This is a genomic window from uncultured Flavobacterium sp., assembly GCF_951805225.1.
Taxonomy (GTDB): Bacteria; Bacteroidota; Bacteroidia; order Flavobacteriales; family Flavobacteriaceae; genus Flavobacterium.
Genome location: NZ_OX638201.1, coordinates 288,357 through 346,027 on the forward strand (window position 1 = coordinate 288,357; position 57,671 = coordinate 346,027).

42 protein-coding genes (2 of these 42 cut by a window edge) are annotated in these 57,671 nt (G+C 32.9%); 23 read left to right on the forward strand and 19 right to left on the reverse strand.

Going from position 1 to position 57,671, the window contains the following annotated elements; translation table 11 throughout:
• The 10 genes from WN975_RS01310 to WN975_RS01355 form a co-directional block, all read right to left on the reverse strand.
• Positions 1–1,159: the 5' portion of a Gfo/Idh/MocA family oxidoreductase gene (locus tag WN975_RS01310; RefSeq protein ID WP_337968975.1), read on the reverse strand. 167 nt of this gene lie to the left of the window's left edge; the window shows 1,159 of its 1,326 coding nt (coding positions 1–1,159); it begins with the start codon at positions 1,157–1,159; the stop codon falls past the left edge of the window.
• An 82-nt stretch (positions 1,160–1,241) separates the two neighbouring features.
• The gene (locus tag WN975_RS01315; protein ID WP_337964858.1) at positions 1,242–2,564 is read right to left on the reverse strand and encodes a DUF3472 domain-containing protein; all 1,323 of its coding nucleotides are present in this window, start codon (positions 2,562–2,564) and stop codon (positions 1,242–1,244) included.
• Positions 2,565–3,628: 1,064 nt separating this feature from the next.
• Positions 3,629–5,809, reverse strand: coding sequence for a M1 family metallopeptidase (locus WN975_RS01320; protein ID WP_337964859.1), 2,181 nt, complete (start codon positions 5,807–5,809; stop codon positions 3,629–3,631).
• Positions 5,810–5,871: 62 nt separating this feature from the next.
• Positions 5,872–7,434: a M60 family metallopeptidase gene (locus WN975_RS01325; protein WP_337964860.1), complete on the reverse strand. Its 1,563-nt coding sequence runs from the start codon at positions 7,432–7,434 to the stop codon at positions 5,872–5,874.
• A 266-nt stretch (positions 7,435–7,700) separates the two neighbouring features.
• A complete protein-coding gene (locus WN975_RS01330) occupies positions 7,701–10,796 on the reverse strand; it encodes a DUF5107 domain-containing protein (RefSeq protein ID WP_337964861.1) in 3,096 nt (1,031 codons plus the stop codon).
• 278 nt (positions 10,797–11,074) lie between these two features.
• Positions 11,075–14,083, reverse strand: coding sequence for a DUF6067 family protein (locus WN975_RS01335; RefSeq protein WP_337964862.1), 3,009 nt, complete (start codon positions 14,081–14,083; stop codon positions 11,075–11,077).
• 43 nt (positions 14,084–14,126) lie between these two features.
• Positions 14,127–15,116, reverse strand: a complete 990-nt coding sequence (locus WN975_RS01340; RefSeq protein WP_337964863.1) for a c-type cytochrome — start codon at positions 15,114–15,116, stop codon at positions 14,127–14,129.
• A 201-nt stretch (positions 15,117–15,317) separates the two neighbouring features.
• On the reverse strand, positions 15,318–16,730 hold the full coding sequence (locus WN975_RS01345) for an aryl-sulfate sulfotransferase (RefSeq protein WP_337964864.1): 1,413 nt from the start codon (positions 16,728–16,730) through the stop codon (positions 15,318–15,320).
• Between the two features lie 99 nt (positions 16,731–16,829).
• On the reverse strand, positions 16,830–18,341 hold the full coding sequence (locus WN975_RS01350) for a RagB/SusD family nutrient uptake outer membrane protein (RefSeq protein ID WP_337964865.1): 1,512 nt from the start codon (positions 18,339–18,341) through the stop codon (positions 16,830–16,832).
• 31 nt (positions 18,342–18,372) lie between these two features.
• Positions 18,373–21,471 (reverse strand): TonB-dependent receptor, encoded by a 3,099-nt coding sequence (locus tag WN975_RS01355; RefSeq protein WP_337964866.1) that lies wholly within the window; start codon positions 21,469–21,471, stop codon positions 18,373–18,375.
• A gap of 710 nt (positions 21,472–22,181) precedes the next feature.
• On the opposite strand from WN975_RS01355, the gene WN975_RS01360 reads away from it, so the two are divergent.
• A complete protein-coding gene (locus WN975_RS01360; protein WP_337964867.1) occupies positions 22,182–22,826 on the forward strand; it encodes a sugar-binding protein in 645 nt (214 codons plus the stop codon).
• 174 nt (positions 22,827–23,000) lie between these two features.
• Here the strand turns inward: WN975_RS01360 and WN975_RS01365 are convergent, their stop codons facing one another.
• A complete protein-coding gene (locus WN975_RS01365; RefSeq protein ID WP_337964868.1) occupies positions 23,001–24,041 on the reverse strand; it encodes a LacI family DNA-binding transcriptional regulator in 1,041 nt (346 codons plus the stop codon).
• 231 nt (positions 24,042–24,272) lie between these two features.
• On the opposite strand from WN975_RS01365, the gene WN975_RS01370 reads away from it, so the two are divergent.
• From WN975_RS01370 to yidC, 8 genes are all read left to right on the forward strand, one after another.
• Positions 24,273–25,358: a galactokinase family protein gene (locus WN975_RS01370; RefSeq protein ID WP_337964869.1), complete on the forward strand. Its 1,086-nt coding sequence runs from the start codon at positions 24,273–24,275 to the stop codon at positions 25,356–25,358.
• Positions 25,359–25,373: 15 nt separating this feature from the next.
• A complete protein-coding gene (locus WN975_RS01375; protein ID WP_337964870.1) occupies positions 25,374–26,249 on the forward strand; it encodes a sugar phosphate nucleotidyltransferase in 876 nt (291 codons plus the stop codon).
• 184 nt (positions 26,250–26,433) lie between these two features.
• Positions 26,434–27,807 (forward strand): sugar MFS transporter, encoded by a 1,374-nt coding sequence (locus tag WN975_RS01380; protein ID WP_337964871.1) that lies wholly within the window; start codon positions 26,434–26,436, stop codon positions 27,805–27,807.
• Positions 27,808–27,840: 33 nt separating this feature from the next.
• Entirely contained in the window at positions 27,841–29,769 is a 1,929-nt protein-coding gene (nagB, locus tag WN975_RS01385; protein ID WP_337964872.1) for a glucosamine-6-phosphate deaminase, read from the forward strand.
• 265 nt (positions 29,770–30,034) lie between these two features.
• Positions 30,035–30,271 (forward strand): DUF3820 family protein, encoded by a 237-nt coding sequence (locus WN975_RS01390; protein ID WP_099711497.1) that lies wholly within the window; start codon positions 30,035–30,037, stop codon positions 30,269–30,271.
• Positions 30,272–30,924: 653 nt separating this feature from the next.
• A complete protein-coding gene (locus tag WN975_RS01395; RefSeq protein WP_337964873.1) occupies positions 30,925–31,254 on the forward strand; it encodes a hypothetical protein in 330 nt (109 codons plus the stop codon).
• A 345-nt stretch (positions 31,255–31,599) separates the two neighbouring features.
• The gene (locus tag WN975_RS01400) at positions 31,600–33,216 is read left to right on the forward strand and encodes a CTP synthase (protein ID WP_337964874.1); all 1,617 of its coding nucleotides are present in this window, start codon (positions 31,600–31,602) and stop codon (positions 33,214–33,216) included.
• Positions 33,217–33,297: 81 nt separating this feature from the next.
• On the forward strand, positions 33,298–35,214 hold the full coding sequence (gene yidC, locus WN975_RS01405) for a membrane protein insertase YidC (RefSeq protein WP_337964875.1): 1,917 nt from the start codon (positions 33,298–33,300) through the stop codon (positions 35,212–35,214).
• Between the two features lie 53 nt (positions 35,215–35,267).
• On the opposite strand, the gene WN975_RS01410 is transcribed toward yidC, so the two are convergent.
• On the reverse strand, positions 35,268–36,245 hold the full coding sequence (locus tag WN975_RS01410) for a fasciclin domain-containing protein (RefSeq protein WP_337964876.1): 978 nt from the start codon (positions 36,243–36,245) through the stop codon (positions 35,268–35,270).
• Positions 36,246–36,553: 308 nt separating this feature from the next.
• Here WN975_RS01410 and WN975_RS01415 point away from each other — a divergent pair, with 308 nt between their 5' ends.
• Together WN975_RS01415 and WN975_RS01420 are read left to right on the forward strand one after the other, a co-directional pair.
• Positions 36,554–37,258: a hypothetical protein gene (locus WN975_RS01415; RefSeq protein ID WP_337964877.1), complete on the forward strand. Its 705-nt coding sequence runs from the start codon at positions 36,554–36,556 to the stop codon at positions 37,256–37,258.
• Between the two features lie 159 nt (positions 37,259–37,417).
• Positions 37,418–37,975 (forward strand): DUF4956 domain-containing protein, encoded by a 558-nt coding sequence (locus tag WN975_RS01420; RefSeq protein ID WP_337964878.1) that lies wholly within the window; start codon positions 37,418–37,420, stop codon positions 37,973–37,975.
• Positions 37,976–38,047: 72 nt separating this feature from the next.
• Here the strand turns inward: WN975_RS01420 and WN975_RS01425 are convergent, their stop codons facing one another.
• Positions 38,048–39,925 (reverse strand): PEP/pyruvate-binding domain-containing protein, encoded by a 1,878-nt coding sequence (locus tag WN975_RS01425; RefSeq protein WP_337964879.1) that lies wholly within the window; start codon positions 39,923–39,925, stop codon positions 38,048–38,050.
• Positions 39,926–40,069: 144 nt separating this feature from the next.
• Between WN975_RS01425 and mnmA the strand changes: the two genes are divergently transcribed.
• The 7 genes from mnmA (at position 40,070) to WN975_RS01460 (ending at position 48,390) form a co-directional block, all read left to right on the forward strand.
• Positions 40,070–41,257, forward strand: coding sequence for a tRNA 2-thiouridine(34) synthase MnmA (gene mnmA, locus WN975_RS01430; RefSeq protein ID WP_337964880.1), 1,188 nt, complete (start codon positions 40,070–40,072; stop codon positions 41,255–41,257).
• 44 nt (positions 41,258–41,301) lie between these two features.
• Positions 41,302–42,912 (forward strand): S8 family serine peptidase, encoded by a 1,611-nt coding sequence (locus WN975_RS01435; protein ID WP_337964881.1) that lies wholly within the window; start codon positions 41,302–41,304, stop codon positions 42,910–42,912.
• A 12-nt stretch (positions 42,913–42,924) separates the two neighbouring features.
• The gene (locus tag WN975_RS01440) at positions 42,925–43,869 is read left to right on the forward strand and encodes a nitronate monooxygenase (protein WP_337964882.1); all 945 of its coding nucleotides are present in this window, start codon (positions 42,925–42,927) and stop codon (positions 43,867–43,869) included.
• A gap of 20 nt (positions 43,870–43,889) precedes the next feature.
• A complete protein-coding gene (locus tag WN975_RS01445; protein ID WP_099711506.1) occupies positions 43,890–44,300 on the forward strand; it encodes a hypothetical protein in 411 nt (136 codons plus the stop codon).
• A gap of 38 nt (positions 44,301–44,338) precedes the next feature.
• On the forward strand, positions 44,339–44,773 hold the full coding sequence (locus WN975_RS01450; protein WP_337964883.1) for a hypothetical protein: 435 nt from the start codon (positions 44,339–44,341) through the stop codon (positions 44,771–44,773).
• A 148-nt stretch (positions 44,774–44,921) separates the two neighbouring features.
• Positions 44,922–45,620, forward strand: coding sequence for a DUF4386 domain-containing protein (locus WN975_RS01455; RefSeq protein WP_337964884.1), 699 nt, complete (start codon positions 44,922–44,924; stop codon positions 45,618–45,620).
• 325 nt (positions 45,621–45,945) lie between these two features.
• Positions 45,946–48,390 carry a T9SS type A sorting domain-containing protein gene (locus WN975_RS01460; protein ID WP_337964885.1) on the forward strand — a complete coding sequence of 815 codons (2,445 nt, stop codon included), beginning with the start codon at positions 45,946–45,948 and terminating at the stop codon, positions 48,388–48,390.
• Positions 48,391–48,515: 125 nt separating this feature from the next.
• On the opposite strand, the gene WN975_RS01465 is transcribed toward WN975_RS01460, so the two are convergent.
• Positions 48,516–48,953 (reverse strand): DUF4268 domain-containing protein, encoded by a 438-nt coding sequence (locus WN975_RS01465; protein WP_099711510.1) that lies wholly within the window; start codon positions 48,951–48,953, stop codon positions 48,516–48,518.
• A gap of 343 nt (positions 48,954–49,296) precedes the next feature.
• On the opposite strand from WN975_RS01465, the gene WN975_RS01470 reads away from it, so the two are divergent.
• Together WN975_RS01470 and WN975_RS01475 are read left to right on the forward strand one after the other, a co-directional pair.
• The gene (locus WN975_RS01470; RefSeq protein WP_337964886.1) at positions 49,297–49,947 is read left to right on the forward strand and encodes a CoA pyrophosphatase; all 651 of its coding nucleotides are present in this window, start codon (positions 49,297–49,299) and stop codon (positions 49,945–49,947) included.
• 124 nt (positions 49,948–50,071) lie between these two features.
• Entirely contained in the window at positions 50,072–50,899 is an 828-nt protein-coding gene (locus WN975_RS01475) for a lysophospholipid acyltransferase family protein (protein ID WP_337964887.1), read from the forward strand.
• 148 nt (positions 50,900–51,047) lie between these two features.
• On the opposite strand, the gene WN975_RS01480 is transcribed toward WN975_RS01475, so the two are convergent.
• The 3 genes from WN975_RS01480 to WN975_RS01490 form a co-directional block, all read right to left on the reverse strand.
• A complete protein-coding gene (locus WN975_RS01480; protein WP_337964888.1) occupies positions 51,048–51,680 on the reverse strand; it encodes a hypothetical protein in 633 nt (210 codons plus the stop codon).
• Between the two features lie 8 nt (positions 51,681–51,688).
• On the reverse strand, positions 51,689–52,183 hold the full coding sequence (locus WN975_RS01485) for an RNA polymerase sigma factor (protein ID WP_068843197.1): 495 nt from the start codon (positions 52,181–52,183) through the stop codon (positions 51,689–51,691).
• A gap of 189 nt (positions 52,184–52,372) precedes the next feature.
• Positions 52,373–53,434, reverse strand: coding sequence for a DUF3810 domain-containing protein (locus WN975_RS01490; RefSeq protein ID WP_337964889.1), 1,062 nt, complete (start codon positions 53,432–53,434; stop codon positions 52,373–52,375).
• Between the two features lie 83 nt (positions 53,435–53,517).
• On the opposite strand from WN975_RS01490, the gene WN975_RS01495 reads away from it, so the two are divergent.
• From WN975_RS01495 to WN975_RS01505, 3 genes are all read left to right on the forward strand, one after another.
• The gene (locus WN975_RS01495; RefSeq protein ID WP_337964890.1) at positions 53,518–53,730 is read left to right on the forward strand and encodes a hypothetical protein; all 213 of its coding nucleotides are present in this window, start codon (positions 53,518–53,520) and stop codon (positions 53,728–53,730) included.
• Positions 53,727–54,020, forward strand: coding sequence for a type II toxin-antitoxin system RelE/ParE family toxin (locus tag WN975_RS01500; protein ID WP_337964891.1), 294 nt, complete (start codon positions 53,727–53,729; stop codon positions 54,018–54,020). Before WN975_RS01495 ends, WN975_RS01500 begins: the two co-directional genes overlap by 4 nt.
• Positions 54,021–54,259: 239 nt before the next feature.
• On the forward strand, positions 54,260–55,720 hold the full coding sequence (locus tag WN975_RS01505) for an aminoacyl-histidine dipeptidase (RefSeq protein WP_337964892.1): 1,461 nt from the start codon (positions 54,260–54,262) through the stop codon (positions 55,718–55,720).
• A gap of 72 nt (positions 55,721–55,792) precedes the next feature.
• Here WN975_RS01505 and WN975_RS01510 read toward each other — a convergent pair whose 3' ends face one another.
• On the reverse strand, positions 55,793–57,067 hold the full coding sequence (locus WN975_RS01510; RefSeq protein ID WP_337964893.1) for a porin: 1,275 nt from the start codon (positions 57,065–57,067) through the stop codon (positions 55,793–55,795).
• A 293-nt stretch (positions 57,068–57,360) separates the two neighbouring features.
• On the reverse strand, positions 57,361–57,671 hold the end of the coding sequence (locus WN975_RS01515; RefSeq protein WP_337964894.1) for a TIGR00341 family protein. The gene runs 1,000 nt beyond the window's last position; the window shows 311 of its 1,311 coding nt (coding positions 1,001–1,311); its start codon lies beyond the right edge, outside the window; its stop codon occupies positions 57,361–57,363.

Genomic DNA, 57,671 nt, shown 5'->3' on the forward strand with positions numbered 1-57,671 from the left:
AACAGTGAATCAAACGATAATCCATAACGAAATCCATTCCGCCATGACCGCCTACTTTTTTGGCTTGCTCTTCGATATTTTTTACCATTGGATGTTTGTATTTTTCCATCAAAGCTTTTTTAACTTCTTCAGGAACAAATGAGTGTGCGCTTAATTTTTCGTGATTTGGTTTTACATCATCACTTAATGCTGCACCATCTAATGCATAACCTTCCAACGGATATTTGTTTGCAAAACCTTTTGTACCGCTTAATTGATACATTCTGCTATACGGACGAGGAGAAGTTACGTCGTGCTGAATTTGAATTGTTTTTCCGTTTTCAGTACGAATCATTGTCATTGTATGATCTCCATTTCTAAAATCTTTAATTTCCACACCAGATTTTTCTTTGATATAAGCAGGATTTCCAACCGCTTTTGTATCCATAGAAACCAGGAAATTCATTTTGTCACCACGATGAATATTCAAAGCCTGACAAGCCGGACCCATTCCGTGTGTGGCATAAACATCACCACGATGTTTGATGTTGTAATCCATTCTCCAGTTGTTCCAGTATTCGCCCCAAAAAGGTTGTAAACCATGAATATAAGATCCTTCGGCGTGAAGAATTTCGCCAAATAAACCTTGTTGCGCCATATTTAATGTCGTTAATTCGAAGAAATCATAAACGCAATTTTCAAGCTGCATGCAATGTTTTCTGGTTTTCTCAGAAGTATCAATTAGATCCCAAATTTCTTTCATTGTTAAAGCTCCTGGAACTTCGATAGCAACGTGTTTTCCGTCTTTCATTGCCTGAACACCAATTAAGGCATGATGTTTCCAATCTGTGGCAACGTAAACTAAATCAACATTTGGTAAAGCGGTAACTTTTCTCCAGGCATTTTCGTCGCCAAAAAATTCTTGTGCTTTTGGAAGTCCTGCTTTGGTTAGAATTTCATTTGCCGATTGTGTATTTTTTTCTAACATATCACAAAGCGCTACAATTTCTACTCCCGGAATATGTGTCATACGCTCGACCGCTCCCGGACCGCGCATTCCAAGTCCGATAAAAGCAACGCGAACAGTTGGAATGGGGTCTGTAGCCAAACGCAAAACATCTTGTTGACCTTTTGGACGTGAAGGCGTTTTAGTTTTAATCATTTGAGCCGATGCAATCATTCCTCCGAACAAAACAAAAGCGACTAATGTGAATTTTAAAAATCTGGTTTTCATAGTTAATTTTGGTTTTGAAATCAATTTATTAAGGTAATTTACTAAAATCGATTTCTGGTTTTTTATTGTTTAATGGTCTGGTAAAAATGGTTTTAGGTGTTGTATAATCGTTAAAGAATCCACCGTCTTTTAGATAGAAAGAACCTTTTTCTAGTCCGCCGGAAAAATCCATTCGGTATTCTTTTGTACCGGTATTATCTGTTGTAAAACGTACCGAATTAATCTCTGACCAATTTCCTTTATCATCGCAAATCCATTGATTATTGAATAAAACTTTGCGTGATAAATTGCCCTGTTCAGGAACAAAATTTTCTAAAAATGAATGAAATCTTTTTAAATAAGTATTGGTTTGCGGACGGTTGAAACTGGCAATCAAAATCCATTTTTTCAATTCGGGAGCAAAAAAATACGCGGTGTAATTGGTGCTATTATTGTTTTGAGGAATTCCGTGAAGCAAGAATTTATAAGTTGTTCCGGCTTTCCAATTGTATTTCAAGTAACTCTGACCGCCTGAACCTTCGCTTCCAAATTCTCCTGAATGAACGTTTTCGCCTTTTTTAAGCATTTTAATTTTTTGCGTTTCCGGAATACTTTTCGGATCGTCTGTCTCAAACGGACTCCAGACTGAAAACAAAATTCTTCGCTCTGTCGCTGAGTTTACCTGAATTCCAAAATAACCTTCTCCAAAACCATTTGCCATGAAATATGAGCCTATTTTATCTTCATTTTCAGGAACCGTAACTTCGTTATAATACCATTCGGCATTTGTAGTTTCCGGAATCTGATAATTTAAATGTACAGATGGTCCGCGGCGTCCCCAATGATAAAAGTTTCCTTCGTTATTTGGAACATAAGAAATTTTACCGTCATAATCTTCACTTGAAATTGTTAAGCGATTCAGAGACGGAAACTGATTTCCTGTTTTGCTGATTCCTTTTATTTTAACGGCAACATAACCTTCTTTGTTGATTGTCCAGCTTCCAACGGTTATTGCTTTTTTTGTAGTGTCGAATTTTACTTTTTTAGAAATTCCGTTAATCGAAAATTCCAATTCTGATTTTCCAAAAACTTCTACAGATTCTTCTACGGTAATTTGAAAAGTTCCCGCTTTATAAATTCTAAAATAAGCTGTAAAAACTTCTTTAGAGTCCGTCCAGTTTTCGATACCATTTTCTGTAATTGTTGTGCTTCCGTCGATATGTTTATTACTAAAAGCGTTTCCGGCAAGTGGAAGCGAAATTTTGGTTTTCGGATTTTCTATTTTGTTTTTTTCAATTGAAGGTGTAGCACCTTTTACAGGAGAAAAAGAAACCAATGCTAAAGCAAGAAATAAGTAAAATATGTTTTTCATTTGAATGATGTTTAGTTCCTTTTTTGAATTACCTCTCTAATGAACCAGATTAGAGAGGTTTCAAAAAACAAAAACCTAAATAAATTGTGGTTTTTAATGAAATTATATTGGCTTAAAAAAACTTTAAATTTTATTTATAAACTTGATAATCATTTATTTATGAATAAAATTATACTAAATAAATGTCTGATGACTTTTTATTGTTTAACGAAACTATCGAATATATTTTGATTAACCAAGAAAAAACATAAAAAATGTGCTCGAACACACTTATTTTGTGTTCTCGAGCACATTTTATGAGGCCTGACGTAATTTTGATTGAAAATCGTTATATTTTGATAAAGGCAAAACGATATAAAATAGCAAACCCGACAGGTTTTTGAAACCTGTCGGGTTTAAGTTGCATAACGATAATGACAATATTGTCATTGCGAGGAACGAAGCAACCTCACTAACAAAAATCACTAATTAAATTCTGCAAATGAGATTGCTTCATTCCTCGCAAAGACCAATCTTTGTCGATCTGCTAGTGTGATTTACTTCGTCTGTTCGCTATCGCTCGGGTCTCCTCTGTCGAAATGACAAACTAAACGAAAAGATTCTTATGAAAATGTTTGCCCTAGCCCCGATAGAAGTGGAAATCCTTTTGTGGCGGGGTTCGCCGCAAAAGATTGAAATGGATAGCGGGATTAGCTCCTAAAAAAAACTTTTATCATAGAAATCGAAATGACAAAAAATATGGAAAGACAAACAGATCTCATAACGCAGAAAACCCGACAGGTTTTTAAAACCTGTCGGGTTTAACATTCAAAGTCCATAATTTGTGCCGTTAGGCACTAAATATTGGTAGAAAACATGGATTGGTATAAAAATTTACCGTGCCGTAGGTACGCAATATTTATCATTTTGTTGCGTACCTACGGCACGCCAACGTATTTCGGATTTACAATGACTACTACCAATATTTAGTGCCTAACGGCACTTTTCAGATCTAGAAAACCCGACAGGTTTTAAAAACCTGTCGGGTTTGGAAATAAGTGTTTTTAACTATTTATAACTGCGTTTTATTTTTGGCTGTTTAATCGTTTAATTAAAGGCGTTACATGTTTTTTAGTATCATCATCTAATGTCGATAATGCTTTGTCAGCTTCATCTGCAGAATATTTAGACAAACCAGAAATTCCGCCCGCGATTACATTATAAGATTGATTTTTAATGCTTTCCTCCATTAATCCTTTATAAGAAGCATCGCCTGTTGCTGCTAATTTTACAAGTGCAGCAGCTTTTACGGCTGTCTTTTTATCATTTTTTGCAAGGTTAAGCAAAGTCTTAATTGCTGCATCTTTGATTTGAGCATCTGATAAATCAATTGCTTTTACACTCATTACACGCAAGTCGTCTTGTTGATCATCTAAACCTGCCAAAAGGATAAGTTGTGCATCATGACTTTTCTCTTTGCCTGCAAATTTTATCGCTTCAATTCTATTATAATACGTTGGAACATTTTTGTATTGGAACAAATAATCTGATACTTTTTTGTTCTCAATTACCTGACCAACTAAAATTTTATCAGGATCAAGATCTACAAAAGTAGGTTGCGCCGGAACATCAAAACTGAAATTTTGCTCTCTTTGATCGATCAAAATGTCTTTTCTGATTTTAGTTCCGTTTACATAAAAATCTACTTTTAATGGTAAACTAAAAGTCTGTGTTGAACTTGCTTGTGTTTGTTTTACTGCAATTGTAGCTTTTCCGTCTGCATATCCGTATTCAACATTCAAAATAGGATTTCCTCCTTGATAATACCATTGGTTAAAGTATGGATTCCAGTCTTTTCCGGTAACTTCTTCCATCGCTAAACGCAATTGGTGTGTTTCTCCGGATTTGTAAGCATTTGTAGTTAAATAACGGTTTAATGATTTGTAAAACGCTTCGTCTCCCATTTGATTTTTCGCTGCATACAATATAATCGAACCTTTTGAATAGCTGATATTGTCAAACATATCTTCTTTGTCTTTGTAATAAAAACGTGCCAAAGGCGGACTTATACCATCTTTTGAAGAACGCAAACAGTTTTGTAATTTCTCATAACGAGATCTGTCTTCTGCATCTTGTCCGGCATCGTGACCGTGCCAGATTACTTCACCAAAAGTGGCAAAAGATTCGTTCATTGTTAAATTTGACCACGATTCAGCTGTAACATAATCTCCAAACCATTGGTGAAAAAGTTCGTGAGCAATTGTACTTTCCTGATTATCGTCCAGTAATTCTCTTTCTGTTTTCTGTACATATTCACCGTGCAAAGTTGCCGATGTATTTTCCATTGCGCCCGAAACGTAATCTCTGGCAACAACCTGAGCATATTTTACCCAAGGATATTCTACACCTAAAGTTTTGCCGTAAAACTTCATCATATCCGGAGTTTTTCCGAAGATTTGTTTTGCATAAGGCGCATATTTTGGCTCCAGATAATAGCTAACTTCTTTGCCGTTATAAGTGTCTTTGTAAATTTTAAAATCTCCAACAGCCATCATAAACAAATACGGAGAATGCGGTAAATCCATTTTCCAGGTGTCCGTACGAGTACCATTTTTGTTGGCTTTTTGTGCCGTCAATTTTCCGTTTGATAAAGTCACATATTTAGACTCTACGGTCATTGAAATTTCTGAAGTTGTTTTCTGATTTGGTTTGTCAATTGTTGGAAACCAAGCCGAAGAAGCTTCCGTTTCTCCTTGTGTCCAAATCTGAATTGGTTTGTCAGCTTTTCCGTCAGGATTTATAAAATATAAACCTTTAGCGTCTGTAATTGCGTTACTTCCTTTTACTTTTAATTCATCAGGTTTTGCGATATAATCGATGTAAACGACGTATTTTTCAGTGCTTTTATACTTTCTGTTCAATGTAATAAAAACCTGTTCGTTGTCATACGTATATTTCAAAGGCGTTTTTTTAGCGCCCTGAACTATAGCAATTTCTTTAAACTCCATTCCTTTCGCGTCAAGCGTAAGAGCATCAGTTTCGTAAAAATGAGGTTTTAAAGTAAGCCACGCTTTTCCGTTTAAATTGCGTTTTCCATAATCAAATGATACATCGAGTTTTGTATGCATTAAATCATGAACTTTTAATGCTGTAACTCTATAAGTCGATGCTTCGTCTTTATTTTGGTCCGTATTTTGCGCCTCAATATTCTGACAAGCCAAAGCAACTAAGCTTAAAACAGTATATTTTAGAAATCTGTTATTCATTTTTTTGTTTTTATAATAGTTGGTATAAATATATTTTAAAAATTTCAATTTTTATTCGAAAATTAATCAGTCAATGTCGTAATATCTAAAACTGGTTTAGGATAATTTTTTGATTTTATTTCTTTTTTGCAATCCGTTACCATTTTTTCGGTCATATTATAGTGATATGCTCCATAACAATCTCCGTCGAAATTGCCCACATAAAAGAATCCGTATGCATCAAAAAAATCGGTTAAATCAACTTTACTGACTTCACAAGCTGTTTTTATAAAATTAAGTTGGTAAACAGCCGGATTTTCATCAGCCTTTACTTTTAGTTTATCAAACGCGTTGGCTTGTTTTCTAAAAGCTTCAAAAAGGTCAGGATAAAAATCAGGATTTTTACCTGCTTTTTCGAAGTACAATTGCAGTTGCCAAAAAGGCACAAGAGGTTCAAAACTTCCACCGACTTTTAAATAACTTTCTTTTGTTTCGATAACTTTTTTTCTTGCAGAATCATAGTAGTTACCTTCTAAAAGACGAGATTTAATTCCTAATGATTTGATGACATACATTGTGAAAACATTATTGCTTACTTCACAAAGTCCTGCCCAACTAAAATAAGGCGTTAGTTGATGTACATGACCAGTTTCGTGGCTAAATCCCCATGCCGGATCGCCGGCAATTACTTGTGCGGGATCAAGTACCATTCCTAATGCATAACCAGATTTTCCGCCCATATAAGCGATTCCGTCTTCGTCTCTAAACATATAATAATTGTAGTTTACACGAGCCAAAATCCTATTGTTTGGGACAAGATTGTATTTAATTAATCCCATAAGTCGATGTTGGCGATGGATCAAAGTGTCATAACAATTTAGTAATTCCACGCCTTTATTGTAGGCATATTTTTTTAAATCTGCTTTAGGATAAATGGTTTGAATATACTTTCCTCGGGCATCTATCATTGGATAAACAGTGTTGTCCAGAAGTTTATTCCAATCTTCATTTTTTTGTTTTTCTGAATCAAAAAATCCATTTATTTGGGCATCAATAAAATGAATTTTAATTGCGTTTTCCTTTTTAGGTTCTTCAGAATAATAATTGATGTAAGCCAAACCACCAAAGTCTTTTACATCTATAATGTTTACGCCATTTTTTAGCGGATATGTTTTCTTTTCGATTCCCCAATTAGGATCTTTATCAGGATCCATTCCTGCAGGCGGTTGTCTGTTCCAGTTTGGAATAACTAAATCTACAGTTTTATTTTTAGCAATATTGTCTACAAGAATTATGTGTTTTCCCAAAGGCAAATAAATACCTGTAATGTTTTCATATTTGCTATAACCATCACCAATTGATAATTTTTTTCCTAAAGCTGTTGGCGATAAATAAGCGTTGTAAGTCGCTAATCTATAATTGAAATCATAATCGCTTTTAAGCATTTGCAAGGCTGCATCGTGAATTTCCTTATTTTTAATTTTATCTAATTCTTGCTGTTTTATGTTCTTTTTTAATTTCGTGGCTAAATTATCATTAAAAAAAGCTAAATCTTCTTTTATAGAAATTGAGTCTATAGAATTTTGTGCGTAACCATTACCTTTTGAAAGGAAAAATAAAATGCAAAGTAAAACAAGTTGTTTCATTCGAGTTGGTTTTTATTAGTTATAGTTAATTTGGTTTGTAATCCATTCTATATTCAACTGTTGCGTGTAATGCGTAAAAAATAATATTTAAACACATAGAAACATAGATTTTATGTTTTGAAAAAAAGTAAATCAAAAAGAAACTCGTTTCTCACACATAGTTATGTGTTTTAATGCAAGTGAAACGCCTTTCATGAGTTCTATAATCTTATGTTTCTATGTGTTAAAAATAATTACATTCAGCTAGTTGTGTATTCAGTTGCTTCTTATAATTTTTCGATGATTCTAACTTCTCCATCTTTTTCGTCAGCAGTTAAAATATCAGATGGTTTTTTAGTGTAAACTAATAATGTCCATTGCACAATTTTATTTGTGGGATATAAATTTGCCTGACTTTTTAACCACTTTTCTGCTTCATTTGCTGATGAAGTTTTCTCGATTGCCCAAGCAGAAACCAATTGATTTGCCGGTAAAAAATTCATAACCGTATTATCAATTTTCGGATTAAAAGCAGTGATTTTCTGTAAAGATTGTTTTGCTTTTTCACTATCGCCAAGACTTGTGTAACATTGATAATCCAACCAATTTTCAAGTCTTTCGTCAATATCAACATCATACGGTTTTCCTACGCCCAGATTTTCCGGAAACAGTTTTGCATCGGCAATAAATTGTAATGCTTTTTTGTATTGCTTGTTTTTCATTTCGGCTAGAGCCTGCATCAATTTTGCTTCATGATACAATTGTCTTCCCGCAGTTGCACCTTCAAACGGAAGAATTTCTAATTTGGTCAGGAAAGCATCTGCAGCAACATATTTTTTGTTGAGCAACAATATTTTTCCATACAGCATTCCCATTAAATAATTGTCTGTATGTTTTTTATAAAACGGTTCTGCAATTGCAAACGCTTTGTCATATTGTTTTTGACTGATATAATGTTCTGCCAATAATTTATGATATCTCCAACCTTGATTATCCAATTTCAAAGCTTGCTGAAGGCTTGCAATTACAACATTAGAATCGTCTTTGAACAAAGATGCTTTTGCGGCATAAAAAGCCGGATCATTTGGTTTTGAACCACATTGTATAAATAATTCTTTTGCTTTCGAAAGATTATCACGATTCCACTCAATTAAAGCCAGATGATATTTCAATTGCCATTGATCGTTTGTCGGAATTAATTTCTCCAGAATTATTGCTGTTTCTCCTCTAAAAGGAAAGCTGATTCCGGGTTGTATTTTACTTAAATCAACCGATTTTCCTTCGAGAAATGCTTTCCAATATAGGATTTCAGCACTTGGAACCGCAAGTGAAAAAACTTTTAGCGCTTCGTCCTTGCGGCCAAGATGCTGATACCAAATTCCTAATTCAAGATAGGTTTGTTCCGGCATTTCATTTTGTATAAGTGAAGTGAAATGCTGTTTTGAAGCTTCTGAATTTTCCAAAAGGAATCGTTCAAAATCTGCAAAATGATTTAACGGATCAACGGTATTTATTTTATTTAAGATTTCATTCGCTTTCGCGGAATTATTTTGCAGACGATAAAGTACTGCCAGAACTTGTAAACCTTCAAGATTGTACTGATTGTTTAGCAAACTTTTCTCGGCATATTCAATCGCTTTTGATTGATCGTTTTCACTAAAGTAAATTTTACTCAAAGCGGTATAAGCGGCGCTGCGAAATTCTACGCTTGAAGCGGCAATGTCAAAACCGTCTTTTGCATCAGTTATATTTCCTAAATGCAGATTTGCAATTCCGTAGTAATAATTGGCTGCAGGATTATAAGTGTCGATCGCTAAGGCTTTACTTGCTGAAATTACAGCTTCTTTATATTGTAATTTTCTAATTTGCAAAGAGGCTAAATCAGAAAGGGCAGGAGCGTAGTTTGGATCTTTTTTCAAACATGCATTTAGATTTTCTTCTGCTTTTACGTAATCTTTAAAACTGATATAATTTTTTCCCTGAAGATATAATCCATAAACCGAATTGTTGTCAAAATCTTTAGGAACTTCTAACGGTCGAGCCAAATTACCATCTTCGGGTGCTGAATTCCAAACTAATTTATTTTCGCCAAGCGTAAGTTTTAATTTGTTTTCATCAACTGAAATCTGAATTGAATCTTTGAATACTTGTAATGTATTTACCGAAATATCTTTAGAATAGATTTTTTTATTATTGTCAAAAACTTCTAATTTTTCGTTTAGTTTTTGAAGTGGAGAAAGATAGATTTTCAACCAGCCATTTTCGTTTTTTACATTAACAGCTCCATAATTATTGGCTTTTACAAAACCTTTTGTTTGTTTTACCGGAAACCAGTATTCTGTCCATGAATCTGTTTGATAAGGTGCAAAAGAACGCTGTTTGAAAGGAGTTAAATTGCTGCCTTCGCTGGCTTGATTGAATAATCTTCCGCTTTGAACTTCTACATATTGACCGTCAGTATCGGTTAGTAATTTTTCCCAAATCATTCCTTGTTGCGACAATCCCCAAATCCATATTTTTTTGCCGGGTTTGTCATCGTGATTTCCGTATCGTCCCATTCCAAAATCTTCGTCATGGTAATATCCTCCAAAGAAATCATCATATTTTCCAAAAACGTGATACGATTTGTAACCGCCAAAATTATTGTTTTTATAGAAAGATAAATCTTTGCCATTTTCTTTGTCGATTGGCCACGAATTATGTTCTCCGTTATGACCAATATAACTTTGTCCGGGATAAATAAATTGTAAATTTTCTGATGCTTTTATACCGGTATTCATCCAGGTATAATAAGGTTGTTCTGCATCTGTTGCGTTAAACCAAAACGAATTTGTTGTAAAATAGGCTTTGTCTTTAGGCAAATTAATGTCTAATTTCCAAGAAGTTCGAGTCAATAAATCCAAAACTCCAATAACACAGCTTACACTTCCGTCTGGTCTTGTTATCGTTGTATAATCAACAGGAGTGGCGCAATTTGGCGTATGCCCGATGATTCCGTAATTTCCTTCTACACCGCCGCTTGTCCACGGACCGCGCATGGCAATATCTCTAAATTTGATTACGTGATTGTTGTAAACAAAGTCTTTTCCGGTTGATTTTTCTATTGCCGACCAAACTTTTCCACCAATTTCAGGCAGAATCATTAGTTTGATATAATCATTTTCAAGCTCAATAACTTTCCATTCTTTCTGAATTGGTTTGTTTGTAAAACCATCAAAACGAAAATACGGATACACTTTTGTATCTGGTTTAGGAATTGGATCAGGATCTGAAAACGGATAGGTCGTGAATACTTTTTTGTATTCTTTTATTGTGGGTTTATTTTGTGCGTTGACAAACAGGCTTCCAAAAAGTAGAATTGATAAGAAAGGTTTAAGTTTCATATGAAGCTGGTTTTTTGTGGTTATTTGGTTTTGCCACAGATTAAAAAAGATTTCAATGATTAATCTGTATTAATAGTTGTATTTTTTATTAAATGTGCCGTTAGGCACTAAATGTTGGTAGAAATTAGATGTCAAATACGTTGGCGTGCCGTAGGTACGCAACAAAACGATAATTATTGCGTACCTACGGCACGCTTGATATACTCTAAACATATATTTTCTACCAACCTTTAGTGCCTAACGACACAAATGCATTATTTTAACCTTGAAGCTGATTATTACTTAACAATAAGTAACCATCCTTTTCCTTTAGGAACAGTTATTTCATCTTTTGCAGTAAAAGTCTGTGCCGGTTGAAAATTAGCAACTTCCGGAGCTGTAATTGTAGCTTTTGCAGGATTGATTCCTAGTTTTTTCCAGTCGATTGTTAGTTTTACTTTTACATCAGAATCTGCCCAGCTTGCAATCGAAATTAATGCTGAACCGTTCTTTTTGTAAACTGTTGCCAAAACTTTATCGTTGTTTGTTTTTACAGGACAGTTTTCGCTCCAATATCCAATCATTTCAGAACCTTTAATTCCAAAATTGTCCCATAATTTCCAGATTTGTCTTGGATCTGCATTATCGCTCCAAGGTAATCTGTTTGTCATTCCGTAAACCATTCCTCTCCAAGGATTTCCGCCGCTTTGTAACATTTCGCCCATTAATCCAAAAGGAATTCCGCTTACTTCTGTTAAGAAAAAGTCCGGTTGGTTTTTTTCATAATCAAAATATTCTCCAAACCAAAGTTTATTGATGTATGGAAAGTGTTCCATATATAAGTTGGCGCTATTGTTGAATCCGTCACTTTTATTGTACTGATTTGCACTGTGTAAATCGATAATTCCCGGATGACCGTCTTTTGTTAAAACTCTTTTAATACGTTTCATTGTGATTCTGTCAAAAGCAACATCATCAAGATAAATTCCGTCAATTCCAACATTTTGGGTTAACCAATTCATTCCTTCAACATAATAATTGTGCCAACGGTTCATTCCGCTGTTTACGATTGCAGCATCTTTAATTTCGGGTACAAACCAAGCTGCGATATAATCGTCTCCAAGATGTTCCTGCAACCAAGAGAATCCGCCTCCTTTTCCTGGAGAATAGATTTCGTGACCTAAACTTTTTAAAGCAAAAGTCTCATAAGCTTTGTTTGAAACTTCTCTAACTGTATTGTAAATCTTAACTTTTAATCCTTTTTCATGCGCTTCGTCGATATAACTTTTCATCTTTTTAAATTCGATAAAAGGATAATTGATATATGGATTTATAGCATTTGCATGGTGAATATTGATTACTGTTGCGCCAGTTTGAGCAATTGTATCAATTGGGCTGTATTTGTGGTAGAATTTAGTATCCCATTGAAAATCTGTGTCGATTTTATGGAAAGGTGTAATCAATAAGTTGAAGTTATAATACAAAACATCACCTTTTTTCATGCTGCGAGCTCCGCTGTACGCATTTACTAAAACTGATTTTTGGTTTGGTGTAATTGTGATTCCACCTTTGTTTTCGTTACCCCAGGAAGTTGGTAATAACAATGGTTTTTGCAAATAGAAATTCGTGTTTAATGGACGGCTGTATTTTTCGTCTCTTAGCGAAAATTGCAATCCTGAATTTACGTTTCCAATCCATGCGCCATCTTGATTTTTATGTGCTACGTCCCATTTCCAGTCGAAATTTGCCGGACGTTCTCCACCTTTTTGACCTAATCCCATCATGTATTTTGCAGATGTTGGCTGAAAAGGCAATTGAAAATTAATATCATTGAAAGTAAGATCTTCAAGCGCTGTAACTTTTACAGTATAATGTAAAAAACCGTCAAATTCAATTGAAGCATTCACATCCATTTGAACAGATTGTGATGTAGAAGTGCTTTCCCAAGCAACGGTTCCAGCTTCTTTTTTAGTGAATTTAAGTCCTGCATTTTTCCATTGTAATGATTCTTTTCCGGATGCATCCACGAAATGAAAGGCTAGGGGAGCGCTCAAAATATCATTGGCTTTTGTACCAATTGATGTCATTTCTGGCGTAAAGTAAGTTTGTATTTGTGATGGAAATCCGTTTGCACCAATACTTAATTTTCTTCCTAATAATGAGATTTCAGAATCTTTTACAACTAGCGGTGTATAAGGCGCAATAACGGTATTTTCTTGTGCTAAAGTAGAATTTAACCATTTTAGACGCGTCATTTTTTCAGGAGAATCGATTCCTCCGTTTTTAGTTACTTCGTCGCTTACTTTTATTTGAAGCGTGATTTCTTTTGATTTTCCGTCAGCAATTACAATAGCTTTTCCGGTATAATTTCCAGCTGCTGCAGTTTGGGGAACATCGATTCCGCACCACAATGCTTGGATTTTTCCTTTAGAAACAGAAACATTTGCAGTAAAAGGAGATGCATCATAACGAGTTCCGTCTGTATTGATGCAGCTTATGTCTTTTGCTTCAATTATAGCTCCGTTAGAACTGATTAAATTTGAAAAAGTAACTTTTACATTTCCTAAATCCTGTAATGCATAAATTCCTAATTGAAAAGCTAAATATTCTCCTTTTAAAGCTGTATCGGCAAATGTGCTTTGAACTCCTTTTTGAATCCATCTTTGTGGCAAATCATTTTTCATTCGGATAGAATACAATCTGTCTTCCGGAAAAACCAAGAATGAATTACCATTGTTTTTTGCAATCAAATCATTAGTTTCTGCTGCAGTTGCAATAACTTCCATTGGATAAAAACTATTGAAAGCATTCACACTTTGAATTTCTTTTACAGTACAATTATCGCCTAGATTAGCTTTAATTTTAGACAGCCATTGTGCATCTGCTTTATCTTCTGGTTTTGCATAAACTCCTTTTGGATAATTAGCGTCGCCTTCATCAATATAAGGCATGTAATACACATAATAAGTTCCTTTTCCTGAAACTGGCTCAAAGTAAATTGTGCCTTTTTCTCTGTTTATATCAGTTGTTTTTACGTTTTGAATTTCCTTTCCTGAAGCATCTTGAACAATGATCTTTTTTAGTTCCGGTTTTTCGTCTCTTCTGCGCCATTCGATCGTTGTTTTTGCAACATTATCTTTGCCTGCAAAATCGACTACAACACGGTGATTTCCTATCAAATTAGGATTCCAGCTGTCATTGCCATCTGTATATTTTATTTGTTGTGCAGCCAACGGAATACTGAAAATGCAAATACAAATGATCAATATTCTACTTAAAATTTGTCTGTTTTTTAGGTTTGGTTTCATTGTTTTTAATGTTCAGGTTTAAAAAGTATGCGTAGTTAATAAGTTAGTAAACGGCTTTCCATCCATTTTTTTTCCAATAAGCAATAATAGGTTTGTAAGGCCCGTATTTGTGTTGTTCTTCGGTAAAATTATCCTGAAAAGGACTATGTGAGTAATCAATTGGTTTGCCCATTTTGTTAGGGTAATCAAATGTTTTAGGATTTGGTCTTGTGTGTTGTGAATCATCATTTACATAAGCTGCAATATCAAGTGCTTGTGTATCTGTTAGGTATGGTTTGCCAATGGTTACTTTGTCATAAGGCATATTGCTTTTTAACCATTGTGCTTGTTTGATAACTCTGTGCATACTTGAACCTGGCTGATATCCATATTCTCCCCAAAGCGGTGGATAAGTATAACCTGATTTGTCGGCATTGTATTGTCCTTCGCCATTATTTCCGTGGCAACGGGCGCAATTTTCAATAAATAATTGTTTTCCTCTTTCCGGACTTGCCGCAACATCTGGGAATTCTATTTCTAAATTTTTGGCACCTTTATAATTTCCATCTTTAGGAACAAATTTGCTGATCCATTTAAAGTAAGATAAAAAAGCGACCATTTCTTTCCCGTCAAGCGGAAGTGGTTTCCCTGAATGTGGTCTCATAATACAGTTGTTAACACGTTCAGCAAGTGTTAAAACTTTATTTTCACGTCCGCGATATTGTGGATAATTATCGTGTGAAGCCATTAAATTGAAGGCGTAAGGTTTTGTACCAGCATCCTGATGACAATTGGTACAATTCATTTTATTGCCCAGATATTTTCCATTAATTCCGTTTGGGCCAATATAATAAGCCGTTTTTAACATCAATTCTCTTCCATAACGAACGGATTCGCCAAATTGATCGTCCGGAATTTTAGACGTATCAATTGTGATGTACGAATCATCATCGGCTGTTTTTGCTGCCAATGTTTGTGAATTTGAAGTATTGCAAGAATTGAAAACAATAACTGGCAATGCTGAAAATATACCAATAAGAATTATTTTTTTCATGTTGTAAAATTTTTAATCTATATCATTACCCTAACAAGTTTTTAATCCCGAAGCTTCGGAGCTGTTAGGTATTACTTTTCATCATTTTGTTGCGTACCTACGGCACGCTTAAATTTATTTTAACTTAGATTTTCTACCAATATTTAGTGCCTAACGGCACAATGTATATCTTGGATATTTAGTCGAAATATTTCTTTTTATTTAATTTAGAAGAAATGGTTTTAATTTTTCTTCCGGAATAAATTCTACACGATAAGGAGGAATTTCAGATTCAAGTGCCCAAAGTAAAACTCCTTTTCTATTGGTTAAAATGGTAATGTGTCTTTTTGAACAGCAACATAAAATGGTTTCTTTATCAATCATGTAGGCGCTTCCCATTCGATCATTATAAACGTCTCTTGGAAGTTTTATATGGAAATCTAACTTTACGGTTTTACCAGTTTCATCTACTTTCAAAGCAAAAACCGATGATTGTTTTACGTCTACACCATTATCAAAAAACATTAAACTTCCTTCAGAATTAATATGAGCTGCATGTGCTTGGGAGAAATTACTGTCCGGAGACATTTTCATGTTTCCATCTTTTCCTAATTTCCAGATTACTTTTCCTGTTTTTGAATCGACTTTCCAGATTTGACCGTTGTTATAAAAAGAGATTAGAAAATTTCCATCTTTGTCATAATTAAGACTGTTGGCGTGTGTCCAGTCTTTTTTGTTTTTTAAAATATTCTTGTCTTTTAAAGGATCTAAATCATCAAAAACACTCCATTTCCAGATTTTTTTTCCTTTTTTATCCAAAATTAAAATTCCGTCACTATTAATGGTATCGTTCTTTTTTCCTCCAATAGAAGTTAAATCCATTATTTTTTTATCTACTGTTATAGTGACAATTTCGTTAGCCGATTTTTTAATGATTTCATGGTGAATCGCTTGTTTTAAATCGCCTTGTCCTTTTTTAATGTGCATTAAAGTATCACCTTGAAGATTGATTTCGAGAATTTCGCTTCCGTAACTTGTTGGTTCGTCATTTTTTCCTAAAATAGAAAGTATCGTTTGATCTTTGGTAAAATGTGTTACTTTAAATCCAGTTCCTTCAACAGTGTGATACCATCTTAAATTTCCTTTATAATCAACAATATAAGCTACTCCGGGTGTTTCTCTTTTTGCCATAAGCATAAAACCACTTTTGAAGTTTTGCGGTAATAATTCCGGTTTAGGGCAATTTGCTTTGAATTGTTTTTGTAACCATTCTGGTAATTTTCTTGATTTGAATGTGTACACTTTGCTGGTATTTGTATTTTCTCCCTGAACTGTAACTAACTGATAACTATAGTTGGTTTCTGGAGTAATACTACAAAGTACTAAAGAATGCTTAAGACCATTTTTTGATATTGGAGTTTTTATTTTGTTTTTGATTCCCTTTTTATCAGACCAATATTCGGCATATACCTGAGCATCGTCCTTCGTAGTAACATCGATCTGAATCTTCAATTCGTTGTTGCTATGAGTCCCAATGTTGATATTTGTAATAACATTACCCTGATTTTGAGAACAGCTTGCCAATGCAAGAAGTGCCAAAATAAAACTCGATTTTAATACTAATTTTTTGATCATCTGAAAGGCTTCTTTTGTGAAACAGAAAAGTACTTCTTTTGTTTAAAAAATCAAGAATAGACAGACAATTTTACTGTCTATTCTTGATTGTAATTTTACTTATTGTCTGTCGGCGTTACTTAAATTAGGGTTAAGATCAACCTGACTTTGTGGATAAGTATAATATTTATTTTGTGGCATTTTGACAAGTGCAGCTTCTCCAACTCTTAAATGATAAGCATTTACAAGAACATCATATTTGCCCATTCTGATCAAATCTGCACGACGTTTTCCTTCGTAGAAAAGTTCCCATCCTCTTTCTTGCAAAATTGCATCTCTTAGCGAATTCTGATTGTAATCGCTTAAAACCAATTGTTTAGCATGCGATCTTGCTTTAACCTGATTGATAAGGCCAATAGCTTCAGTTGTTGGGCCGCTGATTTCGTTTAATGCTTCGGCTCTGCTTAATAATACATCAGCATAACGAAGGATATTTACACTATGACCATCATAATAGGTTGTAGTTTCATCATCAGCATATTTTCTTGTCGAAACGTCTGGCATATAAAATTCTCCAGCTGGTGGTTCAGCTCCTAATGAAGGTGCTTGTTTGTGCAATAAGCCATCTACGCCTACAAAATCTGGGAAGAAACATTTCTTTCTATCATCTTCGTCACCAAAAGTGTTGTAGAAATCCCAGTTTACGGTATAATATTGCCATCTGTTTTGAACAACCGGGTGATCTATTGGTCCAAAGTGGTTCAATAATTCAGTTCCGTTTGTGTTAGCATCACTCAATGAAGAGAAGATGTTTTCGCTGCACCATTTATTACTTTCTTTAAACAAACCTAAGTAAGTAGGATAAAGGCTGTATTCACCAAGACTTATTACTTGTTGTGTAAACGTTGCTACTTTTTGCCAATCGTGGCTGCGTAAGTATAATTTTGCTAATAAAGTAAGTGCAGCACCTTTTGTAGCACGACCAACATCATTAGATCCATAAATTATATTTGCTTTATAATTAACTGGTAAAACATTAGCAATTTCTGTAAGGTCTTTGATAATAAATTCATCAATTTTTTCTACAGATGTTGGTTGTGTTTGTTCCAGATATTTTGGATTTGCCAGATTATCTTCGGTCATTAAAACAACAGGTCCCCAAGAATCAGTTAAATCCATATAAGCAGATGCTCTTAAAAATTTGGCTTCAGCAATAAACTGTGCTTTTTCAGCATCTGAAATCGAAGACATCTTTCCTATATAATAAATAGCAGTATTAGCATTGGAAATTAATTTATACATGGCATTCCAATCTTCTAAAAGTAAACCATTTGTAGAACTCCATGTTCCCAAAGATAATTGTCCAGGATCTCCACCGTATTGGCAGTGACCCAAATCTGTTGCAATATCAGTTAATGCAAAATGTCGGGTTGCCCAATAAGAGAAGTTGTCTCCTACAGAAGGTCCTTTTAATCTGCCGTAAATTGAGTTAACTGCAGCAATAGCATCTGATTTTGTTTGATATCCATTCGTCGTAGTCAAAGTGCTGTATACCGTAGGATCAAGATCCTCATTGCAGGAATATTGTAGACCTGCAGCAAGTAAAAGCAATAATATTGTATATTTTTTCATTTTGATGAATTTAATGTTATTGAAAAAGCTATTAATGAATTGCTATTTTTATTCCTAGTATAAACGTTCTTGAAGCCGGGAAAGAGTTAAAATCAATTCCTCCACCAAGATTTTGCGCAGTGGCATTAGCTGTATGTCCATTTATTTCAGGGTCATTTCCAGAATAACCTGTAATTGTCAATAAATTTTGTCCTATAGCATATAATCTTATATTATCAATAAACTTCGTAGGTTTTAAGATGCTTTCCGGAATAGAATATCCGATAGATAAATTTTTCAGACGCAAATAAGACGCATCTTCAACAAATCTTGAATTTACATAACTTCCGTATGAACTTTTGTAATAACCGTCTCTAGGAATATCTGTGTTTTCGTTTGTACCGGCAACCCAGCGATTCAAAGCATCTGTACTAGTTGTAGATTCTCCAACCATTCTGGTCATATTGTAAACTGAATAATCAAGAGCGCCTTGAAAAAAGATATTCACATCAAAATTTCCGAATCTAAAATCATTATTGAAACCAACAAGGTAATGCGGTGTAGAATTTCCTAAATAAGTTCTGTCATCAGCTGTAATTTTACCATCTCCGTTTAAATCCTCATATTTAGGATCTCCAGGCTTAGATAAAGGTTGTGGAGCATAAACTTCTCCGGTTTTGATTACTCCGGCATATTTAAATCCGTATAGAACACTCATTTCTTTTCCTGGTTCTAATCTTGTAAATTCACGACCAGAAACAGTACCACTTGGATTAGAAGTATTATAACTGATTATTTTTACGTTATCAGCAAGTGAAACTACTTCTTGTTTGTTGTAAGCAACATTTAAAGAGGTTCTCCAATAGAATTTATCATTTTTGAAATTTTCACTTGTTATACCAAGTTCAATTCCTTTATTATCAATTGTACCTGAGTTAAGTGTTTGGGTATTGAATCCCCACCATCCTCCAACAGGAACATTTAAAAGTGCATCTGTTGTTCTCTTTTTGTAAACATCAACTGTAGCAGTAATTCGGTCGTTAAAGAATCCCATATCCAAACCAATATTGGCTTGAGATTGTTGTTCCCATTTTAGATCAGGATTCGATAAATTTTTTGGTTCATTACCACCTACAAAAGAGCCGTCAGAAATAGTAACATTCCAAGGAGCAAGATTAGCCATGTATAGATAATCCGGAATTCCGTCATTTCCTGTAATACCATAACTTACTCTTAGTTTTAGTTCAGAAAGAGCTTCTAAATTTTGCATAAATGCCTCTTTTGAGATTCTCCATGCAAGTGCTCCTGAAGGGAATCTACCGTATTTGTTATTTGGACCAAAACGAGAAGAACCATCTAGTCTATAAGTAAATGAAGCTAAATATCTATCGTCAAAAGAATAACTTAACCTTCCAAAATACGAAGTAAGTTTTGTTTCTGTTTTCTGAGTTTCAGGTTTCAGGTAAACAGCAGCACTTTCAAGATTGTAATAAGTTAGGATATCATTCGCAAAACCAGAACCAGAAGCTTTCATTCTTTCATAAGTATCTTTTTGGTTTGATGTTCCAATCATTGTTGTAAAAGAATGCTGCTCTTTAATATTGAATTTATAAGTTAAATATTGCTCTGTAGTCCATCTAAAATAAGTTTTATTTTCTTCAGATCCCGTACCGTTTAGCGCTGCTCCAGCAACAAGAGTTCTTGGTGTATATTTGCCCTGAATATTTTCCTGCCATTCCGCACCAGCTCCAAAATGGTATGTTAAACCTTTGATGATTTCATAATCCATAAACATGTTTCCATTTACTAATCTGTTTATAGAATGATCTGTTGGTTCCAGTAAAAGTGCCAAAGCATTATCTTTTCCTTGGTATTTGTAATAAGATCCGTCAGCATTATAAATAGGAATTGCAGGTGGCGCAGTTTGAATTGAGAACATTGGAGATAAAATATTATCGCCAAAATCACTGTTGTGACCTTCGCTTGCAGCACCATATACATTGGTTCCCACAGTTACTTTGTCAGTGAATTTTTTATCAGCTCCAATACGAACAGAATATCTTGTAAAATCAGTATTTTCTATTGCTCCGGTTTGTTTCAGATAATTTCCTGATAAGAAAAATTTAGATGTTTTATCGCTTCCGCTAAAAGTAATTGTTCTGTTTAGTACTTCTCCCGGACGAGTTGCAGCTTCAAACCAATTGGTATTCGCAATAGGAAAACTTGATGGAAAAACTGCTGGTCTTCCATTTTCAGCCGCAATTGCATTTTGAATAGAAGCGTATTGTTGTCCAGTTACTAAAGATGGTTTTTGAATTATGTTTTGAAAACCATCTGAAATCTCGCCTTCGATTTGCATTTTACCCAATTTTCCTTTTTTAGTCGTAATCATAATTACTCCATTTCCACCTCTTGAACCGTAAATTGCGGTAGAAGCAGCATCTTTAAGAATCTGGATGCTTTCGATATCATTTGGGCTAATAGATGCACCGGTTGCAGTAATAAAACCATCGACTACATATAATGGCGCATTTGAAGTTGTAATTGAGTTTCCTCCTCTAATAACAATAGTAGGATTAGTTCCAGGCGCATAGCTATTTTGCTGTACCTGAACTCCGGAAGCACGTCCTTGAAGCGCTTGTCCAACATTCGAAACAGTTCCGCCTAAGTTCAAATTGTCTTTTCCAACAGAACTTACAGAACCGGTAAGATCTTTTTTCTTAGCTTTTCCGTATCCAATTACGATTTCCTCTAATTTTTGTCCTGCCTCTTTCATGACAACTTTCAAAGGATTAGTTCCTATCGCAACTTCCTGATCTTCCATACCAATATAAGTTACGATAAGTTTCGTCGCATTGTCAGGAACTGTAATTGCAAAACTTCCATCAACATCAGTTTGAACACCTTTAGAAGTTCCTTTCACTACCACGTTTGCACCAGGTAATGGAAGTCCGTTTTGATCCGTTACATTACCTTTTACCGTTTTTTCAAAAAACAACGCAACATTATTTTTAGGTGATGTATTTATTGATGAAGCAGCAGAAGCCTGAAACGTTAAAGCTAATAAGGAAAGAATTGTGAGTTTAATTTCTTTATTGGATACATTCGAAATCCGAAAATCTCTTGGCTTTTTTTGAGTTAATAATTTCATACTAAAATTGGTTTTGGTTAATGATTAATTTGTTTTTTCTTGTTTGTAAGTTTTAGATTTCTTTTTTGATCTTAAAATTCATTTTGCCTTTTTATTTGGTTTTAAAGTGAGTTGTTTTCTTTTTAAAATAGTCGTTTCATTTTCGCTTTAATAGGGAACGATTTTGTCAACTTTTATCCCGTTTTTGAGTGGTAAAAACGCTTAAAATTTTCCTTAATTAACTTAGTTTTAAGATTAATACTTGACGAAACTATATATTATATTTTTATAAAACAAGAAAAAACATAAAAAATGTGCTCGAACACACGTAATTTATGTTCTCGAGCACATAAAATTATGCAAAACGTTTTTTTTGACATAAAATCATGTGATTTTTATAAAATATTTTGGAAATAAAAGCCCTTCTATATTTGAGGTTATTTTATGTCAAATTGTTATTTAGATGAATTATAAATGTAGTTTGTGTAAAATCTTGTGAAATTCGTAATGACGAGATTGGATTTGTAATAATTAAACAGGCTTTTCTTATGGATTTATTTAACAGAAAAATTGATTTTTGCTTATTTTATTTTATTAAAAAACAAGCTACTTTTTCATGAATTTTAAATTATATTAGTCCTTCTGAAAATGTGCTGAAATGAAGAATGCTTTTTTGCACATTTTCGATTTTTCGGAAATTAAAAAATTAACAAAATTTAAGAGTCAAAATTGTGAAAGAATATCAGGTAGTTTTAATCGATAAAAATCAAAAAAGTTCTAATGAAATTTTAGATTCTGTGCTATGGAAAAAAGCAAATTGTCTAACTGATTTTTCTTCACCATGGAAAAATAATGCTGTTTCTAAAATAGAATTCAGAGCACTTTGGGATCTTGAAAATTTCTATTTTAATTTTAGAGTTTTTGACACAGATATTTATTTCGATCAAAAAGACGATAGTTTTGATAGTATTGGAAATTCAGATAGAGTAGAACTTTTCTTTCGCGCAAATGATTCTTTAAATCCGTATTACTGTCTTGAAATGGATACTGCGGCAAGATTAATGGATTTTGAAGCAAGACCAAACAAAGATTTCGATTTTAACTGGAAATGGCCTAAAAAGGATATTGATGTAAAAGCTTCAAAAGATGAAACTTCATTTATTGTCGAAGGCCGAATTAGTATTCAATCTTTAGAAAATTTAAATCTGATTCAGAATAACATAATTGAAGCTGGAGTTTTTAGAGCAAAATTTTCTCTTGCCGAAAATCTACAATACGATGCAACCTGGACTTCTTGGGTAAATCCAAACACTGAAACGCCAAATTTTCATATCGCTTCTTCTTTCGGGAAATTTATTTTAAGCCCGCAGATTTGACGGATTGAACGGATTTTCGCGGATTTTTATAATTAAAATTAATCTCGCAAAGTCGCAAAGACGCAAAGTTTTTATCGTAGAGGCGCATAGCAGTGCGTCTTTGGTAGTAAAAGTTTTCTCGTAGAGTTACGAAAAAATAATCTGCCAAATCCACCAAATCCGTGGGCAAAACAGTTAAGAAACGTAAAACGTAGCATTCTCGACATTAATAATATCGATAGGTAATAATATTGTTTCCGGAATATCTTTGCGGAATAAAAAATGCTCGACTAAAGTACTAACTCCAAGATAAGCTTGTCTTTTTTGATTTTGGTGAATTAAAAAGTGAACCAATCCCTGATTTAGGAAGTTTACATTTTTTTCGACTAAATCGTAACCTATAATCGCAATTTTTTTGGTTTTTATCGAAGATAGGATAGAGGCGATTTGATAAGCTTTTGATGTTGTGATGAAGATTCCTTTCAAATTTGGATTCTCTTCTACAAAAGCTAAAAATTTAGTTTCAACATTTGGGTGTTTTAGTTTTAGCGTTGTCAGAGAAAAACCGTCAATCTTTTTTTCGTCGAAATAATTTCTAAAACCTTTTTCCTTTTCCTGCATGTGAACCGCATTTTTAAGGCTCTCGTCAATATGTATAATTGCAATTTGACCGTCAGTCAAAATCAGATTCATTAAACTTGCAGCAACGCGTCCGCTTTTGTATAAATCCTGTCCAACAAAACTTTTGATAGATTCGCCTTCGATTTGATTATTAAAAGTATTCACCATAATATTCAATTCGTCATATTGTTTTACGATTTCCAAAGTTTCTTTATGAAATAATGGAGCGATTAAAACAGCATCAGGCGATTTCTTGATAATGTTGTCGTTTGTGCTTAAAAACGATTTAGTGCTTTCCGGATTAAAATAGTGCGTTTCGATAACCACACTATAAGCTTTAAACTCGGTTATTGCTTCCTGAATTCCGTTTACACAAGGAAGCCAGTAAGAATCAATTTCAGGATCCGGAAGTAAAACACAAATTTTATAGACTTTTGTGCTTTTTAAATTTCGGGCAATTAAGTTGGGCTGATAATCAATAACGTTCAAAACTTCATTGATTTTTTCTAAAGCCGTTGGAGATACTTTTCCTCTATTGTGCAAAACGCGGTCAACAGTTCCTTTAGAAACTCCAGCCATTTTTGCTATATCCTTAATTGTGTACTTTTTATCCATATGAGCAAATATAGAAACTTTGATTTAATTATTTAAAAAATTCTGTCAGAATTATTTAGTGTGCTCGAGAACATTTATTTAGTGTGTTCGAGCACATTTTTTGTTTTTTTCTTGTTTTATAAAAATATAATATATAGTTTCGTAGAATCAAAACCAGAAAATTAAAATAAATCGTTAACCAATTAATGTTGTAATAATCTGATTTACAATATTTTATTATAGAATTGTCAAGTGAAAAAAATTACTTCATTAGCCCCGGGTCGGACATGTCTCTTTGGAGATCATCAAGATTATTTAGGATTGCCAGTTATCGCCTGTGCAATTGATAGAAATATAAAACTAACTGCTGAACAAAATGACACCAAAACATTTGTTCTCAATATGATTGATATTGGTGAACTTCGTGTCATTGATATCGACGCAACTTTTGATAAATTAAAGCCAAGAGATTATTTCGCTTCGTCATTGCGTGTTTTGCGCAGATATGGTTGTGTACCAAATGTAGGTTATAATATTACGATTACCGGAGATATTCCAATTAATTCAGGAACATCAAGTTCATCGGCATTATTAATGGCGTGGATTCAGTTTTTGATTTCTGCTTTTGGCGTAAATCAGGAAGTTACATCTGAGTTTATTTCGAAAGTTGGGTACGAATCGGAAGTTTTGGAACACGGAGAACCAGGCGGAATGATGGATCATTTTAGCATTGGCGTTGGAAATGTGGTGTACATTAATACCAAAGAACCTTTTTCGTTTAAAGTAATCAGAACAGATTTGAAAGGATTAATTACCGGAGTTTCTGGTGTTCCAAAAGAAACAATTGGTTTAATTGGCGAAATAAAAGGAAATGCATTAATGTCTATTGGAATTGTGAAGCAAAATTTTCCTGATTTTGATCTCAATACTTCTGAAATTGAAGATATTGACCGATACAGAAATTGTTTGCCGGATAGATTGATTCCGTTTTTTGAAGCAGCGCTAAAAAATTATCATTATACCAAAGAAGCTCTAAAAGAGTTCGAAAAACCAGTTTTAGACCTTAAAAAAATTGGAGATTTAATGAATCAGCATCACGAAGTTTTGCGAGATTTATTGAAAATTACAGTTCCGCGAATTGATGATATGATCAATGCAGCTTTGCGTGCAGGCGCTTATGGTGCTAAAATTGTAGGTTCTGGCGGTGGCGGAAGTATTGTTGTAATTGCCGATCCTAAAAAAGAAGATCAGGTAATTGAAGCGATTTTGAAAGCCGGAGCGCAGGAAGCTTATGCTGTGTCTGTAGATCCGGGCGTGAGAGTTATTGAAAATATTTAAATTTAAAAAATAAGTATGCACAACAATTTAATTATTCTTGCGGGTGGAGCATCTTCCCGTATGAAAAAAGAAGCCGTTCTTGATAATTTATCACCAGAAGAAATCGCTCAGGCAAACGAAAGAAGTAAAGGTTTAATAGGCGTTGGCGGAAGCGGAAGACCATTATTGGATTATCTTTTATTGAATGCCAAAAAAGCCGGATATAAAAACATCTACATTATTATTGGTGAACAAGGAGAACTTTTTAAAGAGTTTTACGGAAGCCAAAATGTCAACAATGATTTTCACGGACTTAATATTTCATTTGCTGTACAATATATTCCCGAAGGTAGAGTAAAACCATTTGGTACTGCCGATGCTTTGTTTCAGGCGGTAGAACAATTTCCGGAGTTGAATTCGCAGCAATATTCGGTTTGCAACAGCGACAATTTATATTCGGCGAAAGCCTTATTGGCACTTAGAGAAACCGATAGTCCAAATGCTTTTATAGCTTATGATCGTGATGCTTTGGAATTTCCTTCTGAGAGAATTTCGCGTTTTGCAATTGCCAAATTGGATAAAAACAATCAGTTATTAGATATTTTAGAAAAACCTTCGGCAGATGTTTTGAATGATTACAAAGACATTGAAGGCAAAATCAGAGTAAGTATGAATGCTTTTAAATTTAACGGAAGTACATTATATACACATCTCAAAAATTGTCCGGTTCATCCTGAAAGAGACGAAAAAGAATTGCCAACCGTACTTTTAAATTCGGTAAAAGAGAATCCAAATACAACTTTAGGAATTCCGTTTTCAGAACACGTTCCGGATCTGACAGCAAAAGAAGATATTGCCGATGTAAAAGCGTATTTACAGCAATATTATCCGGTTTTAGACTGGGAAGAATAAAAAAAAATTAACAAAAATTTGATATCTAATTTACCGGTAAGTACAACTTATTAGACTACTTTTGTTTTAAAATTGCAAAAAAAATGCATTAAAATGTGTTTTAATTGCAATATATTTGCAAAAGAGTTGATGCTATTTTAGATTGAGAAAACCACTAATCTATTAACAATCAACCAAAATTATTATGTCAAACATTGAAAGTGCATTACATATAGACAAGAGGAGTACTATTATTCCGATGATAATCTTAACTGCATTATTTTTTATTCTGGGTTTTGTAACCTGGTTAAACGGACCATTAATTCCATTTTTTCAATTGGCATGTGAGTTGACCTCTTCTCAGGCTTATTTTGTAACTTTTGCTTTTTACATCGCATATTTTGTAATGGCAATTCCGTCATCTTGGGTGATTGAAAAAGTTGGATATAAAAATGGTATTTCTTTAGGATTATTAATCATTGCAGCCGGAGCATTTATGTTTTATCCAGCAGCAGAAAGCAGAACTTTTTTATTGTTTTTAATTGCATTATTTGTAATGGGAACAGGTTTGGCAATTTTGCAGACAGCATCAAATCCTTATGTAGTCGTTATAGGTCCAAGAGAAAGCGCAGCAGCCAGAATTAGTGTTTTGGGAATTGCCAATAAATTAGCAGGATTTGTAGCACCACTGATATTAACAGCTTTGGTTTTGTCTAATATGCAAGAGTTTACAGCCGATAAAATTGCTTTATTGGATTCAGTTTCAAAAACAAATGCTTTAAATTCTCTTGCATTACAATTGCAAAGACCTTATCTTTATATGGGATTGATTATCATGGTTTTGGCTTTATTAGTAAAGCTTTCGCCATTGCCGGAAATCGATTTGGATGAAGACGGAAATGTAACGCATTTAAGTATTTTTAAGCAAATTAGAAATGCATTCAGACGTCCGCAATTGGTTTTAGGCGTAATCACTTTAATGCTTTATTTGGCTGCCGAAGTTTTAGCCGGAGATTCTATTGGAGGTTTCGGAAAAGAACTGGGAGTTTATGGAACAGAAGGGAATTTTTATTTAAAGTTAACTTCCTTTACAATGTCGGCAATGGTTGTGGGTTATATATTAGGAATCACATTAATACCTAAATATGTATCGCAAGTTACAGCCTTGAAGGCATCAGGAGTTTTAGGATTGATTTTAGTATTAGCAATAGTTTTGATTTCGCCAAAAATAATGATTCAGTTGCCTGGAATTCCAAATCTGCCAATTGTAATTCTTTTAGTAGCATTACTTGGTTTGGCAAATGCACTTTGCTGGCCCGCAATTTGGCCAATGGCATTAGAAGATTTAGGAGGTTATACTAAAATTGGAAGCGCAATTTTGATCATGGGAATCATTGGAGGAGCAATTTTTCCTTTGTTTTACGGAATGATCACAGAAAATATAAATGCATCAAATATCGCAAACGGAACCGCAGAAATTTCAAAAAGCGGAAATCAGATTGCCTATTTAATGCTGTTACCATCTTATTTAATGATTCTTTTTTATGCTGTGAAAGGTCATAAATACAGAAGTTGGTAGATTTAACGACAGAAATTAAAAATAGACTATATCATGTTAAAAAGTAAAATCGACAAAGCAACGGGGTTCGAGAAACGATTCGAAAACATCAATACAGTTGTTTTTGAAAATTCAAATGATGCTTCAAAAGCAGTTGCTCAAGAAATTGCAGCTTTAATTCAATCCAAACAAAAAGAAAACAAGCCTTGTATATTAGGTCTTGCAACAGGTTCTTCTCCAAAAGGATTATATGCAGAATTAGTACGTTTGCATAAAGAAGAAGGTTTAAGTTTTAAGAATGTAATTAGTTTTAACTTGGATGAATATTATCCAATGGAGCCAAATTCTATCAACAGTTACGTTCGTTTTATGAAAGAATTGTTGTTTGATCATGTCGATATTTTACCTGAAAATGCTCATGTTCCGGACGGACTTTTGACAAAAGAACAAATCGCTGATTATTGCCACGAATATGAAGCTAAAATCGAAGCTTTGGGCGGAATCGATCTTCAGATTCTAGGAATTGGTGGTAACGGACATATTGGTTTTAATGAGTCAGGATCGTTACAAAATTCAAAAACTCGTTTGGTTGCATTAGATCATATTACGAGAGTTGCGGCAAGTAAAGATTTCTTCGGATTAAGCAATACGCCAAGAACAGCAATCACGCTTGGGGTGAAAAAAATCATGGAAGCCAAACAAGTTATTTTATTGGCTTGGGGAGAAGGAAAAGCGAATATTGTAAAAAAATCAGTCGAAGATGAAGTTACGAATCGTGTACCAGCTTCATTTTTGCAAGAACATAATAATGCTGTTTTTATTTTAGATAAAGAAGCATCTTCAAAACTAACAAGAATCAACAAACCTTGGTTGGTGGAAAAAGTAGTTTGGACAGATAAACTCACTCGTAAAGCAGTTTTAGGATTGGCGCTTCAGCTTAAAAAACCAATTTTAATGCTTACAGATGCAGATTATATCGAACACGGAATGAGTGATTTATTGGCTGATTCAGGTCCTGCATACGACATCAACATTAAAATTTTCAATAAATTACAAAATACAATTACAGGTTGGCCAGGTGGAAAACCAAATTCAGATGATACAAATCGTCCTGAAAGAGCAGAACCTGCAAGAAAACGTGTATTGATTTTTAGCCCACATCCTGATGATGATATCATTAGTATGGGAGGAACTTTTATGCGTTTGCAAGAGCAAGGACATGAAGTGCACGTTGCATATCAAACTTCTGGAAACATCGCTGTAGCGGATGATGAAGCGTTGCGTTTTGCAAGATTCGTAATTGATTACAATGAAAAATTTGGAATCAAAAGTGCTGAAGCAGATGATATTTACCAAAAGGCAGCTACTTTTTTAACGAATAAGAAGAATAGTGAAATTGATATTCCTGAAGTACGTTACATCAAAGGATTAATCAGAAAAGGGGAGGCGAGAGCAACAAGTCATTTTGTTGGTTTGACAGATGATCAGATTCATTTTATGGAATTACCTTTCTATGAAACCGGAACTATTGAGAAAAAACCAATTGGACAAGAAGACATTCAATTGACAATGGATTTAATCGAAAAAATTAAACCACATCAAATATATGCTGCAGGAGATTTAGCAGATCCACACGGAACTCATAAAGTTTGTCTTGACGCTATTTTTGAAGCTGTAAAAGCACTTAAACCAAAATCATTCATGGATGATTGCTGGTTATGGTTGTACCGCGGAGCTTGGCAGGAATGGGGAATTGACGAAGTCGAAATGGCTGTACCAATGAGCCCTGATCAGGTTTTGGCAAAACGTCACGGAATCTTCAAGCACCAATCTCAAAAAGACGGCGTTGTTTTTCAAGGAACAGATGCAAGAGAATTTTGGCAAAGAGCCGAAGACAGAAATGCTGAAACTGCTGCTTTGTACCAACAATTAGGTTTAGCGACATATGCTGCAATGGAAGCTTTCGTGAGATGGCATTACTAAGTTGCTGAGGTTCTGAGTTACTAAGTCGCTAAGGTTTTAGTATTAGAAAATATTCGCCACGAATTCATGGATTTATTAAAATATAATTCGTGAATTCGTGGCGATTTTTTTTAGAATTTCATAATAAACACACAGATTAAAAAATCATTTTAATTCGTATAATCTGTGGCAAAAGAATAAAAATAATAATAGCTTTGCATTCAATAGAAGCAAGAAGAAAGAATGAGTCTATATTCTTTCTTCTTGCTTCTTTTTTCTTCACAACATGGAACCAGACAAAAAACTTCTTATAAAATTAGCTCACACCAAAATGCCTTTCGGGAAATACGAAGGATGGTTTTTAATCGATTTACCCGAATATTACGTTGTTTGGTATCAGAATAAAGGATTTCCTAAGGGAGAATTAGGGCAACAATTAGCGCTTGTATACGAGTTAAAACTAAACGGATTGGAGGAATTAATACGGAATATTAAGAAACAATATCCGAAACCTTTAAAATAGTAAGAAAAATCTTTTGCTATATCGTTTTTTTTATTTAAGTTTGATATATAAAAATATTACAATTCAAAAACAAAGTGATACCACAGAATTCCAGACTGAATTTATAGATGTGTACAAGTCAGTGTTTTAAATTAAAATATTTTTATTTATGTTAGATATAAAAAATATTATAATTTCTAAAAACATATTGACACCACTGAATTCGAGCCTGAATTTGTAAATGTGTACAAGTCAATGTTTTAAAATTATAATATTTTTTTTATTTATGTGATGTTCTAAATCTTTGAACTAGCAGAAAATCTCCATTTAATTTACTATCAATGCAAAAACCTGTAGAGAAACATAAAATATTTTGCATTGATTAATCATTTAACCGCAAAGCACGCTAAGATTTTTATCTAATAGGTATGTTTAAAAATACAAAGTTCGCAAAGCTTTGTATTGATCTAGCTTTGCGAACTTTGTGTTTTTATAAAACCCGATCGATATGCATTAAAATCTTAGCGTGCTTTGCGGTTAAATCCATCCTTAATTCTTATTGCTCCATAAGCTTTCATATTAATCCTTAATTTATTTGTTAATAACTTTGAAGTCTTCTCTATTGTGCGCCTAAGTGTTTTTTTATTTTTGTAGTAAATAACATAAAAAACAACATGCAAAATAATACAAGAAGCTCCAATCTTAGTCAATTTTTCGGTATTATTTCGTTGATATCATCACTTTTAGCCGGATTTTTTCTTGTGATTAGTTGTATTACTTCTATTATAAGCCTCGTAATTGGAATTCCTTTTGGGATATTGGCAATTTTTATGGCAGTTCTCGGTATAATATTTGGAAACATCGGTGTATCTCAGGCAAAAAAAGGTAATAGTTCTTTGTTGGTTCCAAAGACAGGTTTGCTGTTTGGAACTATTGTTGTTTCAGTTATTTTTCTGGGCTTTTTTGTTATTTTAGTTATGATGTCATATGCGATTCTGCGTTAAAAACTGATAAAACCGAAATAATACTTTTAAGTTATTTATTGAGATCATATAATATTGTCCTTCACTAGTTAAAAAGAAGATTTTGATTTTTGAATTATCTTTTCATTCGCAATTTTCCGATATGTTTTCATTTGGTGATTTAGCTTTTATGAAGATGATTTATTAAGATTTAAGAGTATTCCTCAAAAAATAGTCTAATTAAAAGTTAAAATTATCGATTACAAAACCAAGTAATCGATCTAATTAAAAATTTGCAAATTATCTCATAATCTAATTGATAAATTATCTAATTAAATTTGTACTTTTGCCAAGTTTTTTACACAACTACATACAAACAACAACAGAATGAATCAAACAAAATATATTTTTGTTACAGGCGGTGTGACTTCTTCATTAGGAAAAGGAATTATCGCGGCATCTTTAGCAAAATTGTTACAAGGAAGAGGATATCGTACAACTATTCAAAAATTTGATCCGTACATAAATGTAGATCCAGGTACGTTAAATCCGTATGAGCACGGAGAATGTTATGTAACAGATGATGGTGCAGAAACAGATTTAGATTTAGGTCACTACGAGCGTTTTTTGAACGTTCCTACTTCTCAGGCAAATAACGTTACTACAGGAAGAGTTTATCTTTCGGTTATTGAAAAAGAAAGAAGAGGAGAATTTTTAGGAAAAACTGTTCAGGTTGTTCCTCATATTACAAACGAAATCAAAGACAGAATGCAATTGCTGGGTAAATCTGGTGATTATGATATTGTTATTACTGAAATTGGTGGAACCGTTGGTGATATTGAGTCACTACCTTATATTGAGTCTGTTCGTCAGTTGGTTTGGGAATTAGGAGAAAATAACGGAATCGTTATTCATCTAACTTTAGTTCCTTATTTAGCTGCAGCAGGAGAGTTAAAAACAAAACCTACTCAGCACTCTGTAAAAACTTTGATGGAAAGTGGTATCAAAGCAGATATTTTGGTTTGTAGAACTGAGCATGAACTTTCTGATGAATTGCGTAATAAATTAGCGTTGTTTTGCAACGTAAAAAGAGAAGCCGTAATTCAGTCAATTGATGCTTCAACAATATATGAAGTTCCAAATTTAATGCTTGAAGAAGGATTAGATGTTGTAGCTTTAAAGAAATTAGATTTACCTAAAAAAGCAGCTCCGGATTTAAAAAACTGGAATACTTTTTTACGAAGATTAAAAAATCCAAAGCATACCGTAAATATTGGTTTGATTGGTAAATATGTAGAAATGCAGGATTGTTACAAATCTATTTTAGAGGCGTTTATTCATGCAGGAGCTTCAAATGAAACTAAAGTAAACGTAATTTCAATACATTCAGAACACATTAATATTGATAATGTTGCTGAAAAATTAGGACCTCTTGACGGAGTTTTAGTTGCTCCTGGTTTTGGAGAAAGAGGTATCGAAGGAAAAATCGAAGCAGTTCGTTATGCACGTGAAAATAATATTCCGTTCTTCGGAATTTGTTTAGGAATGCAAATGTCTGTTATCGAATATTCAAGAAATATTTTAGGTTATACTGATGCCAATTCTACAGAGATGAATGAGAAAACTCCTCATCCAGTAGTAAATTTAATGGAAGAGCAAAAAACAATTACTGATAAAGGTGGAACAATGCGTCTTGGTGCTTGGAAATGTGATATTAAACCAAACACTTTAGCACACAAAATCTACGGACAAACGACTATTTCAGAGCGTCACCGTCACCGTTATGAGTACAACAATAAATATGCTGATGAATTACAAAAGGCAGGTTTAAAAGCTTCTGGAGTAAATCCTGATACAGGTTTAGTCGAAATTGTAGAGCTTGAGAATCACCCGTTTTTCATTGGTGTTCAATACCATCCGGAATACAAAAGTACAGTGGCAAACCCACATCCAATTTTTGTAAACTTTGTGGCTGCTGCGGTAAATGCACATAAAAAACAATAATTAATATTCTGAAAAGGATGTAACTTTTGAGTTAAACTCATTACTAATAGTCTTTAACGAATAACCCTTTTTTAAATTATAATGGAAGAAAAAAAATTTGATCTTAATTCAATCATTGGTTTTGTATTGATATTTGGAATTTTGATTTGGATTATGTACCAAAATCAACCTTCTGATAAGGAGATTGCTGCTGAAAAAGCCAAGAAAGAATTAGTTGCTAAGCAAGAAGCACAAGCAAAAGCTGATAAAACTAAAACAGCTGTTTTACCAGTTGCTGCAGCTACTACTCCTGGTGACACAGTTCAATTAGCGCAATTACAAAAAACATTAGGTGGTTTTGCTTATTCAGCTACACTTCCTTCTGCAAAAGAAGGTTTTACAACTATTGAAAACGAAAAGATTAAGCTAAAAATAGCTAATAAAGGTGGTTATATAGTTGAAGCTACGTTGAAAGAATTCAAAAGATTTGAGAAAAATTCAGGACAATTAGTAGAATTGATTAAAGACAATAATGCTAATTTAAATATTCAGTTGCAAACTACAGATAACAGAACTTTAAACACTAAAGATTTGTTTTTTGAGCCAACATTGACAAAAAATGGTGCAGACCAAATTTTGACAATGCGTTTGAAAGCTGGAGCTAATGAATTCTTAGAGTACAAATATATCTTGAAACCAAACGATTATTTAGTTGGTTTTGATGTTCGTTCTCAAGGATTGAATAAAGTTTTAAATTCTTCAAAACCATTAGATTTAGTTTGGGATTTGAAAACATATAGAAACGAAAAAAGTGTTTCTTATGAAAACCGTTATGCTCAAATTGAGTATGAATATGGAGATGAAAAATACAGTTCTGTAAGTCCAAATGGTACAGGAAAAGAAGAAACTCCAGAAAAAGTAAGTTATGTAGCTTTCAAACAGCACTTCTTTACAACTATTTTATCTACAGATAAAGCATTTGAAAAATCAAGATTGCAATCTGATAATTTAGTTAAAGATGAAAAAGTTGATACTATTTTCACAAAACAATTTAAAGCAACAGTTCCTTTAGCTTTTTCTAATGGAGAAGTTGATTATAAAATGAGCTGGTATTTTGGACCGGCAGATTATAAAATCTTAAAATCTTACGATAAAAATTTCGAAAAAATTATTCCATTAGGTTGGGGAATTTTTGGATGGATCAACAAATGGATTTTCATTCCGTTATTCGGATTCTTAAGTTCAACAATTGGACTTTCATTAGGAATTGCGATTATCATCTTTACAATTATCATCAAATTGGCAATGTCGCCAATTACATATAAGTCTTTCTTGTCTCAGGCAAAAATGAAAGTTTTACGTCCTGAAATTACAGAATTGGGAGAAAAGTTCAAAAAAGACCCAATGAAGAAACAACAAGAAACGATGAAGTTGTACAACAAAGCAGGAGTAAACCCAATGGCAGGATGTATTCCGGCATTGATTCAGCTTCCGTTTATGTATGCGTCATTCCAGTTCTTCCCATCAGCTTTTGAGTTAAGACAAAAAGGTTTCCTTTGGGCAGACGATTTATCATCATTTGATGCAGTTGTAAAATTACCATTCCACATTCCGTTATATGGAGATCATATCAGTTTGTTCCCAATTTTGGCAGCAGTTGCGATTTTCTTCTATATGAAAATGACTTCTGGAGATCAGCAAATGGCTGCGCCTCAACAAGAAGGTATGCCGGATATGGCAAAAATGATGAAAATCATGATTTATGTTTCGCCATTAATGATGTTAATTTTCTTCAATAGTTATGGTGCAGGTTTGAGTTTGTATAACTTTATTTCGAACTTAATTACTATTGGAATTATGTTCGTAATCAAAAATTATATTGTTGATACAGATAAAATTCACGCTCAAATTCAAGAGAACAAATTAAAAGAACCTAAAAAACAAAGCAAGTTTCAACAACGTCTTCAAGAAGTAATGGAGCAACAAGAAGCTGCAAAAGGTCAGAATAAAAAGAAATAATTTTTATATTGTAATAGAAAACCGCTGTTGTAAAACAGCGGTTTTTTTTATGCTTAAAATTTAGGTAACAAAACTTTGTCAATGACATGAATGACTCCGTTTGAGCATTGAACATCTGTAGCAATTATAGTACTGACTCTTCCATTTGTATCTGTAATTTTTGCTCCTCCAGTCAAGCCAATTGTAAAATTTTGCCCGGCAAAAGTGCTTACTACTTGTCCGTTTGTTAAAGAAGTCGAAAGGACATTAGCGCCGGCAACCACATGATATTTTAGAGTTGTTTCTAATACATTTGCAGGAATAGCAGCAAGTCCAGAATATCCTGTTTCGGTTAAAAAACTTGCGAAAGCAGTATTTGTTGGAGCAAAAACAGTGAAGGGTGAGCTAGCTGTTCCTGATAATATTCCCGCAAATCCAGAGGATGGATTGTAAGTCAAAGCGGCTACAAGAGTAGTGAAATTTTTGTTGGCAATTGCGTGATTTACAATTGTAGGCAAACCGATGACGCCATCAACAACATGAATTATTCCGTTTGAAGCTTCAATATCGGCCGTTGTTACTGTTGCTCCGCCATTTGTTTTTCCACCATTAATATCTACACCTGTTCCTTTTTCAAGATACATGCTTAAGGTATTTATAGTTGACGCACTTCCTTTTGCCATTGTTTTTACATAACCTGTAGAAATTTCAGTTGATTTTACTTTAGTACTTAATACGTGATTTAATAATATTTCCTTGAGTAAAGGAACAGGAACTGCATTGAGATCTGCGTAACCATTTGCGGTTAAAAAAGCGCTAAAAGCAGCATTTGTTGGCGCAAAAACGGTAAACGAACCGGAAGATTTCAACGTCGTGACTAAATCTGCTTTTTCTAAAGCAGCTACCAGAGAGCTTAGATTTGGATTTGCTTGCGCAAGTGATACAATTGTTTGGGGAGTTTGACCTGAATTATCATCATCATTGTTGCAGGAAACGGTGACGAAAGAAATTAACGCTAAAAGAGCAATTAACTTGGTTTTAATTGTTTTCATAATATTGATTTTTTCGTTTGTACTGCTAAATTATTAATTTTGTTTAACAAATTTTATAAAATATTAAACAAAAATTAAATTTAAGACACATTTAACTCTTTTGTTTAATGTTTTTAAGTTGTTGATTTTTAAGTTTTTGTGTTATTTTTATAGTATTTAGGTTACTTTTTGTTTTTAAAGTGATTTATGAAAAATTAAACAAAAATTAAAGTAATTTTTAAGACTTTAAAAATCAGCAGAAAAGTAAAAATGGTTATACTTTTGCAATACTAAAACTCATTTTTTAGTGTTATAAAGAAAAACAGTTTATGAAAAAAATTTGGATTTTATTTCTAATAAGTACAGCAGCTTTTTCTCAGGAGTTTAATAAACTAGATACCAGCGGAAAGAAAGATGGTGTATGGAAAGGAGTTTATGAAGTTTCTAAACGTCCTCGTTACGAAGGAACTTTTAACCACGGAAAAGAAACAGGCATATTTAAGTATTTTGATGATACCAAAAAAGGTGATGTTTTAGCCACTCGTGATTTTAGTGCGAATGACGGAAGCGCTTACAATATTTTCTATGATCAGAATAAAAATAAAGTTAGTGAAGGTAAAGTAATCGGTAGAAATAATGAAGGAGAATGGAAATATTACCATAAAGCTTCTAAAGTCGTTATGACACTTGAGAACTACAAAAATGGAAAACTTGAAGGTTCAAGAACGATTTATTATCCTGATTCAAAAGTTGCTGAAGAAATGACCTATAAAAACGGACTTAGAGAAGGTATTTATAAAAAATTCGGGCAAAATGGAATTCTTCTTGAACAAACTACTTATGCAAATGATCAATATAATGGCGATGCTATTTTTTATGATTCAGAAGGAACTATTGCTTCTAAAGGAAAATTCCTGAACGGGAAAAAAGTTGGAAAATGGCAGTTTTACTTAAAAGGTAAATTGACCAAAGAAGTTAATATGAGCGATCCAAAAAGCAATTATCAAGCTGATTCTAAACCTAAAAAAGAATAGATTAATATAATAGTCTGCTTAAGCGGACTTTTTTTTGCCACGACCCGAGCGATAGCGAACAGGCGAAGCAATTCACGAATTTAAACTTTAAAAATTCGTGAATTCGTGGCTAATTTTTTCGTTAAATGTTTAAATTTGATTTACTAATACTTCAGGTAAATGGATTTAAACGAACTTTCAGGAAGATTTCTATTGTTGTTTTTCTCAATTTTGATTTTGTATTTTTTCTCCAATAGAAAAGATAATGAAACGATAAACCCTTTGATGGTTATTGTTGGTCTTTGCACTTTTTCACTTTGTTATTTGTTTACAAAAATTGAAATTGGCGTTGGAATTGGGTTTGGATTATTTGCTATTTTCTCCATTTTAAGATTCAGAACACAGTCTTTTACTGTAAATGCAATTATCTTTTTGTTTGCTACAATTACGCTTTCTATTTTGGATATTATGTATCCGTATGAGAAAATAGAAGTACTTCTGTTTTTTCAGGTTATCATTATCGGATTTTATATTATAGCGTCGGTAATAGTCAATAAAAAAGCTTCTAAATATTTGAATATAGTAGAAGTGAAAATCGCTTTAGAAAGTGATTTTTCTTTAGACAATCAAACAATACGAAAGTCTGTTCAGCAAAAAATGAATATTGATGATTTCGATTTTAAAATTGTGAATATAAATACGGTTTCAAACGAAATTGATCTTCAGGTATTCTACTGATTATTCATGTAAATGAAGAGGTAAAATGTGCCTAACAGCACAAATTAGAGACTTTCAATCATTGGATTGCTATTATTCATTAAAAGGGCGAACTTGTTTAATATACAAATCCCTGTTTTCTCCAACAATTTTAAACTCAATATCTACCGGATGATATCTGTTTTTTTTCCAATAACGATACATTTTTTCTTCGATTTTTGAACTCACAAGAAATAACCGACTCATTTCTTTTCGGCTTAATAAAGGTTCATTATTGTTTAAATTGGAATTTGAAGTATAATCTACATCAAAATCAGTGTCGTCTTTTCCGGAATTAAAATGATAAGCGACAAATTGTTCGCATATTTCTCCTTTTTCTGGTTTTACAACGGAGTTTTCGCCTTTCTGAACATTAACAGTTATACCCGGGAAATTTTCCCGGAACATATTTTTTGTAATTATAACGCCATTTGCAAGTTCATCGGGAAAAGAACGATGAACCAAAACTCCCATTGCAATATTATGCTGGTCAATGCCAAAAAGTTCTCTTTCGTTATAAGAAGCTTCATTCCAGACGCTTGCCCAAACTTGTTTAATTGCTTTTTCAAATGTTTTAATGCTGTCGCCAAGAATCCCGGTTTTAGAATCATATAATCCGGCGCCATTAAAATCATCTAAATCTTCTGCATTTGTAGAAGATCTGAATCTGAAGTTTTTAAACTTAGCATTTTTAAAGGTTGCATTCAGTTTTGCAATTAATTCAGGATCTACAGGTTCTTTCTTAATTGCATCACGAATTTTTTTCAATTGATGATAAATCCAAACTGTAGAATCTTTATGCGGATATTCTAAAAGTTCGGTAATTAATGGCGAAATAGATTTTTTCTGAATGTGTTTGGTATAAAAATAAAACGGAATTGCATGTGCATCTTCTGGAGTTTTAAACGCAGTTTCTTTTGAGATAGCGATTAAATAAGCCATGTTTTGAGCTTTAGAACCAATGTAATTTATTCCCTTTTTAGGAATTGTGGCTAAATCTACTAAATCAGTAACACTATTATCTATGATTAGTTTTTTCTTTTTGGTAGAAGCTTTTGGTTCTATTTTTTTAGTAGTTTCTTTGATATAAAAAGTATCAATTTCAATTTTTAATTCTACTTTTTTCGAAAGTAATCTTTTGATATTATTATCCTGTAAAGCTGTTGTGTAAGCCATTATCGGAATTTTTCTGTTCTTGCCCAAAAGCACTAAATGACTTAAAGGCGTTTGTAATTCGTTTACAATAATTCCTCTTACATTAGGTAAAATATCCGGTGTTCCGTCCAGAACGATAATTTCGTCAGGATTAGGTTTTGTCTTTTCTAAGTCTTTGATTTTGTATTGTTTTAAAATGCCAATATTTGTTCCCGCAACAACTTCCTGATATTTGATTTCGTTAAAAATATAATCTGATTTTACGCAAGGAATCTTGAATTTTTGTTGCTGAAACCATTCCATTTGAGTCGGATTGTTCAGGTAGAATTTCAAATTTGAACCAATAAAAGTCGATTTTACGATTAAATTATAAAAGCGTTCAATAGATTCAATTGGCATATGATCTGAAGCCGCTAATTCGAAAATCCATTTCTCAGTTCCTTTGATATGATTAAGATTTCCCAGAAAAAAATCTCTGTCTTTCATCGTATCACTATAATTCTCATTATTAAAAACTTCTAAATCTTGGCTATATCCTAAATAATTGGTAACAAAGTCATAATGCAAAAGAATGAGGCTACTATTGAAGTAGTACATTTTTTGTTTTTTTAGATCATAGATGACTTTTACAGATTCTATATTCGAAAATTTATCTGATAAAGGTTTGCCTCTAAATGCTTTGTATGCGTCATAATTTGACAATGACGCAGAATATCTTTGAGCACTTAAAGTAACTGCAATGAATAGAAAAAACAGACTGTAAATGTATTTTTGCATGACGTTTTTATTGATAATTAAAAGTAATTAAAAAAAAACAATAAGTTTTATCTACCGTGGCATTATATAAACTAATCAAAACTACCCTAATAATCTATAATTTGAGTTATCTTTGCACCCTTGTAAAAATATAAACGATTTAGAATGAAACGTGTAGTTGTTGGACTTTCTGGTGGAGTAGATTCTAGTGTTGCTGCTTATTTATTGCAACAACAAGGATACGAAGTTATTGGGCTTTTTATGAAAAATTGGCACGATGATTCAGTTACTATTTCTAACGAATGTCCTTGGTTAGAGGATAGTAATGACGCTTTATTAGTTGCTGAAAAACTTGGAATACCGTTTCAAACTGTCGATTTAAGCGAAGAATACAAAGAAAAAATCGTTGATTATATGTTCAACGAATACGAAAAAGGAAGAACTCCAAATCCTGACGTGCTTTGTAATCGCGAAATCAAATTTGATGTTTTCATGAAAATTGCCTTAAGTCTTGGTGCTGATTATGTGGCAACAGGACATTATTGTCAAAAAAGTGAAATTGAAGTTGATGGAAAACCTGTTTACCAATTAATTGCCGGAGCGGACAATAATAAAGATCAATCGTATTTTTTATGTCAATTATCGCAAGAGCAATTGGCTAAATCATTGTTTCCAATTGGTGCTTTGACGAAACCTGAAGTACGCGAAATTGCTGCTGAAATGGATTTAGTAACGGCTGAAAAGAAAGATTCTCAAGGATTATGTTTCATCGGGAAAGTTCGTTTACCGGAATTTCTGCAACAAAAATTACAGCCTAAAGAAGGTAAAATTGTTCAGATTGATAAAAACGATCCAATTTATACTATCGAAAAACCAACAGGTTTATCATTAGAAGAAGAGTTGAAATTAGAAGCTAAAAAGCGTGATTATCTTCCAACAATGGGAAAAGTGGTTGGAAAACATCAAGGTGCTCATTATTTTACAATCGGACAAAGAAAAGGTTTGAATGTAGGCGGAACGACAGATCCGTTGTTTATCATCGCTACAGATGTTGAAACCAATACTATTTATACAGGTTTAACAAGTCTGCATCCTGGATTATTCAAAAAAGCTTTATTTATTGAAAAATCTGAAGTACACTGGATTCGTACTGATTTGGCTTTAAAAGTTGGAGAAAAAATGGAAATTATGGCGAGAATTCGTTATCGTCAGCCTTTACAGAAAGCAACTTTACACCAATTTGAAGACGGAATGTATGTTGAATTTGAAGAAGGACAATCTGCAATTACAGAAGGTCAGTTTGTAGCTTGGTATTTCGATAATGAATTAGTTGGTTCGGGAGTAATTTCATAGCTTTATACTTTTTTACAAAGGATTTCCTTCTAAAAAAGTAAACTATGAAACACTACTACATTACATTTCTTTTATTGGTTTTTAGTACAGTTGCGTTTTCACAAGAAGATGCCTGGGTCTATTTTAAAAATAAACCAAATTTTCAGCATTTTTTAGACAATCCGTCTGAAATGCTTTCTGCGCGCGCTTTAGAACGCAGAACCAATCAGAATATTGCTCTTGATGTTACTGATGTTCCTGTTGAAGAAACTTACATTACTCAGGTAAAAGGCGCCACAGGAATTGTTGTAATGGCACAATCCAAATGGATGAACGCGCTTCATATTCGAGGAACTCAAACCGATATTGTGGCTTTAAAAACGCTCTCATTTGTTGATAAAGTAGTTTTTGCTAATAAAACTTTGAACACAACAGGCAAAAAAGTTTCGGAAAATAAAATTGCAAAGACAAAAGACAAACTCAATACTGCGATTGATTATGCTTACGGAAATTCAGCAAATCAAATTCAAATGCTTAACGGACAAGTTTTGCATCAGCAAAATTATACGGGATCAGGCAAGATAATTGCCGTTATTGATGCAGGTTTTCCGGGTGTAAATACAGCTCAGCCGTTTCAAAAACTGATTACTAATAATCAGATTTTAGGCGGATATGATTTTGTAAACAGAAACGATAACTTTTATACTGGCGATGATCACGGTACAAAGGTGCTTTCGACGATTGGCGGTTACAAAGAAAACGCTTTGGTAGGAACTGCTCCAAATGCTTCATTCTATTTATTTATTACAGAAAATGATGCCAGCGAAAATCCTGTTGAAGAATCACTTTGGGTAGAAGCTGCAGAAAAAGCTGATTATTTAGGAGTTGATATAATTACAACTTCACTGGGATATTTTGCGTTTGATAATGCTAATTATAGCCATACATATAATGACATGAACGGTGTTACAAACTTTATTTCTCGTGGAGCCGAAATCGCTTTTAGCAAAGGGATTGTTGTAGTTGCTTCGGCAGGAAATGAGGGAAGTACGGGAGAACCGCACATTGGCGCACCGGCTGATGCAGTTTCGGTTATAACGGTTGGTTCTGTTAACGCTGTAAAAGTAAAAGCGGGTTCAAGTTCTATTGGGCCAAGTTTTGATAATCGAATAAAACCCGATGTTATGGCGCAAGGTGCTGCAGCAGTTGTTTCTGATCCAACCGGAACCATTGGTACTGCAAACGGAACTTCATTTTCTTGCCCAATTATGGCAGGAATGATTGCGTGTTTATGGCAGGCTTTTCCAACAAAAACAAACAAAGAAATTCGACAAATGCTATTGGAATATTCTGATCGATATTCGGCGCCAAATAATAATTATGGTTATGGAATTCCAAATTTTGGAGCAACTTTGGGAGTTGAAGATTTTCAAAATGCGCTTTCAACGTTTTCGGTATATCCAAATCCTGCAGAAACTGTAGTTTCGTTTTCTTTTTCACAGGAAAATTATAACGCTTCGGTTAAAATTTATTCGGTTTTAGGACAAAAAGTAATCGAAAAACAAATAACAAATCAAGATCCATTTCTTTCTGTAGCATCTTTACAAAGCGGACTTTATTTTTATGCTTTTGATGTTGATGGTTTGCATAAAACAGGAAAGATAATTAAACAATAACAGCATTTTTGAATGAATAAAATTACGCAGCTTTTCAATATTAAATATCCAATTATTCAGGGAGGAATGATTTGGAATAGTGGTTATAAATTAGCTTCAGCAGTAAGTAATGCTGGAGGTTTGGGGCTTATTGGTGCAGGTTCAATGTATCCTGAAGTTTTGAGAGAACATATTCAGAAATGCAAAAAAGCAACTGATAAACCTTTTGGAGTTAATATTCCGATGTTATATCCAAATATTGAAGAAATCATGAATATTGTGGTTGAAGAAGGCGTTAAAATCGTTTTTACTTCGGCAGGAAATCCTAAAACCTGGACTTCTTTTTTAAAGGAAAAAGGAATTACAGTTGTACACGTTGTGAGTAGTAGTATTTTTGCTCTAAAAGCTCAGGAAGCAGGAGTTGATGCAATTGTTGCAGAAGGTTTTGAAGCTGGAGGACATAATGGACGTGATGAAACTACAACACTGACTTTGATTCCGATGGTGAAAGAAAAGATTCAGATTCCGATTATTGCTGCTGGCGGAATTGCCACAGGAAGAGGAATGTTGGCTACGATGATTTTGGGCGCTGATGGTGTTCAGGTTGGAAGTCGTTTTGCAGCATCGATAGAATCGTCTTCGCATGATAATTTCAAACAAACTATTGTGAATGTCAAAGAAGGTGATACGCAATTGACATTGAAAGAATTGGCGCCTGTTCGATTGATTAAAAATAAGTTTTATCAGGATGTTCAAAATCTATATGAAAGATGTCCTTCAAAAGAAGAATTGACTGAACTTTTGGGCAGAGCAAGAGCTAAAAAAGGAATGTTTGAAGGCGATCTTGAAGAAGGTGAACTTGAAATTGGTCAAATAGCCGGAATTATCCATGAAATTTTGCCAGTAGAACAAATTATTAAACAAATGATGGCCGATTTTGAAATTGCTTCCAAAGAAAAGGCTAAATTTGAGTTTTAATTACCTGCAAGAATATTATTATGAATACTATACGCATCTCTTTTTTGTTTCTTTTTTTGGCTTTTGGATTGCAACAGGTTCAAGGTCAGTCTTATCAATTTAAAACATCGGGATTTAGTGTTTTAGAAAAAAATGAAAAAGGAAAATGGGGCGAATGGTCCAATCTGGATTTGGTTAATCTATCTGTTATTTTAGACACCAATAAACACCGGATTGTAGTTTATTCGATGGAAATCCAACTTTTTAATATTGAAGATTATATCGAAAGAGAAGAAAATGATACTGATATCGTATACTCTTTTATGTGTAAAGATAATGACGGGAAAAATTGTAAACTCTCTATTATAACCCGCAAAAAGCAAGATTACCGCAAGCAACTTTATATCAACTACGACGATCATATTATTGTTTATAATATTTTTAGTGTGTAGTTATTAGATTAAACAATTTCAAAATACGAATAAAAAATATGAATGACTTAACTGTTAAGGAAGATCTTGACGAAACTAATGAATTTATTGAGTTTGAAAAACAAAAGATTTATTCAGCGAAAGCAATTTGGGGATTCTCAATAGTTTTTGCGCCAATTTTTGGAGGCGTTTTATTAATGCAAAATCTAAGAGACACTGATAGAAAAAAAGAAGCAAATCTTGTTTTATTAGTTTCTATACTATTAACATTGTTTACAATTCTAGTGGTGAATTTGTCACCAATTAAAACCTCAAGTTTTACATTTATTTGTAATATAATTGGAGGTGGGGTTTTATCGTATTATTTTCAAAAGAAGTATTTTCCTGATGAAGATAAATTCGAAAAGAAAACAATATGGAAAGCTTTAATTATTTCGATACTAATAATTATTCCTTTCGTATTTGCATTGATTTATTCGATGCAAGGATCTTAAATTATATTCAAAGTATATCTATATGCAACCCGACAAGTTTCTAAAACCTGTCGGGTTTGTTATTTAAAAAGTCTTCACTATTTAAGTATAATTTCGAAATATAAAATAAATACTATCTTAGATCTTCAGTAAACCAATAACTTAAGATATGAGTCAGGAGCAAATCAACTTAAAAAGAACGGCCCGAATTGCAGGTTTTATTTATTTACTTATTGCCTTAACGGGTGTTTTTGGAATCATGTATGTGCCGATGCAATTGATCGATTCCAGTAATTTGCCGTTAACAATGCGAACTATTTTACGTCACGAATTTCTTTTTCGTGCCGGTATTATGAGCAATTTGGTTTGTCAGACTTTATTTGTGTTTTTAGTTTTGCAGCTTTACAAATTGTTTCAGCAAGTGAGTAAACATTTGTCCAGAACTATGTTTGCATTAGTAATTGTTGGAGTTCCAATTGCGTTCGTAATTATTTTTAATCACTTGTTTGCTTTATTGTTATTAAAAGAAAATTTCATGAGAAGTTTTCCGCCAGCTCAATTGCAATTGTTAGTAATGGCATTTCTAAAAATGTACAACTACGGAAATGTCGTTATTGGTATCTTTTGGGGACTTTGGTTAATTCCTTTTGGACAATTAGTCTATAGATCAGGATTTATGCCTAAAATTTTAGGAATATTATTAATTATCGGTGGATCTGCTTATGTAATTGATGCATTTGCATTTGTGTTATTCCCAAGTTATCATTTTTCTGTAACAGGAATTATTGTTGGTTTGACATCTTCTGTTGCCGAGTTTGCAATGGTTTTTTGGTTATTGATTAAAGGAGTTCGGAAAGTTGCTGATTAAAGCGGTGGAAAGACTTAAATAAGGAAGAAAGAAGAAAGAGGCAAGAATCTAAAATACACGTAGAACCCGTTTTGTCCACGAATTTTGGAGTAAAATGGGTTCTGTTTTTTATAAATCCGTACCGCAATAGCTTGTAAATATTCGGTGTAAAAATATTTTTTGAAATACAGATTTATTTTAAAGTACTGAACTAAAATAAACTATATTTGAAGTGTTAAATTAATTTATATTCGACCACTTTTTAGTTAAAAAGTATTGTTGAAATTATGGATTAATTAAAAATATCAGTAAATCAAGAAAAAAAACTAACCAGTAAACACTGTGTATGAAGAAACTTTACTCACTATTATTATTTATTATTTTCGGAATTTTATCATCTAATGCGCAAGTCGTTGATGAAACATTTAAAGAACCAACGCCTTACAAAGCTGCGAAAATAACGGTTATAAAAGAACTTTCAGATGGTAAGATTTTACTGGGAGGAAATATCCAGTTCTTTAAAGAGAAAAAAGTTAGTAATCTTATACGCTTAAATGCGGATTATTCACTTGATGAAACTTTTGTTTTTAATGGAGATCCTAAGTCGGAAATTAAAGATGTCAAACTTCAAAGTAATGGAAATATGATTGTCTTAACTACTAAAGATAATCTTGGATATGCTGATTATTTTAAGTTGTATCAGCTTGGTTTAAATGGTGAAATTATAAAAGAAGTTAGCGATGTTTTTAATGCAACATCTATTGCAATTCAGGCCGATGATAAAATATTGGTTACTGGAGGAGCGCCAGGTTATTATGATTTTACAAGCTGTTATTTAAAACGATTCAATAGTGATTTTACTTTAGACGATACTTTCAATAATAACTTAGCTTTTAATGCAGCGACAAATAATGTTGTAGTATCCAGTAACGGAATATATGTAGGAGGAACTTTTACTGCTGTAGATGGAATTGCTAAAAACAGTCTGGTAAAATTGAACTCTGACGGTATTCTTGATACAACATTTGATGTTGGTGAAGGAACAAAAGGACAATTGTTTTCTTTGACACTTCAGGACGATGGTAAATTATTAATTGGAAGACATTTTTCAAGAATAATAGATACTCAGCCAATCAATAATATGTGCCGATTAAATCCGGATGGAACAGTTGATGAAACTTTTAATACTTATTATTTTAGTTTTCATGCCTCAACGATTGTCGTAAAAGATTCATTCATATATTTTGGAATGTTTGAACCTGCGGAATTTAATAGTTATATCGCCAAACTTAATCCTGATGGAACTTTAAATCAAAGTTTTACTCTTGGCAGATTAAATGAGAATGGAGAGATGTTTTTTACGTTAGGGATAGTAGGAGACAAAATTATTTACAACAATACAGGGAATGTAGGAAATAGATATGGTTTGTCTGTATGTGATTTTAATGGTAATCAGTTAGATTCTTCTTCATTAAATGCAATTCAATATGGCAGCTTTGACAAAGGGGAATATTTTGACGGGAAATTAGTTGTTAAAGGTGATTTTGTACGAGTTAATGATGTTGAAACTTTTGGTATTGCTTTGTTAAACGAAAATGGTTCGGTTGATGAATCGTTTGTTTTTCCTAAATATATTGGAAATGTAACGCAATTTCAGGTTATAGATAATACGACTATTTTTGTAAGTGCCAAAAAGAAGCTTTTAAAACTGAATAATAAAGGTGAAGTTTTGAAAGATTTTGATTTCCGTTATCTACAGTTAACTTCAGTGAAGAAATTCAAAGTTTTGACTACTGGAGACGTTTTGTTTTCTGATGAAAACGGATTATATAAGGTATTGGGAGAGGATGCATTTTTAAATTATAGTTTAAAATCTGAAACCTATCGTTGGTTTAGCGGTGTTAATTTTGAAGTTCAGGATAATAAAATAATTTTCACAGGTATTTACAATGATTATGATCATTATGATTATAAATTTATAAGATTTAATCTTGATAATACTGTTGATGAAACTTTCAAAATAAATGGTTCAGGACCTGATACGACAGTCAATAAAATTAAAGTGCTTGACAATGGAGAAATCATTGCTGCCGGAGATTTTTCAAATTTTAATGGAGTTCCTGTACCAAATCAAATTGTAAAGCTTTCAAAAGATGGTGAATTGGATTTGCAATTTATTGAAAACCAAAAAACAGGAACTATTGGTAATGGTAGTTATCATGATTACAGAAAAATTGAACAAGTAGGTGATGTTATATATATTACTGAAGGTGACGCAAATGTAACTGCAATTAATCTTGATGGTACATTTGTTAAGAATTTTGATATGCCATCTGTGATTGATAATATAACAGATCTTGTAGCTGTAGAAAATAAGGAAGAAACTGCTTCAAAAACGGGTCGTAAAGCTACTTTAGAAGGTAGTAAAAATAATTACATGTTTGCAATGGGAACGACGAAAAGTACAACAGGATTATCGTCAGTTATTGTGAAAGTTAATCTTGGAAAATCATCAGGTTCATTATCTGTTGGTCCAACGCCAGAGAAATTAGCTTCTAAAGTGCAAGTTTTCCCGGTTCCGGTTCAGGAGAAATTGAATTTATCATTTTCAACTACAGTTTTGCCAAACAAGATTTCAGTTTATTCGGTAAACGGAAATGAGTTATATACTGCCAAAGTGCAAAGTACAGATAATCTTGAAGTTGATATGTCTCAGTTTTCTTCGGGAATTTATTTTGTAAAACTTTTTTCTGATTCAGGAGTAATTACCAAGAAAATAGTTAAGAAGTAAAAAGAAAAAAGAAAATAGAAAAATAATAAAACCCGATAGATTTTTAAAAAAACTATCGGGTTTGTTATATAAAAGAACTTAGAATCTTAGAATCTTAGTTCCTTAGAACCTCAGAACCTTTTTTATTAAGAATCTATATCCTTAATAAACTCGTCATATTCTAAATAGAACATTTCAAGTGCATTCATTTTTTCAAAAAAGAAATCAAAAATGGTGTCCCAATTATTGCGATTGCTAAAACCTACACCTTGTTTTTCTATCCAGATTCGGCTTATGGTTTTACCACTTTCTAAAGTATAGTTTTTTTCAAAGACCAAATCTTTAATGAATTCCTCTTCAAGGATGTTTTTTAAAGCTTCAATTTTTTCAAAATAAGCAGTTCTTTTTTCATCATTTCGGGGTTCAATATCAATTAAAACCTGTGCTTTTTTATTGTCAACATAAAATTTAAAAGAGAAATCTTTAATTTTGGTATCATAAAGTACCCATTTACGTGGATATTTTTCGGCGAAAGCCACCCAAAATTCTCTTTTTATTCTCTGTGATTCTTCTTTACTGTACATTTTTTAAAGTTTGTATAGTCGTAACTATTTAATATTTGAATTTAGGATTATTTACGTGTAGAATACGCTGTTAGGTTTTTGATAATCAGAAACAGATAAATCTAACGTTCTATTGTGCAAATTTACGCTAAATATTTAGAACAAATTTCCAGACCTAAAATGTTTTTATTGTGCTATTTTGGATAGGATTTTCGAACTATAAACAAAAAATATTTCTTCTGTAAAATTTTGATTTTGATTGTCTTGACTTTGAAATTATAGTTTTTGGTTGTGTTAAAACTTGTGAACTGACGATTTCTAGAGTATATTTATATTTTATTTCAAATAACAAACGTCCTTTTTAATGGATTTTAAAGATTTTCTGCAACATGTTCCTGATTTAATTCCAGTTGAATTACCGGCACTTTCGTCACATCTAAAAATGGCTCCTAAAGAAAGAATAGAGTCTTTGAAGAACCATGATTTTAATGCCGAAAATCCGAGAATTGCTGCCGTTATGATGCTTTTTTATCCAAAAAATGGAAAAACACATCTGGTTTTAATCGTAAGAAATGCGTATAATGGAGTTCATTCTTCGCAAATTGCTTTTCCGGGAGGAAAATATGAAACTACCGATGCAAATTTTGAAGAAACAGCTTTAAGAGAAACACACGAAGAAGTAGGAGTGATGCCAAATAAAATTGAAGTTATCAAGCATTTTTCTCCAATGTATATTCCACCAAGTAATTTTTTGGTACATCCATTTTTGGGAATTTCAAAAGAAGAACTTTCCTTTTATCCGGATGTTAGAGAAGTTGCAGATATTATAGAATTGCCATTATCCGTTTTTTTGGATGATGAAATTATCATCGAAGCCACATTGTCAACTTCTTACGGGAACAATATTTTAGTTCCGGCATTTAATATTCAAAATCACATTGTTTGGGGAGCGACCGCAATGATTTTAAGTGAGTTGAGAGATGTGCTGAAAACGACTTTTGAAGAAAAATCGTAAAAACATAAAATTAACAATTTGATATTCATTTAAATAACAATTTATTTCCGAAATTGTTTTGTACTATTGCTAAAAGAATAATTTTTGTATGTTTGCGTCCTAACAAAAAACACATTAAAGAGCTATGGGATTGTTTAAACGAAATCCTTTTGGACATATATTATTCATCAAAAAATGGTTAATCCGTGTTTTGGGAGCCATGACGCATAGAAGATATAGGGGTTTTAATGAATTGCAAATCGAAGGATCTGAAATCATTAAATCACTTCCGGATACAAATGTTTTGTTTATTTCAAATCACCAAACTTATTTTGCCGATGTTGTAGCTATGTTTCACGTGTTTAACGCAAGTTTAAGCGGACGTGAAGATAATATTAAGAACATTGGTTATTTGTGGCAGCCTAAGATGAATATTTATTATGTAGCTGCCAAAGAAACGATGCAAGCTGGTTTATTGCCAAGAATTTTAGCTTATGTTGGAGCAATTACTGTCGAAAGAACCTGGCGTGCAAAAGGTGTTGATGTTACTGAAAAACGTGAAGTTAACCCAAATGACACCGAAAATATCAGAATTGCATTAGAAGATGGTTGGGTAATTACTTTTCCGCAAGGAACCACAAAATCGTTTAAACCAGTTCGAAAAGGAACTGCGCATATTATAAAGCAACATAAACCAATTGTAATTCCTATTGTTATTGACGGTTTCCGCCGTTCGTTTGACAAAAAAGGATTACGAATGAAGAAAAAAGGAATTTTACAATCATTTATCATCAAAGAACCTCTTGATATTGATTATGAAAACGATACCATCGAAGAAATTGTAGAAAAAGTAGAATACGCAATTGAACAACACCCATCATTTTTAAAAGTAATTCCAGCCGAAGTAATCAAAGTCGAGGAAGAACTTAACGAAATGAGAAGATGGAGTTACAAAGGACCAGAAGAATATTAGATTCTGGATTTTTTGTTTCAGGTTTTAATTGTTTCAAGTTTCAAGTTTTTTCAATCAAAATAAAAAAACTTAGAACCTTAGTAACTCAGAATCTTAGTTTCTTAAAAAACCTTTGAACCTTTGTACCTCTGCAACTTTGAACCTTTCGTTAGAAATCTATCTTCTTCAACTCCTTATAATTAGAATATAATCTACGCAATAGAGTTCCGTAAAGCAATCTGTAAAAACACCAGAACAGCCCGAAGAAACCTAGTATAACCAGAATTAATATTCCCACGGTTACAAACATTGCTTTTCCATTTACGGCTAGTTTTTCTCTTAAAAATGCCATGTCAGGATTGTAGACAAATGCGATAAAGAAACTTAAAATAGCAGTAACGACAATCATTCCCAGATTATACCACACATAATACTGAACCGTTTTTCTGGTTCTTAAAATCGCACTCATTAAAGATTTTGTTGCGACAGTTGTTGAAATTGTTTTGTAATTTTTGTAGAAAATGAAAACAAATATCAATACAACTACGTAATTGAAATAAGTTAAAAACTCAAGTGCAGTTACGATTTCAGGATGATTTATTTTTTGCAAAACATCATCAGTATTGATAAATAAATTGGAGAAAGTCCAAAATGAAATTTCCAAAATACTGATAATCAGAATCCACTTCACGATTGAAGATGATTTTTTGTGAATCATTTTGTAGATTTCTGTTTCAGAAATTTGTTGAAAAGAATCCGAGTTCTTTTTCCAGTCTTTTTTTAGTAAATCCAGTTCTTTCATAATAATTTTTAAGGATTTAGTATTTTTTTAAGTTTCCCTTTAATTCTGTTCATTTTCACGCGCGCATTCACTTCGCTGATTCCTAAGGTTTCGGCTATTTCTTGATAATCTTTGTCTTCTAAATACATAAAAACTAATGCTTTTTCGATGTCATTAAGCTGGTAAACAGCTTTATACATCAATTTAATCTGTTCTTCCTCTTCATAATTGTAATCGACATCTTTTACAAAATGCTGATGGCTTTCATATTCAACTGTCGATACGGTTCTTTTGGTTTTTCGGTATAATGTAATGGCTGTATTTAAGGCAACGCGATACGTCCAGGTCGAAAATTTACTATCGCCTCTAAATTTTGGATATGCCTTCCATAATTGTATGGTAATTTCCTGAAACAGGTCTTTATGAGCATCTTCGCCAGCAGTATATAATCTACAAATCTTGTGGATTATATTCTGATTTGCCTGCAATTGCGCAACAAATGACTGTTCTAGATTTTCGCTCATATTGTATTAGTGGTAATGAAAGCGTTTTTGTTACAACAAATGTTAATTTTTTTTAGTGTTTTACTACATATTATTTTTTTTCTGCCACAGATTAAGAAGATTTTAATGATTTTTTTTGGATCATTTTTTTAATCTATGGAAAAAAAATCTGTGTTAATCTGTACAATCCCTAAAATCAGTGGGCAATTTTTATAAAGGCTTGGTTTTGTAATAATTCACCATCAAATCTACAAATTTGCTGTAACTATCCATTCCGTCTTTTTGATTGTTTGTTTTAAGAAAATTATCGTAGAAAATCTGAAATCCGGTTTCAATTGGAGTTTCATACTTTTTCCAGAAATCATAGCTTTCCTGATAGTTTTTTAAAATTCCGCCATGAACAGATTTCTTCAATTGCTGAAATATTTTCTCATTTTTTACTTTCCAAATACTTAGACAATAATGCAATGTAAAACTGTATCCGGAATATTTATAATATAAATCATTGTTGTTTACTGTTGCTAAAACACCGATAAAATTGCATTCACTTTCGCTGGCAAAACCCATTTGGTGCGCCATTTCATGACAGCTTGTAAGCGGAAAATTATACATTGGAAGCAAATCATTTACCTGAGCTTCATTTGTAAAAGGATTCAAATAACCTCCAAATCCCATATAAGTTAAAGGCAAACTAAAGAGAGATTTTTTGATACTTAAGGTTTCATATTTAAAAAAGGAATGTTCTTGTGCAAGATTTTTATATCCATTTAAATTTATTTTGAAAGCCTCATTTTGTGAGTATGGAAAAACAATTCTGGCGCTGTCATTCTTCGTAATTTGAAACTGGATTTCGTTTGTTTTGGTAATTAGTTTTTTAGTGAAAGCTAATAATTCAGCATCATTATATTCTTTTTTGATGTTCATTTTTTCGAAAAGCGGTTCTCTGTAATAATTTAATGCCCAAAGCAAATGAAAGAAAAAGTAGAATACAGAAAGGCAGCTTAAGGCTTTTAGAAGATTATCTTTCCATTCGATTTTCCATGTTTTTCTAACTTTCCAAAACCATCGGATTACTAATAAAATTAGAATCGAATAAATACAATCTCCAACCGAAAAAGGAATTTTACCTAATAGAGTTCGTGAAAAGTGAGATATTTTTAAATACAAACCATTGCTGTAAAAGCTTTCGATAAATTCCGGAAAAAAAGGAAGAATCTTTAGAATGATAATCTGAATTAATAAGAATAAGGGAAGTATGTGTTTTCTTCGCACGGTTTTACTTTTTGGTTAAAAATAATAATTAAAATAGTAGTTCACTTTCTTTTTTGTAAATTTGTTATTCAATAAAAAGGATAATGACACAAATCACTTTAAATATTCCAGATAATGAATTGTCTTTCTTTATGCAATTGATAGAAAAGTTTAATTATGAAACTGTAATTAATGAATTTTCTGTTACTGAAGAAATGAAAAATTTATTAGATGAAAGAAGATCAACTTCAAAAGTGGATGATTTTCTTCCTTGGAATGAAGCAAAAAAGCAATTGCATTTTAAATCAGGTAAATGATTTTTGAAGTTGTAATTGAGCCAAGAGCACTTCTGGATATACAAGATGCGATTGGTTATTACGAATCTAAGAAAAGTGGGTTGGGTGAGTATTTCTACCAGGTTATAGAAGATCATATAGAAACCTTAACTAAAAATCCTTTCTTTCAAATTAGATATAAAGATTATCACGGTATTCCCACGAAAAAATTCCCTTTTATTATCTTTTATTTTATTGACGAAAAGTTGAAAACAATTTATATTTTATCTGTTTTTAATACTTCGTTGGATTCCTCAAAATATCCTAAGTAAAATCAATATCTCTTATTTATATGATTAAAAAAGTTAGCCACGAATTGCACTAATTTTTACGAATTACAGGTTTTCTTTATTTTTAATTATGTAAAAAGTAGTAAATATTCGTATAATTCAATTTTAGAGCGCTTCTAATTTGTGTCTATTCGTGCAATTCGTGGCAAAAAAAACGAAGACATTCCCTTTAAACTTTGTAACTTTGGAACTCTTAATTGTTAAACTTCAAACAAAATATAATGAGTCAAGAAATAAGAAATCTGGAGCCTAAAGCGCTATGGAATAAGTTTGCCGATTTAAACGCAGTTCCGCGTCCATCAAAGAAAGAAGAGCGTGTGATTGAGTTCATGAAAGACTTTGGAAATAGCTTAGGTTTAGAAACTTTTGAAGACGAAATTCGAAATGTAATTATCCGTAAACCTGCAACTCCGGGAATGGAAAATCGTAAAGCAATTGTAATGCAGGGACACCTTGATATGGTGCACCAAAAAAATGCAGATACTGTTTTTGATTTCGATACACAAGGAATTGATATGTATGTAGATGGTGACTGGGTTCGCGCGCGCGGTACAACGCTTGGTGCTGACAACGGACTTGGAGTAGCGACAATTATGGCTATTTTAGAAAGCAAAGATATTCCGCATCCGGCAATTGAAGCATTGTTTACAATCGATGAAGAAACTGGAATGACTGGAGCGTTGAACTTAAAAGGAGGAATTCTTCAAGGTCAGATTCTATTGAATTTAGATACAGAAGAAGATGATGAAATTGATATAGGTTGCGCTGGTGGAATCGATGTAACAGCAACAAGAACTTATCATGAAGAAGAAGTTCCGGAAGGATCAGTTGGACATATTATTACCGTAAAAGGTTTAAATGGCGGACATTCAGGAATGGATATCAATAAAGGTTTAGGAAACGCTAACAAAATTATGAACCGTTTATTATTTGATGCTTTTGAAAACTTTGGTTTGCAAGTGGCAGAAATTAACGGTGGAAGTTTAAGAAATGCAATTCCAAGAGAAAGTGTTGCAAAAGTTATTATTTCTGAAATGTTTGATGAAGCGTATATTTTTGATATGCAGGAAATCATCAACGATATTAAAGCAGAATACAAAACAACGGAACCAAATTTATCTATCGAAATCGTGAAATGCGATTTACCTGCAAAGGTTATGGATTTAGGAGTTCAGGAAGGTATTATTCGTGCTATTTATGCTGCTCATAACGGTGTTTACAGAATGAGCGCTGATATGGCTGATTTGGTTGAAACTTCAAATAATATTGCCAGAGTTATTGTAAAAGATGGTGAAATATCTGTTGGATGTTTGACACGTTCTTCTGTAGAAACTTCAAAATTTGATTTGGCTAATTCTCTTCGTTCTGCTTTTGAATTAGTAGGTTGCGAAGTAGAACTTTCAGGTTCTTATCCAGGTTGGACACCAAACGTAAATTCTGAAATCTTAGATACTTTGGTTGGAATCTACGAGAAACAAAATAATGAAAAACCTAAAGTTGTTGCTTGTCACGCTGGTTTAGAATGTGGAATTTTAGGAACTAATTATCCTGATATGGATATGATTTCTTTTGGACCAACAATTCACGGAGCACATTCACCAGATGAAAGAGCAAGTATTTCATCGGCTCAAAAATATTGGAAATTTGTATTAGAAATTCTTTCGAATATTCCAGTTAAATAAAAAAGTCACAGTTTTCAGTTCCAGTTTTCAGTTTCCTTTGAGACTGAAAACTGCGACTGAATACTTTTTTTTCTAATATATCCACTGAATTCTAAATTGGAGACTATTAGTCACGCCTGTAATCCCGTCTTTTTCAAGATTACCAATTCCGTAAACCATTCCTGCTTTCCAGTATTGAGTTGCCCACCAATTTAGCCCTAAATCATAGCGATTGTTAACTCCGCCGTGAATTTCTTTAGTTTCAAGATCATTTGCGCCAACACGTGCAAATATTTCCCAGGCACCGTATTTTCCTGTTGGTTTAATTCTTCTTGCGTAAGCTGCTTTTTGATCATAAGGACGCTGTTCACCGCTTAAAACATAACTTCCGGTTACATAATATCCGCTAAATTGTTCTGTACCAAAATCAGTTGTTGCAGTCCAGTTGTGAACATATTCCATTAAGACCGAAAAATTATCCAGACTCCACAATTGTTCCATACTTAAATTCCATTGGTGTTTGGCATTCATGTTACCTGTATCAACATAATTAGATGATATATTCGATTCGTTTTTACCTTTTAATCGAATTACGCCGTCTTGTGCTTCTACATAACGTGCACCAATAGCCACGTGCATAAATTCTTTGCCATCATTTTGCCATTTTGGTAATCCGGTAATTCTCGCCGTAAAAGTATTACTCGTGCCTTCAAAACTTTTGTCGCTTGCGGGCCAGTTTTTAAAGACACCTCCAGAAATAGTTAATCTATTATCGAGAAGGTAATGACGATAAATCAATCCAATATTCCGACTATTAAAAAAGGGGCTTAAAAGTCTTTCAAAGTGAGGTAAATTGGCAGCGTCACCAACCATTTCATAAATAAAAGTTTCTTTGAGTTTTCCAACGTTTAGTTCGCTGTTTTTCGATAATGGAATTACAATTTTAAAATCAGTAATACCAAAGTTATTTGCGTCATCAGGTCGGTCTAAACCTTTATATTCAACGCTTATTAAGTATTTCCAGGGATTTTTAAAATTGATTTTTCCGCTAACCATAACTCTGGCGCTTCTGATATCAAATCGGCTTTCTTGTGAACCAACCTGATTTTTACTGTCTTGATTTTGAAAATTTGCGTTGTAATCTAAAATAGGAGCGAAGCCTAGTTTTGCCGAAAACCATTTATTATGAGTTCTTGACCATTTCATTCCTTTGTTTGTAGCATCAGGAATAAGATAATTTTTAGTAGAATCTGCTAAGACTTGAGTTTGAGAATCGTCTACTAAATCAGTATGTTGTGAGAAGCTTTTGCCGCTTAAAAAGAATAAAAACGACAAAAGTGTAATTTTTAAAATGTAATTCTTCTTCATTGCTTCTAATTTTAAATTATCGATATATCTAAAATTCTGCACTGAGAATTGAGTCTCAGTTTTCAGTTTCAGTATTCATTACAAATACTGAAAACTGCGACTGGAAACTTAAAAAAAATTAGTCTCGTTTAGGAGAATTTTTCTTTTCCCTTTTTTCTTCTTTCTTTTCTTTAGCCGTTTTTAACGGTTCTTTTTTTGCTGTTTTTTTAGCATCCTGACTCTTTGCCATAATATTTTGATTTAGATAATTAACTTATTATTAAGTAAATATAAGCTCTATTTTTGGGTTTATATTAATTATTTTGCTGATATACTTCAATTGAGTCTTTCGCAAGTCTTTCTTTAAGCCATAATTTCATTTTTTGCTGAGTTTGTAAATCCATACTTTTTTTGCTTTGATACAGAATTACTGGAATTACTTTAGGTTTATTCGCATCGTTTTCGATTGTATAATTGCCAATTGCAAGAGAAGTTATAGTTGGAAATAATATTTTAGCTTCGGCACTAATTTGATTTGTATTGAATTGATATTGTGATAACTCAGTTCGGAGATTATTGATGAGAATGTCTTTTTGATCAACAACACTTTGATTGCTATTGATTT

What these genes read in the sequence shown, in the direction of transcription:
- WN975_RS01390 (WP_099711497.1), top strand. Translation starts at nt 30,035, where the DNA reads ATGGAACCAGACAAAAAACTTCTTATAAAATTAGCTCACACCAAAATG.
- WN975_RS01420 (WP_337964878.1), top strand. Translation starts at nt 37,418, where the DNA reads ATGGATTTAAACGAACTTTCAGGAAGATTTCTATTGTTGTTTTTCTCA.
- WN975_RS01380 (WP_337964871.1), top strand. Translation starts at nt 26,434, where the DNA reads ATGTCAAACATTGAAAGTGCATTACATATAGACAAGAGGAGTACTATT.
- WN975_RS01495 (WP_337964890.1), top strand. Translation starts at nt 53,518, where the DNA reads ATGACACAAATCACTTTAAATATTCCAGATAATGAATTGTCTTTCTTT.
- WN975_RS01485 (WP_068843197.1), bottom strand. Translation starts at nt 52,183, where the DNA reads ATGAGCGAAAATCTAGAACAGTCATTTGTTGCGCAATTGCAGGCAAAT.
- WN975_RS01400 (WP_337964874.1), top strand. Translation starts at nt 31,600, where the DNA reads ATGAATCAAACAAAATATATTTTTGTTACAGGCGGTGTGACTTCTTCA.
- WN975_RS01505 (WP_337964892.1), top strand. Translation starts at nt 54,260, where the DNA reads ATGAGTCAAGAAATAAGAAATCTGGAGCCTAAAGCGCTATGGAATAAG.
- yidC (WP_337964875.1), top strand. Translation starts at nt 33,298, where the DNA reads ATGGAAGAAAAAAAATTTGATCTTAATTCAATCATTGGTTTTGTATTG.
- WN975_RS01465 (WP_099711510.1), bottom strand. Translation starts at nt 48,953, where the DNA reads ATGTACAGTAAAGAAGAATCACAGAGAATAAAAAGAGAATTTTGGGTG.
- WN975_RS01320 (WP_337964859.1), bottom strand. Translation starts at nt 5,809, where the DNA reads ATGAATAACAGATTTCTAAAATATACTGTTTTAAGCTTAGTTGCTTTG.
- WN975_RS01375 (WP_337964870.1), top strand. Translation starts at nt 25,374, where the DNA reads ATGCACAACAATTTAATTATTCTTGCGGGTGGAGCATCTTCCCGTATG.
- WN975_RS01470 (WP_337964886.1), top strand. Translation starts at nt 49,297, where the DNA reads ATGGATTTTAAAGATTTTCTGCAACATGTTCCTGATTTAATTCCAGTT.
- WN975_RS01415 (WP_337964877.1), top strand. Translation starts at nt 36,554, where the DNA reads ATGAAAAAAATTTGGATTTTATTTCTAATAAGTACAGCAGCTTTTTCT.
- WN975_RS01345 (WP_337964864.1), bottom strand. Translation starts at nt 16,730, where the DNA reads ATGATCAAAAAATTAGTATTAAAATCGAGTTTTATTTTGGCACTTCTT.
- WN975_RS01445 (WP_099711506.1), top strand. Translation starts at nt 43,890, where the DNA reads ATGAATACTATACGCATCTCTTTTTTGTTTCTTTTTTTGGCTTTTGGA.
- nagB (WP_337964872.1), top strand. Translation starts at nt 27,841, where the DNA reads ATGTTAAAAAGTAAAATCGACAAAGCAACGGGGTTCGAGAAACGATTC.
- WN975_RS01365 (WP_337964868.1), bottom strand. Translation starts at nt 24,041, where the DNA reads ATGGATAAAAAGTACACAATTAAGGATATAGCAAAAATGGCTGGAGTT.
- WN975_RS01315 (WP_337964858.1), bottom strand. Translation starts at nt 2,564, where the DNA reads ATGAAAAACATATTTTACTTATTTCTTGCTTTAGCATTGGTTTCTTTT.
- WN975_RS01510 (WP_337964893.1), bottom strand. Translation starts at nt 57,067, where the DNA reads ATGAAGAAGAATTACATTTTAAAAATTACACTTTTGTCGTTTTTATTC.
- WN975_RS01475 (WP_337964887.1), top strand. Translation starts at nt 50,072, where the DNA reads ATGGGATTGTTTAAACGAAATCCTTTTGGACATATATTATTCATCAAA.
- WN975_RS01435 (WP_337964881.1), top strand. Translation starts at nt 41,302, where the DNA reads ATGAAACACTACTACATTACATTTCTTTTATTGGTTTTTAGTACAGTT.
- mnmA (WP_337964880.1), top strand. Translation starts at nt 40,070, where the DNA reads ATGAAACGTGTAGTTGTTGGACTTTCTGGTGGAGTAGATTCTAGTGTT.
- WN975_RS01440 (WP_337964882.1), top strand. Translation starts at nt 42,925, where the DNA reads ATGAATAAAATTACGCAGCTTTTCAATATTAAATATCCAATTATTCAG.
- WN975_RS01480 (WP_337964888.1), bottom strand. Translation starts at nt 51,680, where the DNA reads ATGAAAGAACTGGATTTACTAAAAAAAGACTGGAAAAAGAACTCGGAT.
- WN975_RS01325 (WP_337964860.1), bottom strand. Translation starts at nt 7,434, where the DNA reads ATGAAACAACTTGTTTTACTTTGCATTTTATTTTTCCTTTCAAAAGGT.
- WN975_RS01395 (WP_337964873.1), top strand. Translation starts at nt 30,925, where the DNA reads ATGCAAAATAATACAAGAAGCTCCAATCTTAGTCAATTTTTCGGTATT.
- WN975_RS01410 (WP_337964876.1), bottom strand. Translation starts at nt 36,245, where the DNA reads ATGAAAACAATTAAAACCAAGTTAATTGCTCTTTTAGCGTTAATTTCT.
- WN975_RS01355 (WP_337964866.1), bottom strand. Translation starts at nt 21,471, where the DNA reads ATGAAATTATTAACTCAAAAAAAGCCAAGAGATTTTCGGATTTCGAAT.
- WN975_RS01450 (WP_337964883.1), top strand. Translation starts at nt 44,339, where the DNA reads ATGAATGACTTAACTGTTAAGGAAGATCTTGACGAAACTAATGAATTT.
- WN975_RS01460 (WP_337964885.1), top strand. Translation starts at nt 45,946, where the DNA reads ATGAAGAAACTTTACTCACTATTATTATTTATTATTTTCGGAATTTTA.
- WN975_RS01425 (WP_337964879.1), bottom strand. Translation starts at nt 39,925, where the DNA reads ATGCAAAAATACATTTACAGTCTGTTTTTTCTATTCATTGCAGTTACT.
- WN975_RS01455 (WP_337964884.1), top strand. Translation starts at nt 44,922, where the DNA reads ATGAGTCAGGAGCAAATCAACTTAAAAAGAACGGCCCGAATTGCAGGT.
- WN975_RS01500 (WP_337964891.1), top strand. Translation starts at nt 53,727, where the DNA reads ATGATTTTTGAAGTTGTAATTGAGCCAAGAGCACTTCTGGATATACAA.
- WN975_RS01340 (WP_337964863.1), bottom strand. Translation starts at nt 15,116, where the DNA reads ATGAAAAAAATAATTCTTATTGGTATATTTTCAGCATTGCCAGTTATT.
- WN975_RS01335 (WP_337964862.1), bottom strand. Translation starts at nt 14,083, where the DNA reads ATGAAACCAAACCTAAAAAACAGACAAATTTTAAGTAGAATATTGATC.
- WN975_RS01330 (WP_337964861.1), bottom strand. Translation starts at nt 10,796, where the DNA reads ATGAAACTTAAACCTTTCTTATCAATTCTACTTTTTGGAAGCCTGTTT.
- WN975_RS01350 (WP_337964865.1), bottom strand. Translation starts at nt 18,341, where the DNA reads ATGAAAAAATATACAATATTATTGCTTTTACTTGCTGCAGGTCTACAA.